The 56,438-nt window shown below is 71.6% G+C and carries 55 protein-coding genes and 1 pseudogene (1 of these 56 running past the window's edge); 13 read left to right on the forward strand and 43 right to left on the reverse strand.

All coding sequences use genetic code 11. From position 1 onward, the window contains the following. Positions 1-486: 486 nt before the first annotated feature. The 12 genes from metK to pyrR form a co-directional block, all read right to left on the reverse strand. Complete coding sequence (gene metK, locus ACFY1H_RS46405; protein ID WP_360596632.1) at positions 487-1,689, reverse strand: methionine adenosyltransferase; 1,203 nt, start codon at positions 1,687-1,689, stop codon at positions 487-489. 81 nt (positions 1,690-1,770) lie between these two features. Further along, a complete protein-coding gene (gene coaBC, locus ACFY1H_RS46410; RefSeq protein WP_366583253.1) occupies positions 1,771-3,009 on the reverse strand; it encodes a bifunctional phosphopantothenoylcysteine decarboxylase/phosphopantothenate--cysteine ligase CoaBC in 1,239 nt (412 codons plus the stop codon). Then, positions 3,002-3,253, reverse strand: coding sequence for a DNA-directed RNA polymerase subunit omega (gene rpoZ, locus ACFY1H_RS46415; protein WP_220247522.1), 252 nt, complete (start codon positions 3,251-3,253; stop codon positions 3,002-3,004). The genes coaBC and rpoZ overlap by 8 nt, the downstream gene beginning before the upstream one ends. Positions 3,254-3,276: 23 nt before the next feature. Further along, positions 3,277-3,939, reverse strand: a complete 663-nt coding sequence (gmk, locus tag ACFY1H_RS46420; protein ID WP_366583252.1) for a guanylate kinase — start codon at positions 3,937-3,939, stop codon at positions 3,277-3,279. Then, positions 3,936-4,253, reverse strand: coding sequence for an integration host factor, actinobacterial type (gene mihF / locus ACFY1H_RS46425; protein WP_003096398.1), 318 nt, complete (start codon positions 4,251-4,253; stop codon positions 3,936-3,938). The genes gmk and mihF overlap by 4 nt, the downstream gene beginning before the upstream one ends. A 107-nt stretch (positions 4,254-4,360) precedes the next feature. Then, on the reverse strand, positions 4,361-5,209 hold the full coding sequence (gene pyrF, locus ACFY1H_RS46430; RefSeq protein WP_366583251.1) for an orotidine-5'-phosphate decarboxylase: 849 nt from the start codon (positions 5,207-5,209) through the stop codon (positions 4,361-4,363). Next, positions 5,206-8,520 (reverse strand): carbamoyl-phosphate synthase large subunit, encoded by a 3,315-nt coding sequence (gene carB, locus ACFY1H_RS46435; protein WP_386956364.1) that lies wholly within the window; start codon positions 8,518-8,520, stop codon positions 5,206-5,208. Before carB ends, pyrF begins: the two co-directional genes overlap by 4 nt. Next, positions 8,520-9,653, reverse strand: a complete 1,134-nt coding sequence (gene carA / locus ACFY1H_RS46440) for a glutamine-hydrolyzing carbamoyl-phosphate synthase small subunit (protein WP_386956365.1) — start codon at positions 9,651-9,653, stop codon at positions 8,520-8,522. Before carA ends, carB begins: the two co-directional genes overlap by 1 nt. Further along, on the reverse strand, positions 9,650-10,165 hold the full coding sequence (locus ACFY1H_RS46445; protein ID WP_366583248.1) for a transporter: 516 nt from the start codon (positions 10,163-10,165) through the stop codon (positions 9,650-9,652). The genes carA and ACFY1H_RS46445 overlap by 4 nt, the downstream gene beginning before the upstream one ends. Then, positions 10,165-11,451, reverse strand: coding sequence for a dihydroorotase (locus tag ACFY1H_RS46450; protein ID WP_386956366.1), 1,287 nt, complete (start codon positions 11,449-11,451; stop codon positions 10,165-10,167). Before ACFY1H_RS46450 ends, ACFY1H_RS46445 begins: the two co-directional genes overlap by 1 nt. Positions 11,452-11,520: 69 nt before the next feature. Further along, positions 11,521-12,456, reverse strand: a complete 936-nt coding sequence (locus ACFY1H_RS46455) for an aspartate carbamoyltransferase catalytic subunit (RefSeq protein ID WP_366583246.1) — start codon at positions 12,454-12,456, stop codon at positions 11,521-11,523. Further along, positions 12,453-13,073 carry a bifunctional pyr operon transcriptional regulator/uracil phosphoribosyltransferase PyrR gene (gene pyrR / locus ACFY1H_RS46460; protein ID WP_366583245.1) on the reverse strand — a complete coding sequence of 207 codons (621 nt, stop codon included), beginning with the start codon at positions 13,071-13,073 and terminating at the stop codon, positions 12,453-12,455. The genes ACFY1H_RS46455 and pyrR overlap by 4 nt, the downstream gene beginning before the upstream one ends. A 261-nt stretch (positions 13,074-13,334) precedes the next feature. Between pyrR and ACFY1H_RS46465 the strand changes: the two genes are divergently transcribed. Then, entirely contained in the window at positions 13,335-13,823 is a 489-nt protein-coding gene (locus ACFY1H_RS46465) for a transcriptional regulator (protein ID WP_003096372.1), read from the forward strand. Positions 13,824-14,227: 404 nt separating this feature from the next. Here ACFY1H_RS46465 and nusB read toward each other — a convergent pair whose 3' ends face one another. Genes nusB through ACFY1H_RS46480 form a run of 3 tightly spaced genes read right to left on the reverse strand, consistent with a single transcriptional unit; the run spans position 14,228 to position 16,391 of the window. Next, positions 14,228-14,686, reverse strand: coding sequence for a transcription antitermination factor NusB (gene nusB, locus ACFY1H_RS46470; protein WP_366583244.1), 459 nt, complete (start codon positions 14,684-14,686; stop codon positions 14,228-14,230). Next, positions 14,686-15,249 (reverse strand): elongation factor P, encoded by a 564-nt coding sequence (gene efp / locus ACFY1H_RS46475; RefSeq protein WP_360596650.1) that lies wholly within the window; start codon positions 15,247-15,249, stop codon positions 14,686-14,688. The genes nusB and efp overlap by 1 nt, the downstream gene beginning before the upstream one ends. A 44-nt stretch (positions 15,250-15,293) precedes the next feature. Beyond that, positions 15,294-16,391, reverse strand: coding sequence for a Xaa-Pro peptidase family protein (locus ACFY1H_RS46480; RefSeq protein ID WP_366583243.1), 1,098 nt, complete (start codon positions 16,389-16,391; stop codon positions 15,294-15,296). Positions 16,392-16,527: 136 nt separating this feature from the next. Between ACFY1H_RS46480 and ACFY1H_RS46485 the strand changes: the two genes are divergently transcribed. Then, positions 16,528-17,130: a B-4DMT family transporter gene (locus tag ACFY1H_RS46485; protein ID WP_386956367.1), complete on the forward strand. Its 603-nt coding sequence runs from the start codon at positions 16,528-16,530 to the stop codon at positions 17,128-17,130. Here ACFY1H_RS46485 and ACFY1H_RS46490 read toward each other — a convergent pair. The 10 genes from ACFY1H_RS46490 to ACFY1H_RS46535 all read right to left on the reverse strand — a co-directional run bounded on the left by ACFY1H_RS46490 (position 17,054) and on the right by ACFY1H_RS46535 (position 26,738). After that, positions 17,054-18,583, reverse strand: coding sequence for a beta-xylosidase (locus ACFY1H_RS46490; protein WP_386956368.1), 1,530 nt, complete (start codon positions 18,581-18,583; stop codon positions 17,054-17,056). The two genes, ACFY1H_RS46485 and ACFY1H_RS46490, sit on opposite strands and share 77 nt — an antisense overlap. 21 nt (positions 18,584-18,604) lie before the next feature. Continuing rightward, positions 18,605-19,528: a GNAT family N-acetyltransferase gene (locus ACFY1H_RS46495; protein WP_366583241.1), complete on the reverse strand. Its 924-nt coding sequence runs from the start codon at positions 19,526-19,528 to the stop codon at positions 18,605-18,607. Next, on the reverse strand, positions 19,525-19,956 hold the full coding sequence (aroQ, locus tag ACFY1H_RS46500) for a type II 3-dehydroquinate dehydratase (RefSeq protein WP_366583240.1): 432 nt from the start codon (positions 19,954-19,956) through the stop codon (positions 19,525-19,527). The genes ACFY1H_RS46495 and aroQ overlap by 4 nt, the downstream gene beginning before the upstream one ends. Next, a complete protein-coding gene (aroB, locus tag ACFY1H_RS46505; RefSeq protein ID WP_366583239.1) occupies positions 19,953-21,062 on the reverse strand; it encodes a 3-dehydroquinate synthase in 1,110 nt (369 codons plus the stop codon). Before aroB ends, aroQ begins: the two co-directional genes overlap by 4 nt. A 32-nt stretch (positions 21,063-21,094) precedes the next feature. Further along, positions 21,095-21,619: a shikimate kinase gene (locus ACFY1H_RS46510; protein WP_366583238.1), complete on the reverse strand. Its 525-nt coding sequence runs from the start codon at positions 21,617-21,619 to the stop codon at positions 21,095-21,097. After that, positions 21,616-22,803, reverse strand: coding sequence for a chorismate synthase (gene aroC, locus ACFY1H_RS46515; RefSeq protein ID WP_366583237.1), 1,188 nt, complete (start codon positions 22,801-22,803; stop codon positions 21,616-21,618). The genes ACFY1H_RS46510 and aroC overlap by 4 nt, the downstream gene beginning before the upstream one ends. A gap of 44 nt (positions 22,804-22,847) precedes the next feature. Next, complete coding sequence (locus ACFY1H_RS46520) at positions 22,848-24,263, reverse strand: prepilin peptidase (RefSeq protein ID WP_386956369.1); 1,416 nt, start codon at positions 24,261-24,263, stop codon at positions 22,848-22,850. Between the two features lie 262 nt (positions 24,264-24,525). After that, positions 24,526-25,809 (reverse strand): zf-HC2 domain-containing protein, encoded by a 1,284-nt coding sequence (locus ACFY1H_RS46525; RefSeq protein WP_386956370.1) that lies wholly within the window; start codon positions 25,807-25,809, stop codon positions 24,526-24,528. Next, a complete protein-coding gene (locus ACFY1H_RS46530; RefSeq protein WP_364047983.1) occupies positions 25,806-26,291 on the reverse strand; it encodes a sigma-70 family RNA polymerase sigma factor in 486 nt (161 codons plus the stop codon). Before ACFY1H_RS46530 ends, ACFY1H_RS46525 begins: the two co-directional genes overlap by 4 nt. Positions 26,292-26,333: 42 nt before the next feature. After that, positions 26,334-26,738 (reverse strand): hypothetical protein, encoded by a 405-nt coding sequence (locus tag ACFY1H_RS46535; RefSeq protein WP_364047981.1) that lies wholly within the window; start codon positions 26,736-26,738, stop codon positions 26,334-26,336. Between the two features lie 127 nt (positions 26,739-26,865). Here ACFY1H_RS46535 and ACFY1H_RS46540 point away from each other — a divergent pair, with 127 nt between their 5' ends. Beyond that, on the forward strand, positions 26,866-27,303 hold the full coding sequence (locus tag ACFY1H_RS46540) for a Rieske (2Fe-2S) protein (RefSeq protein WP_366583235.1): 438 nt from the start codon (positions 26,866-26,868) through the stop codon (positions 27,301-27,303). 89 nt (positions 27,304-27,392) lie between these two features. Here the strand turns inward: ACFY1H_RS46540 and ACFY1H_RS46545 are convergent, their stop codons facing one another. Beyond that, positions 27,393-27,848: a PTS glucose transporter subunit IIA gene (locus tag ACFY1H_RS46545; protein ID WP_366583234.1), complete on the reverse strand. Its 456-nt coding sequence runs from the start codon at positions 27,846-27,848 to the stop codon at positions 27,393-27,395. Continuing rightward, complete coding sequence (locus ACFY1H_RS46550) at positions 27,845-28,228, reverse strand: glucose PTS transporter subunit EIIB (RefSeq protein ID WP_386956371.1); 384 nt, start codon at positions 28,226-28,228, stop codon at positions 27,845-27,847. Before ACFY1H_RS46550 ends, ACFY1H_RS46545 begins: the two co-directional genes overlap by 4 nt. Before the next feature lie 93 nt (positions 28,229-28,321). Here ACFY1H_RS46550 and ACFY1H_RS46555 point away from each other — a divergent pair, with 93 nt between their 5' ends. The 4 genes from ACFY1H_RS46555 to ACFY1H_RS46570 all read left to right on the forward strand — a co-directional run bounded on the left by ACFY1H_RS46555 (position 28,322) and on the right by ACFY1H_RS46570 (position 31,672). Then, positions 28,322-29,131 (forward strand): GntR family transcriptional regulator, encoded by an 810-nt coding sequence (locus ACFY1H_RS46555; protein ID WP_354882768.1) that lies wholly within the window; start codon positions 28,322-28,324, stop codon positions 29,129-29,131. Beyond that, positions 29,128-30,366 carry a PTS transporter subunit EIIC gene (locus tag ACFY1H_RS46560; protein WP_366583233.1) on the forward strand — a complete coding sequence of 413 codons (1,239 nt, stop codon included), beginning with the start codon at positions 29,128-29,130 and terminating at the stop codon, positions 30,364-30,366. Before ACFY1H_RS46555 ends, ACFY1H_RS46560 begins: the two co-directional genes overlap by 4 nt. A gap of 33 nt (positions 30,367-30,399) precedes the next feature. Next, positions 30,400-30,669 carry an HPr family phosphocarrier protein gene (locus ACFY1H_RS46565; RefSeq protein ID WP_386956372.1) on the forward strand — a complete coding sequence of 90 codons (270 nt, stop codon included), beginning with the start codon at positions 30,400-30,402 and terminating at the stop codon, positions 30,667-30,669. Between the two features lie 187 nt (positions 30,670-30,856). Further along, the gene (locus ACFY1H_RS46570; RefSeq protein WP_386956373.1) at positions 30,857-31,672 is read left to right on the forward strand and encodes a serine hydrolase domain-containing protein; all 816 of its coding nucleotides are present in this window, start codon (positions 30,857-30,859) and stop codon (positions 31,670-31,672) included. 19 nt (positions 31,673-31,691) lie between these two features. On the opposite strand, the gene ACFY1H_RS46575 is transcribed toward ACFY1H_RS46570, so the two are convergent. The 11 genes from ACFY1H_RS46575 to ACFY1H_RS46625 form a co-directional block, all read right to left on the reverse strand. Next, complete coding sequence (locus ACFY1H_RS46575; RefSeq protein WP_386956374.1) at positions 31,692-32,633, reverse strand: D-2-hydroxyacid dehydrogenase family protein; 942 nt, start codon at positions 32,631-32,633, stop codon at positions 31,692-31,694. A gap of 19 nt (positions 32,634-32,652) precedes the next feature. Continuing rightward, positions 32,653-33,291, reverse strand: coding sequence for an HAD-IA family hydrolase (locus tag ACFY1H_RS46580; protein WP_386956375.1), 639 nt, complete (start codon positions 33,289-33,291; stop codon positions 32,653-32,655). Beyond that, the gene (locus ACFY1H_RS46585) at positions 33,288-34,565 is read right to left on the reverse strand and encodes a GrpB family protein (protein ID WP_386956376.1); all 1,278 of its coding nucleotides are present in this window, start codon (positions 34,563-34,565) and stop codon (positions 33,288-33,290) included. The genes ACFY1H_RS46580 and ACFY1H_RS46585 overlap by 4 nt, the downstream gene beginning before the upstream one ends. A gap of 63 nt (positions 34,566-34,628) precedes the next feature. Continuing rightward, positions 34,629-35,510 carry a shikimate dehydrogenase gene (locus ACFY1H_RS46590; protein WP_386956377.1) on the reverse strand — a complete coding sequence of 294 codons (882 nt, stop codon included), beginning with the start codon at positions 35,508-35,510 and terminating at the stop codon, positions 34,629-34,631. Further along, positions 35,479-37,137 carry an endolytic transglycosylase MltG gene (gene mltG, locus ACFY1H_RS46595; RefSeq protein ID WP_386956378.1) on the reverse strand — a complete coding sequence of 553 codons (1,659 nt, stop codon included), beginning with the start codon at positions 37,135-37,137 and terminating at the stop codon, positions 35,479-35,481. Before mltG ends, ACFY1H_RS46590 begins: the two co-directional genes overlap by 32 nt. Before the next feature lie 917 nt (positions 37,138-38,054). Then, positions 38,055-38,555, reverse strand: a complete 501-nt coding sequence (gene ruvX, locus ACFY1H_RS46600) for a Holliday junction resolvase RuvX (protein WP_364047562.1) — start codon at positions 38,553-38,555, stop codon at positions 38,055-38,057. Next, positions 38,545-41,208, reverse strand: a complete 2,664-nt coding sequence (alaS, locus tag ACFY1H_RS46605) for an alanine--tRNA ligase (protein WP_386956379.1) — start codon at positions 41,206-41,208, stop codon at positions 38,545-38,547. The genes ruvX and alaS overlap by 11 nt, the downstream gene beginning before the upstream one ends. A gap of 108 nt (positions 41,209-41,316) precedes the next feature. After that, complete coding sequence (locus ACFY1H_RS46610; protein WP_366583222.1) at positions 41,317-41,616, reverse strand: hypothetical protein; 300 nt, start codon at positions 41,614-41,616, stop codon at positions 41,317-41,319. After that, the gene (locus ACFY1H_RS46615) at positions 41,613-42,008 is read right to left on the reverse strand and encodes a DUF948 domain-containing protein (protein ID WP_364047556.1); all 396 of its coding nucleotides are present in this window, start codon (positions 42,006-42,008) and stop codon (positions 41,613-41,615) included. Before ACFY1H_RS46615 ends, ACFY1H_RS46610 begins: the two co-directional genes overlap by 4 nt. A gap of 177 nt (positions 42,009-42,185) precedes the next feature. Beyond that, positions 42,186-43,043 (reverse strand): NAD(P)-dependent oxidoreductase, encoded by an 858-nt coding sequence (locus ACFY1H_RS46620; RefSeq protein WP_386956380.1) that lies wholly within the window; start codon positions 43,041-43,043, stop codon positions 42,186-42,188. Positions 43,044-43,119: 76 nt separating this feature from the next. After that, entirely contained in the window at positions 43,120-43,671 is a 552-nt protein-coding gene (locus ACFY1H_RS46625) for a cupin (protein WP_366583221.1), read from the reverse strand. Between the two features lie 221 nt (positions 43,672-43,892). Between ACFY1H_RS46625 and ACFY1H_RS46630 the strand changes: the two genes are divergently transcribed. The 3 genes and pseudogenes from ACFY1H_RS46630 (at position 43,893) to ACFY1H_RS46640 (ending at position 47,429) form a co-directional block, all read left to right on the forward strand. Next, positions 43,893-44,447 (forward strand): PadR family transcriptional regulator, encoded by a 555-nt coding sequence (locus ACFY1H_RS46630; RefSeq protein ID WP_366583220.1) that lies wholly within the window; start codon positions 43,893-43,895, stop codon positions 44,445-44,447. Continuing rightward, positions 44,444-45,138: pseudogene (locus tag ACFY1H_RS46635) on the forward strand (ABC transporter ATP-binding protein). The gene ACFY1H_RS46630 and the pseudogene ACFY1H_RS46635 overlap by 4 nt, the downstream one beginning before the upstream one ends. Continuing rightward, positions 45,135-47,429 (forward strand): FtsX-like permease family protein, encoded by a 2,295-nt coding sequence (locus ACFY1H_RS46640; protein WP_386956381.1) that lies wholly within the window; start codon positions 45,135-45,137, stop codon positions 47,427-47,429. Before ACFY1H_RS46635 ends, ACFY1H_RS46640 begins: the two are co-directional and overlap by 4 nt. Positions 47,430-47,634: 205 nt before the next feature. Here ACFY1H_RS46640 and ACFY1H_RS46645 read toward each other — a convergent pair whose 3' ends face one another. Further along, positions 47,635-49,023 (reverse strand): replication-associated recombination protein A, encoded by a 1,389-nt coding sequence (locus tag ACFY1H_RS46645; protein WP_366583217.1) that lies wholly within the window; start codon positions 49,021-49,023, stop codon positions 47,635-47,637. A gap of 118 nt (positions 49,024-49,141) precedes the next feature. Here ACFY1H_RS46645 and ACFY1H_RS46650 point away from each other — a divergent pair, with 118 nt between their 5' ends. The 3 genes from ACFY1H_RS46650 (at position 49,142) to ACFY1H_RS46660 (ending at position 51,921) form a co-directional block, all read left to right on the forward strand. Further along, positions 49,142-49,846 carry a TetR/AcrR family transcriptional regulator gene (locus tag ACFY1H_RS46650; RefSeq protein ID WP_386956382.1) on the forward strand — a complete coding sequence of 235 codons (705 nt, stop codon included), beginning with the start codon at positions 49,142-49,144 and terminating at the stop codon, positions 49,844-49,846. Between the two features lie 40 nt (positions 49,847-49,886). After that, positions 49,887-51,095, forward strand: coding sequence for a cytochrome P450 (locus tag ACFY1H_RS46655; protein WP_386956383.1), 1,209 nt, complete (start codon positions 49,887-49,889; stop codon positions 51,093-51,095). 73 nt (positions 51,096-51,168) lie between these two features. Further along, positions 51,169-51,921 carry a metallophosphoesterase family protein gene (locus ACFY1H_RS46660; protein WP_366583214.1) on the forward strand — a complete coding sequence of 251 codons (753 nt, stop codon included), beginning with the start codon at positions 51,169-51,171 and terminating at the stop codon, positions 51,919-51,921. On the opposite strand, the gene ACFY1H_RS46665 is transcribed toward ACFY1H_RS46660, so the two are convergent. The 4 genes from ACFY1H_RS46665 to aspS all read right to left on the reverse strand — a co-directional run. Next, positions 51,887-52,762: an SGNH/GDSL hydrolase family protein gene (locus ACFY1H_RS46665; protein WP_366583336.1), complete on the reverse strand. Its 876-nt coding sequence runs from the start codon at positions 52,760-52,762 to the stop codon at positions 51,887-51,889. The genes ACFY1H_RS46660 and ACFY1H_RS46665 overlap by 35 nt on opposite strands. A gap of 150 nt (positions 52,763-52,912) precedes the next feature. Further along, complete coding sequence (locus ACFY1H_RS46670; RefSeq protein ID WP_366583213.1) at positions 52,913-54,100, reverse strand: phosphotransferase; 1,188 nt, start codon at positions 54,098-54,100, stop codon at positions 52,913-52,915. Between the two features lie 79 nt (positions 54,101-54,179). Next, positions 54,180-55,121 carry a DUF389 domain-containing protein gene (locus ACFY1H_RS46675; RefSeq protein WP_366583212.1) on the reverse strand — a complete coding sequence of 314 codons (942 nt, stop codon included), beginning with the start codon at positions 55,119-55,121 and terminating at the stop codon, positions 54,180-54,182. Further along, on the reverse strand, positions 55,121-56,438 hold the 3' portion of the coding sequence (gene aspS, locus ACFY1H_RS46680; RefSeq protein WP_366583211.1) for an aspartate--tRNA ligase. The gene runs 509 nt beyond the window's last position; only the last 1,318 of its 1,827 coding nucleotides appear in the window; its start codon lies beyond the right edge, outside the window — the gene reads right to left on this strand; its stop codon occupies positions 55,121-55,123. The genes ACFY1H_RS46675 and aspS overlap by 1 nt, the downstream gene beginning before the upstream one ends.

Consider the following 56,438-nt stretch of genomic DNA (forward strand, 5'->3'; position numbering starts at 1 on the left):
AATCCAGTCCTACCAGCGGCCCCACGCCTCACCTCACGGCAACACGCACCCCCACCTCGCCCTACTGAGAAAACCTCAATGTGGCGTTCGGTGCGTTGAACGCAACCAACGCGGCGCTCGGTGCGTACCGCCCCCAACACGGCGCTCGATGCACCCAACGCAACGAACGCGGCGTTCGGCGCCCATCGCACCCAATGTCGCGTTCGGTGCCTCCAACGCAGCCAACGCGGCATTCGGTGCGCACCGCCCCCAACGCCGCGTTGGGTGTACCCACCGCACCCAACGCGGCGCTCGGTGCGCACCGCCCCCAACGCGGCATTCGGTGCGCACCGCCCCAATGTGGCGTTGGGTGCGCCCAACGCAACGAACGCCACATTGGGGTGCGCTGCGCAAGAGCGGCGCCGCAGCCGGAAAGCCGTGAAGGGCCCCGCGAAGGAATCCGATTCCTTCACAGGGCCCTTCACGAACGGCAGAACAGACGGAAACTCAGGCACCCGCGAGCGAACGCAGCGCGTCGGCGCGTGCGGTGCTCTCCCAGGGCAGGTCGAGGTCCGTGCGGCCGAAGTGGCCGTACGCGGCGGTCGGCGCGTAGATCGGGCGCAGCAGGTCGAGGTCGCGGATGATCGCGGCCGGGCGGAGGTCGAAGACCTCGCTGATGGCGTCCTGGATCTTCGTCGGGTCGACCGTCTCGGTGCCGAACGTCTCCACGAACAGGCCCACCGGCGCGGCCTTGCCGATCGCGTACGCCACCTGCACCTCGACGCGCCCGGCCAGCCCGGCGGCGACGACGTTCTTGGCCACCCAGCGCATCGCGTACGCGGCGGAGCGGTCGACCTTGGACGGGTCCTTGCCCGAGAAGGCGCCACCGCCGTGGCGGGCCATGCCGCCGTAGGTGTCGACGATGATCTTGCGGCCGGTCAGGCCGGCGTCGCCCATCGGGCCGCCGATCACGAAGCGGCCGGTCGGGTTGACCAGCAGGCGGGTGCCGGAGGTGTCGAGGCCCAGTTCGGCCAGCTCCGGCTCCACCACGTGCTGCTTCACGTCGACGCCGAGCATCTGCTCGAGGTCGATGCCGTCGGCGTGCTGCGTGGACACGACGACCGTGTCGAGGCGCACGGGCTGCTCACCCGCGTACTCGATGGTGACCTGGGTCTTGCCGTCCGGGCGCAGGTACGGCAGCACGCCGTCCTTGCGGACCGCGGTCAGCCGGCGCGACAGGCGGTGGGCCAGCGCGATCGGCAGCGGCATCAGCTCGGGCGTGTCAGAGCAGGCGTAGCCGAACATCAGGCCCTGGTCGCCGGCGCCCTGGCGGTTGATCTCGTCCTCGTCGGATTCCACGCGCGACTCGTACGCGGTGTCGACGCCTTGCGCGATGTCCGGCGACTGGGAGCCGATCGCCACGTTGACGCCGCACGAGTTGCCGTCGAAGCCCTTGGCCGACGAGTCGTAGCCGATCCGCAGGATCACGTCCCGCACGATCGTGGGGATGTCGGCGTAGGCCTCGGTGGTCACCTCACCGGCCACGTGCACCTGGCCCGTGGTGATGAGCGTCTCCACGGCGACCCGGCTGCGCGGGTCCTTGGTGAGCAGGCCGTCGAGGATCGAGTCGCTGATGGCGTCACAGATCTTGTCGGGATGGCCCTCGGTCACCGATTCCGACGTGAACAGCCTTTTGGTGGACGCAGTCACGACCTCGTCACTTCCCTCGGTTTCGGCTCGGTACCCGCGAACTTAGGTACCCCTTACACGGCCCTACATTACCCAGAAGGCCTAGTGCTGGAGTCGACGTTCGCGCAAGCTTGTTACAGCGTCCCACACTGTGGCCGCGAGCCGCGCCTTCGCGCCGAGCGGGATCGCCTGCTCGGTGCCGTCGGCGGCCAGCAGCCAGCCGGAGTTGTCCTCCGTGCCGAACGCCTTGCCGTCGCCCACCGCGTTGACCACCAGCAGGTCGGCACCCTTGCGCCGCAGTTTCGTGCGCGCGTGGTCGAGCACGCTGCCGTGCTCGTCGCCCGTCTCGGCGGCGAACCCGACCACCGTCTGGCCCTCGCGCCGGCCCTGGACCAGCTCGGCGAGGATGTCGGCGTTGCGGTCGAGGGTGATCACCGGGTCGGGCGAGTCGTCGGACTTCTTGATCTTGTAGTCGGCCCGGGTCGCCGGCCGGAAGTCGGCGACGGCGGCGGCCATCACGACCACGTCGGCGTCCGCGGCGGCCGCGTGCACGGCCTTGCGCAGCTCCTCCGCGCTCGACACGCGCTCCACGCGCGCACCGGCGGGCTGGGGCAGCTCCACGGTGTGGGCGGCGATCAACGTCACGTCGGCGCCGCGCTGGGCGGCCACGCGCGCGAGCGCGAAACCCTGCTTGCCCGACGAACGGTTGCCCAGGTAGCGGACGGGGTCCAGCGGCTCCCGCGTGCCGCCCGCGGAGACGACCACGCGCAGGCCCTCGAGGTCGCGCGGCAGCGCGCGGGGCTCGTCGAGGAGCAGGCGGGCCAGGTCCACGATCTCGGCCGGGTCGGCCAGCCGGCCCTTGCCGGTGTCGACGCCCGTGAGGCGGCCGGCGGCGGGCTCGGTCACGACCATGCCGCGCGACCGAAGCAATGCCACGTTGTCCTGGGTGGCCTGGTGCTCCCACATCTCCGTGTGCATCGCCGGGAAGAAGGCGACCGGGCACCGGGCGGTGAGCAGGGTCGTGGTGAGGAGGTCGTCGGCGATGCCGTGCGCGGCCTTGGCCAGCAGGTTGGCGGTCGCCGGGACGATCAGCACGAGGTCGGCTTCCTTGCCGACGCGCACGTGCTGCACCTCGGGCACCTCCGTGAACACCCCGGTGTGCACCGGGTGTCCCGAGAGGGCCTCGAAGGTGGCCGCGCCGACGAAGTTCAGCGCGGCCTCGGTAGGCACCACGCGGACGTCGTGCCCGGACTCGGTGAGGCCTCGCAGGACCTCACAGGCCTTGTAGGCGGCGATGCCGCCGCCCACGCCCAGGACGATCCTGGGCTTGGTGTCACTCACCCTCGGTGTGCTCGAGCAGGCCACCGTGGATCTCGCGCAGCGCGATCGACAGCGGCTTCTCGCGGGGGCCCGGCTCCACGAGGGGGCCGACGTACTCCAGCAGACCCTCGCCCAGCTGGGCGTAGTAGTCGTTGATCTGACGCGCGCGCTTGGCCGAGTAGATCACCAGCGCGTACTTCGAGGAGACCTTTTCGAGCAGGTCGTCGATCGGCGGGTTGGTGATGCCCTCGAGCTCTTCAAGCATCGCCTGTTGAACAGCCACTCGTGCTACTCCGTCTCGTCCAGGATATCGGCGGCAGAGGAATCGCCACCGGTAATCAAGTCTAGCAACCGCGCCGCGGCGGTCCCCACGTCGGCGTTCACGAGCCGGTGGTCGAACTCGCCCGCGGCCGCCAGTTCGCGTTCCGCCTCGGCGAGCCGGGCCTGCACGGCGGCCTCCGACTCGGTGCCGCGCCCGGTGAGCCTGCCGACCAGCTCGTCCCACGACGGTGGCATCAGCATCACCAGCCGGGCCTCCGGCATGGCCGCCCGGACCTGCCGCGCGCCCTGCAGTTCGATCTCCAGCACGGCGGGCCGGCCCTCGGCCAGGGCCCGCTCCACGGGCTCGCGCGGCGTGCCGTAGCAGTTGCCCGCGAACTCCGCCCACTCCAGCAGCCGCCCTTCGGCGACCATCCGGTCGAACTCCGCCCGCTCCACGAAGTGGTAGTGGCTCCCGTCGACCTCTCCGGGCCTCGGCTTCCGCGTCGTGACCGAAACGCTGAAGTAGATGTCCGGTTCGAGCTTGCGCAGCTCCCCCACCACGCTCGACTTCCCGACTCCGGAAGGCCCCGAGACGACGGTGAGCCGGTGGCGGGAGGTGTCCCCCGCCACCGGCTCACCGTCGCGGTCGGTGCCCCGGATCACCGGGTAGTCCTGACCGACGCCGCTCACTCTCCGCTGAACTCGGCCAGCAGCGCCTTGCGCTGCCGGTCGCCGAGCCCGCGGAGCCTGCGGCTGGGCGCGATCTCCAGTCGTTCCATGGTCTGCTGGGCACGAACCTTGCCGACGCCGGGGAGAGCCTCGAGCAGGGCCGAAACCTTCATCTTGCCGAGGACTTCGTTCTCCTCGGCCTGCTTCAGCACGTCGACCAGAGTGGTACCGCCCCGCTTCAGCCGCTCCTTCAGCTCAGCACGGATGCGGCGGGCGGCGGCGGCCTTCTCCAGCGCCGCAGCACGCTGTTCCTCTGTCAGCTGGGGAAGTGCCACGTTTTCCTCCGGTAGTTCTCAAATCTGGGTGGGTGACGCGACGGTACCCACCCTTGAGCAGGCGCCACAATGCGGGGGTGGCTGGTGGAGGCCGATTCCGGGGCCTGCTATTGGTCTTTTTCGGCTGTGTGGCCCAGCAGCGCGGCGACCCGCGCGACCTCGCGGCGCATGGCCTCGGGGTCCGGACCGTGGCGCAGCAGGTCGCGCGAAGACGCCGGCAGCACCCCCGGCAGACCGGGCCCGAAGACTGCCCTTAAGTCCGCCACAGTTGCCCCCTGGGCGCCGAAACCGGGCGCCAGCACCGGCCCGTTGAGCCGCGAAAGGTCCAGCTCACCGGGGCTGATCGTGGCTCCCACGACCACGCCGACGTCGCCGAGGGGCTCGGCACCGGCGTTGTGGTCCGCGGCTGCGTCGACGATGCTCTGGGCCACCGTGCGGCCGTCCGCGAGCCGCGCGCTCTGCAGCGCGTGGGCCTCCGGGTTCGACGTGCGCGCGAGCACGAACAAGCCGTTGCCCGCCGCCGTGGCGGCCACCACGGCGGGATCGAGCGCGCCGAACCCGAGATACGGCGAAACCGTGGCCGCGTCGGCCGTGAACGCGGCCTTGTCGGCCACGTACGCGGCCGTGTAGGCCGCCATCGTGGAGCCGATGTCACCGCGCTTCACGTCCAGCAGCACGAGCGCACCGGCGTCGTGGGCCGCGTCCACGACTCGCTCGAGCACCGCCACGCCGGGCGGGCCGAACGCCTCGAAGAACGCCGACTGCGGCTTCACGATCGCCGTGACGGCCGCCAGGGCCTCCGTGGCGGCCAGCGCGAACCGTTCCAGACCACTGACGTCCAGGGGCAGGCCCCACGACTCGATCAGGCCCGGATGCGGGTCGATCCCGGCGCACAGCGGCCCGCGGGCCGCCACCGCTCTCGCCAGGCGCGCGCCGAACCGCTCGGGCCCGCTCACGACGTGGCCTTCAGCGCCGCCTGGAGGCTCTGGAGGCTCCGCACCCCGATGTCACCCCGGATGAGCGCCTCGATGCCGTGCACGGCCGCCGCGGCGCCCTGCACGGTGGTGATGCACGGGATGTCGCGCGACACCGCCGCGGTGCGGATCTCGTAGCCGTCGATGCGCGGGCCGCTGTTGCCGTACGGCGTGTTGATGACCATCTCGACGCCGCCGGCGAGGATCACGTCCACGATGTTCGGCTCGGCTTCGGTCGAGCCTTCGTAGTGCTTGCGCACGACCGTGCAGTCGACCCCGTTGCGCCGCAACACTTCCGCGGTGCCGGACGTCGCCAGGATCTCGAACCCGAGGTCCGCCAGCCGCTTCACCGGGAAGACCATCGAGCGCTTGTCGCGGTTGGCCACCGAGACGAACACGCGCCCGGACGTCGGCAGCGAGCCGTACGCGCCGCTCTGGGACTTCGCGAACGCCTTCCCGAAGGACACGTCCACGCCCATCACCTCGCCCGTGGACTTCATCTCCGGGCCCAGCAAGGAATCCACCCCGTGGCCCTCCGGCGTGCGGAAGCGGTGGAACGGCAGGACGGCCTCCTTGACCGCCACCGGCGAGTCGGCCGGCATCCGGCCGCCGTCGCCCTCGGCGGGCAGCACGCCCGAGGCGCGCAGGTCCTTGATCGTCGAGCCGGTCATGACCAGCGCCGCCGCCTTCGCGAGCGGCACCGCGGTGGCCTTCGAGACGAACGGCACCGTGCGCGAGGCACGCGGGTTCGCCTCCAGCACGTACAGCACGTCGTCCTTGAGCGCGTACTGCACGTTCAGCAGGCCGCGCACGCCGACACCGCGGGCGATCGCCTCGGTGGAGCGGCGCACCTCCTCGAGGTCGGTGGCGCCGAGCGTGATCGGCGGCAGCGCGCACGAGGAGTCGCCGGAGTGGATGCCGGCCTCCTCGATGTGCTCCATCACGCCGCCGAGGTAGAGCTCCTCGCCGTCGAACAGCGCGTCGACGTCGATCTCGATCGCGTCGTCGAGGAAGCGGTCGACGAGCACCGGGTGCTCGGGCGTGACCTCGGTGGCGCGGCGGATGTAGCCGGCGAGGGACTCCTCGTCGTAGACGATCTCCATGCCGCGCCCGCCGAGCACGTAGGACGGGCGCACGAGCACCGGGTAGCCGATCTCGTCGGCGATCCGCTTGGCGCCCTCGAACGACGTCGCCGTGCCGTACTTCGGCGCGGGCAGCCCGGCGTCGCCGAGCACCTCGCCGAACGCGCCGCGATCCTCGGCCAGGTTGATGGCCTCCGGCGGCGTGCCGACCACCGGCACCCCGGCGTCGGCCAGGCGCTTCGCGAGGCCCAGCGGGGTCTGGCCGCCGAGCTGCACGATCACGCCCGCGACGGTGCCCGACTGCTGCTCCGCGTGCACGACCTCGAGCACGTCCTCGAAGGACAGCGGCTCGAAGTACAGGCGGTCGGAGGTGTCGTAGTCGGTGGAGACGGTCTCGGGGTTGCAGTTGACCATCACGGCCTCGAACCCGGCCTCGCGCAGCGCGATCGCCGCGTGCACGCAGGAGTAGTCGAACTCGATGCCCTGCCCGATCCGGTTCGGGCCGGAGCCGAGGATGAGCACCTTCGGCTTGTCACCCTGCGCCACGACCTCCGACTGCGCCGCCGGGTCGGTCTCGTAGGCCGAGTAGTGGTACGGCGTGTCCGCCTTGAACTCGGCCGCGCAGGTGTCCACGGTCTTGAACACCGGCCGCACGCCGAGGCGGTGGCGCAGCGAGCGCACGCCGTCCTCCCCCGCCAGTTCGGGGCGCAGCGCGGCGATCTGGCGGTCGGACAGGCCCGTGCGCTTGGCGCGGCGCAGCAGCTCGCCGTCGAGCACCGGCGCGTCGCGCACCTCGGAACCGACCTCGCCGATCAGCGCGATCTGGTCCACGAACCACGGGTCGATGCCGCTGGCCTCGTGCACCTGCTCGACGGTGGCGCCCAGGCGCAGCGCCCGCTCCACCTCGTACAGCCGGCCCTCGTGCGGCACGCGCAGGGCGTCCAAAGTGGACTCCATGGTCGCGCCCTCGGGGTCCGGCAGGGTCCAGAACCCGGTCGCCTTGGTCTCGATCGACCGCATGGCCTTGCCGAGCGCCTCGGGGAAGCTGCGGCCGAAGGACATCGCCTCGCCGACGCTCTTCATCGTCGTCGTGAGCGTCGGGTCCGCGCCCGGGAACTTCTCGAAGGCGAAGCGCGGGATCTTCACCACGACGTAGTCCAGCGTCGGCTCGAAGGCCGCCGGGGTCTCGCCGGTGATGTCGTTCTGGATCTCGTCGAGCGTGTAGCCGATGGCGAGCTTCGCGGCGATCTTGGCGATCGGGAACCCGGTGGCCTTCGACGCGAGCGCCGAGGAACGCGATACACGCGGGTTCATCTCGATCACGACCATGCGCCCGTCGTCGGGGTTGATCGCGAACTGGATGTTGCAGCCACCGGTGTCCACGCCGACCTCGCGCAGCACGGCGATGCCGACGTCGCGCATCACCTGGTACTCGCGGTCGGTGAGCGTCATCGTGGGCGCGACGGTGACGGAGTCGCCCGTGTGGACGCCCATCGCGTCGACGTTCTCGATCGAGCAGACGACCACGACGTTGTCGTGCTTGTCGCGCATCAGCTCGAGCTCGTACTCCTTCCAGCCGAGCACGCTCTCCTCGATGAGCACCTCGGTGACCGGCGACTCGCTCAGGCCGGTGGACGCCAGGCGCTCCAGCTCCTCGGGCGTGTAGGCCAGGCCGGAGCCCAGGCCGCCCATGGTGAACGACGGCCGGATCACCACCGGCAGGCCGAGCTCGGCGACCGTGGCGCGCACGTCCTCCATCGTGTTGCAGACGCGGCTGCGCGGGACCTCGGCGCCGATCGTGCGCACGATGTCCTTGAACTTCTGCCGGTCCTCGCCGCGCTGGATGGCGTCGATGTCGGCGCCGATCAGCTCCACGCCGTACTTCTCGAGCACGCCGCGCTCGTGCAGCGCGACCGCGCAGTTGAGCGCGGTCTGGCCACCGAGGGTCGCGAGGATCGCGTCCGGCCGCTCCACCGCGATGACCTTCTCCACGAAGTCCGGCGTGACCGGCTCGATGTAGGTGGCGTCGGCGAACTCGGGGTCGGTCATGATGGTGGCCGGGTTCGAGTTCACCAGGCTCACGCGCAGGCCCTCGGCCCGCAGCACCCGGCAGGCCTGCGTGCCCGAGTAGTCGAACTCGGCGGCCTGCCCGATCACGATCGGCCCGGAGCCGATCACCAGCACGTGCTGGATGTCCGTCCTCTTCGGCATCAGGCCTTCTTCTCCATCAACTCAACGAACTCGTCGAACAGGGGCGCCGCGTCGTGCGGTCCGGCCGCGGCTTCGGGGTGGTACTGCACCGAGAACGCCGGCACGTCGAAGGCGCGCACGCCCTCGACGGTGTCGTCGTTGGGGCAGTAGTGGCTGATCTGCGCCGCGCCGTAGGGCGACTCGAACCGCTGACCGGGCTCGCCTTCGAGCGCGAAGCCGTGGTTCTGCGCCGTGATCGCGACGCGGCCGGTGGCCACGTCGATCACCGGGATGTTGATGCCGCGGTGGCCGTAGCGCATCTTGTAGGTGCCCAGCCCCAGCGCGCGGCCGAGGATCTGGTTGCCGAAGCAGATGCCGAACAGCGGGATCTCGCGCTCCAGCACGGCCTTCGTCAGCGCGGTGGCGTGCGTGGTGGTCGCGGGGTCGCCCGGGCCGTTGGAGAGGAAGACGCCGTCGGCCTCGACCGCGAGCAGCTCCTCGACCGTGGTCGCGGCGGGCAGCACGTGGACCTCGATGCCCCGCTGCGTCATCAGGCGCGGGGTGTTGGACTTGATGCCCAGGTCGAGCGCGGCGACGCGGAAGCGCCGTTCGTCCTGCGCCTCGACGACGTAGGGCTTGTCCGTGGAGACCTCGCCCGCGAGGTCGGCGCCCTTCATCTGCGGGCTCGCCAGGACCTCGGCCACCATCTGCTCGTCGCTGCCCAGCGCGTCGCCGGAGAACACGCCGGCGCGCATCGCGCCCTGCTCGCGCAGGTGGCGGGTGAGCGTGCGCGTGTCGACCTCGGAGATGCCGACGATGCCCTGGCGGGCCAGCTCCTCGTCGAGGCCGCGCTTGCTGCGCCAGTTGGACGGCGTGCGGGCCGGGTCGCGGACCACGTAACCCGAGACCCAGATGCGGGCCGATTCGTCGTCCTCGTCGTTCCAGCCGGTGTTGCCGATCTGCGGCGCGGTCTGCACCACGATCTGCCGGTGGTAGGACGGGTCGGTCAGCGTCTCCTGGTAGCCGGTCATGCCGGTGCAGAACACCGCCTCGCCGAGCGTCCGCCCGCGCGCGCCGTAGGCCGCGCCGCGGAAGACCCGGCCGTCCTCCAGAACCAGGGCGGCGGGGACGCGGGTGCCGTTCGCGGTGCTCACTGGGCACCTCCCTTGATGTCGTGATCCGAGTTGTCGGGGGAAAGCTGGTCGATCCACTGTGGATAGTCGTCGAGGTCGTCGCCGCGGAAGCCGGTGTCCAGGTCCGCGTCTCCCAGGCGCCAGGTGACGACGAGCAGCGCGTCGGTGCCCATCACCTTCCCGGCGATCTTCGAGTCGCGGCGGATCCCGGTGACCGCGTCGCGCGGGATCCAGAAGTCGGGCGCACCACCGCGTTCCACCGCGATGCCGCCCGGGTGCAGGCGCCAGACCGCGCCGGTGCGCAGCCCCGCGCCCCGGGTGACGACCCGGTCCTGCCAGTTGCCCGCGGTGGTGGTGCTGACGTAGAGCCCGGTCGACTCCAGCAGGATCTCACCGGGTTCCCCGGGAATTCCCGGGAACGGCGGCACCTGCGCGCTCTGCGAGCGCGACTTGCGCCGCCAGCCCACCCACATGCCCCACAGGCACAGGAGGAAGAAGACGACGATCCCCAGTGTGAGGAGGAACCGGTCCATCAGCAGATCTTCCCTTCGCGCGCGGTGATCCGCCCGCGCAGCACGGTGGCCGTCACCACGGCGGGCAGCCGCATTCCCTCGTACGGGGTGTTCGCGGAGATGCTGGCGAGCTCCGCGCCACGCACCGTCCACTCCGCACCCGGGTCCACGAGGGTCAGGTTCGCGGGTTCGCCGACCTCGAGCGGGCGGCCGTGGTCGGGCAGGTTGCCGATCGCGGCGGGCCGCTCGCTCATCACGCGGGCGACGCCGCGCCAGTCGAGCAGGCCCGGCTCCACCATCGCGCGGACGACGACCGACAGCGCGGTCTGCAGGCCCAGCATGCCCGGGCGCGCAGCGCTCCACTCCGTGTCCTTGTCCTGCACGGCGTGGGGCGCGTGGTCGGTGGCGACGCAGTCGATCACGCCCTCGGCCAGCGCCGCGCGCAGCTTCTCGACGTCGCCGCCCGTGCGCAGCGGCGGGTTCACCTTGTTGACCGGGTCGTAGGTCTCGAGGCGCTCGTCGGTGAGCAGCAGGTGGTGCGGCGTGACCTCCGCCGACACCTTGGTGCCGCGGTCCTTCGCCCACTTCAGCACGTCGACGGTGCCCGAAGTGGACACGTGGCAGACGTGCAGCCGCGCCTTCGCGTGCAGCGCGAGCAGGCAGTCGCGCGCGACGATCGACTCCTCGGCCGAAGCCGGCCAGCCCGGGTAGCCCAGGCGCGCGGAGTTCTCGCCCTCGTTGGCCTGCGTGCCGACCGTGAGCCGCGGCTCCTCGGCGTGCTGGGCGATCACGGCGTCGAGCGCGGTCGAGTATTCGAGCGCACGGCGCATCAGCAGCGGATCGGCCACGCACACGCCGTCGTCGGAGAACACGCGCACGGCGGCGGTGCCCTTGGCCATCGTGCCGAGCTCGGCGAGCTTCTCGCCCTTGAGCCCCACCGTCACGGCGCCGACCGGGTGCACGTCGACCAGCCCGGCCTCCTGCCCGCGGCGCCACACGTGGTCGGTCACGAGCGCGTTGTCGGCCACCGGGTCGGTGTTGGCCATGGCGAACACGGCCGTGTAGCCGCCCAGCGCCGCGGCGGCCGAGCCGGTCTCGATCGTCTCGGTGTCCTCGCGGCCGGGCTCGCGCAGGTGGGTGTGCAGGTCGACGAACCCGGGCAGCAGCACCTGTCCCCCGGCGTCGAGGACCTCGGCGTCTTCCGGGACCTCGACGGCACCGATCGCGGTGATCACGCCGTCCTCGACGAGGACGTCCACCGGTTCGCCCTCCCCGTACGGGCGGGCGCCCTTGATCACGAGGCTCACGCAGCGGCTCCTGTGTCTTGCGGGACACCCGCACCCGGTCGGCAACCGCGACCGGTAAGGCATCGATTGTCAGTCACGGTTGCCTCCTTCACTGGCCAGCAAGTGGTAGAGGACCGCCATGCGCACGTGGACGCCGTTGCGGACCTGTTCGGTGATGGCCGACGCCGGGGAGTCGGCGACCGCCGAGGCGATCTCCATCCCGCGCAGCATCGGACCGGGGTGCAGCACCACGGCGTGGTCCGGCAGCAGCCGCTGGCGCCGCTCGGACAGGCCGTAGGAGATCGAGTACTCGCGTGAGGACGGGAAGAACCCGCCGTGCATGCGTTCCGCCTGGACGCGCAGCATCATCACGGCGTCGACGGCCGGCAGTTCGGCGTCGAGGTCGTGCGAGACCGTGACCGGCAGCGTCTCCACGCCGACCGGCAGCAGCGTCGGCGGTGCGACGAGCACCACCTCCGCGCCGAGGGTGCTCAGCAGGTGGATGTTCGACCGGGCGACGCGGCTGTGCAGCACGTCGCCGACGATCGCCACCCGGCGGTCCTTCAGCGACCCGAGCCGTTCGCGCAGCGTCGCCGCGTCGAGCAGCGCTTGCGTGGGGTGCTCGTGGGTGCCGTCGCCCGCGTTGACCACCGCGGTGCCGGCCTCGGCGAGCCAGCCCGACAGCCGGTGCGCGGCGCCCGAGGCGGGGTGCCGGACGATCACGCAGTCGGCACCCGCGGCGGCGAGCGTCAGCGCGGTGTCCCGCAGCGACTCGCCCTTGTTCACCGAGGAGCTCGACGCCGAGACGTTGATCACGTCGGCGCTCATCCACTTTCCGGCGATCTCGAACGACACGCGCGTGCGGGTGGAGTTCTCGTAGAACAGGGTGATCACCGTGCGGCCGCGCAGCGTCGGCAGCTTGCGGACCTCCCGGCCGAGCAGCGTGTGCTTCAGCTCGTCGGCGGTGTCGAGGACGGCCGTGGCGGTGTCGGCGTCCAGACCGTCGGTGGCGAGCAGGTGCTTCACCGGGACTCTCCTTCCGGCGCGCGGAGCAGGACCGCGTCGCGCCCGTCCGTTTCGGACAGCAGCACGGACACGCCCTCGGCCCGCGCGGTGGGCACGTTCTTGCCGACGTAGTCGGCGCGGATCGGCAGCTCGCGGTGGCCGCGGTCGACGAGCACGGCCAGCTGCACGGCGCGCGGGCGGCCGTGGTCGCGCAGGGCGTCGAGCGCGGCGCGGATGGTGCGGCCGGAGAACAGCACGTCGTCGACCAGGATCACCACCCGGTCGTCGATGCCGCCGGGCGGCAGCTGCGTCTGCTCCAACGCGCGCGGCGGGCGGCGGCGCAGGTCGTCGCGGTACAGGGTGACGTCGAGGGCCCCCGTCGGGGGGACGACCCCGGAGAACTCGCCGATCTTCCCGGCGAGCCGGGTGGCCAGCGGAGTACCGCGGGTGGGGATGCCCAGCAGCACCGGCGGGGCTTGATCACCGGGTGAGCCGGGGTCACCGGAAGCGCTCGCACCGAGTGCGGTCTTCTCGATGACCTGATGGGCCATCCGGGCTATCGTGCGCGCGACATCGCCGGCCGAAAGAAGCTCGCGCTCCCCGGCCGGTTCCGCCGCGCCACGCGGACGTGACGACAAGGCGGACCTCCTTCCCCGCCTCTCTGGACGGGTCCTTAAAGGACGTCGACTCCCAGCTCGTGCGGGGAAATCGCACCGACAGTAGCAGGAGCGGTCAATCAGCCTTCCGGGTGGTGTGCCCACGTCCGCGACCAGGTACGGAGACCTACTGCTTGACCTGGTGACAACTATGCGTAACCATTACTCTGAGTATTCGACTCGAGGAGTCCCCTGACCGGTCACCCCGACCGGCGTGGGGGTGAGGAAACGGAGAACCACCAGATGGGCGATTACGCCAAGGCGCTCGGGGCCAAGCTCCGCGGGATCCGCCAGCAGCAGGGCCTCTCCCTGCACGGGGTCGAGCAGAAGTCGGGCGGCCGCTGGAAGGCCGTCGTCGTCGGCTCGTACGAGCGTGGCGACCGCGCCGTCACCGTCCAGAAGCTGGCCGAACTGGCCGACTTCTACGGTGTACCGGTGGTCGAACTGCTGCCGGAGGGCCGTGTGCCCTCGGGTGCCGAGCCCGCCACGAAGATCGTGATCAACCTCGAGCGGCTCCAGCAGCTGCCCGCGGAGAAGGTCGGCCCGCTCGCGCGGTACGCGGCCACGATCCAGAGCCAGCGCGGCGACTACAACGGCAAGGTGCTCTCCATCCGCACCGAGGACCTGCGCTCGCTCGCGATCATCTACGACATGACCCCCGGTGAGCTCACCGAACAGCTCATCGACTGGGGCGTCCTGCCGCCCGAGGCCCGTCCGTCCAAAGAAGACTGATGGGCGGCGGTTGCCCGACGCGGTGGGTGTTTTCGGCGGGGCACCGGAAACACCCACCGAGCTTCGGACACCGCCGGACCGGCTGCGGACGGTGATCAACATCGCTCCGGCCGTCCCCTCGCACCCGCGTCCGCCGTTCCGGCGCGTGACCCGTTCGGGCTAGCGCTTCCGGGTTGCGGTGACGGTGAACCCGGTTCACCGGGCGACGCCCGGGCGGGCCCGAGCACGGCCCGGAACCGGCCGGAGAACGCTGGGTGTGACGAAGACCTCTTCCGGACCCCACTCGTGAGGCTTCCTGGGGGCACCAGCACAACGCCGAAGGCCGCGGCTCCTTCACGGAGCTCGCGGCCTTCGGCGGTTTTCGCTTGTTTTCGGCTGTCTTCGAGACTGCGGCCGTCAGCGGGTCAGAGCACGGCCCGCAGGCGGTCGGCGATCGTCCCGATGCGCCCGAGCACGCCGTTGACGAACCGCGGCGAGTCGTCGGTCGAGAGTTCCTTCGCCAGTCCCACGGCCTCGTCGATCGCGACGGGGTCGGGCACGTCGGAAGACCAGAGCATCTCGTAGACGCCCACGCGCAGCACCGCCAGGTCGACCGGCGGCATGCGGTCCAGGGTCCAGCCCTGCGCGTGCTCGGCCAGCAGCTCGTCGACCTGCTCGCGGTGGGTCGTGACGCCCTCCACGACGGTGATCGTGTAGTCGGCGACCGGGTCGACGTCGGTGGACCCGACCCGGTCGGCCAGCAGCGTGACCGGGTCGGTGCCGCGTTGCGACGCTTCGTACAGCATCTCGACGGCACGCCGGCGGGCCTGCCGCCTGCTGATCGCACCGCCGCGGTTCGGGTGCGGCTTCTGTTTGTCCGCCATCAGCCGGAGACGCGGCCGAGGTACCGGCCGTCACGCGTGTCGACCTTGATCTTCTCGCCGGTCGAGACGAACAGCGGCACCTGGATCTCGGCGCCGGTCTCGAGCGTCGCCGGCTTGGTGCCGCCGGTGGAGCGGTCGCCCTGCAGGCCGGGGTCGGTGTGCTGGATGAGGATCTCGACCGAGGTCGGGAGCTCGACGTACAGCGGCTCGTTCTCGTGCACCGCGACCTGGACCTCGGTGTTCTCGAGCATGTAGTTGGCGTTGTCCGACACGACCTCGGCCGGAACCGTGATCTGGTCGTAGGTGTCGCCGTCCATGAACACGAAGTCCTGGCCGTCCTTGTACAGGTAGGTCATGTTCCGGCGGTCCACGGTGGCCGTTTCGACCTTCGTGCCGGCGTTGAAGGTCTTGTCGACGACCTTCCCCGTCAGCACGTGCTTGAGCGTGGTGCGCACGAAGGCGCCGCCCTTGCCCGGCTTGACGTGCTGGAACGCGGTGACGGTCCAGAGCTGGCCCTCGAGGTTGAGGACGAGCCCGTTCTTCAGGTCGTTGGTGGTGGCCACGAGCTTTCGGTCTCCTGTGTCGATCTCTTCGTCCGCGGCCCGTCTCAGACGGCCACGAGGTCCTTGGTGCTCAGGGTGAGGAGTTCGGGCCCGGAGTCCCGCACGACGAGCGTGTCCTCGATGCGCACGCCACCGCGCCCCGCGAGGTAGACGCCGGGCTCGACGGTGACCGCCATACCGGCGGACAGTGTACCGACGCCCGTGGTAGCGAGGCTGGGCGCCTCGTGCACCTCGAGCCCGACGCCGTGGCCGAGGCCGTGCGCGAACTCCTCCGCGCGGCCCGCCTCGGCGATCACGGAGCGGGCCGCGGCGTCCACTTCGGACACGTCGGCGCCCGGGAACACCGCCGCCGTACCGGCCGCCTGGGCGCGGTGGACCAGGTCGTAGAGCTCGCGCTGCCAGTCGGCGGCCTTGCCGAGCACGAACGTGCGGGTCATGTCGGAGTGGTAGCCGTCGACCGTCGCGCCGAAGTCGAGCTTCACGAAGTCGCCTTCGCGCAGCTCAGCTCCGGTGGGCTGGTGGTGCGGGATGGCCGAGTTGGGCCCGGCGGCCACGATCGTGGCGAAGGACGGCTCCGACGAGCCGTGCTCCAGCATGCGATTCTCCAGGTCGCGCGCCACTTCCAGCTCGGTGCGCCCGGCGCGCAGGCCGCCGGCCGCCACCAGGTCGGCGAGCGCGCGGTCGGCCGCCGCGCAGGCCGAGCGCAGGGCCGCGACCTCGACCTCGTCCTTCACCGCGCGCAGCTGCTCGATCAGCCCGGGCGTGCGGACCAGCGTCACCTTGTCGAAGCGCACCTTGAGCACCTCGTGGTCTTCCACGCTCACGTGCTGGCTCTCGAACCCGGTACGCCCGTAGGTCGAGTGGGCGCGGGCCGCGAAATCGGCGAGCACGCGGTCGCTGGCGCGGCCCATCACGCGTTCGAGGTCGGGCACCTCGGACGCCGACTGGGTCGTGTAGCGGCCGTCAGTGCAGAACACGGTCTGCGCCTCTCCGCCGGCGTGCACGAGCAGCGCGGCGTTCGACCCGGTGAACCCGGTGAGGTAGCGGATGTTGAGCAGGTCGGTGACCAGCAGCGCGTCGACCCCGGACTCGGTGATCAGGGACCGCAGCGCGCCGCGACGGTGAGCATGGGTTTCAGGCACCCGGCCAGCTTAGCCACGCGGATCGCCCGGTCCGGGGACGCTCGCGGTGGTCACGGACCGCAGCCGGCCGGGCACGCGGGGCCGCTGATCCGGACGGACCACACGGCGTTCACCCGGTGGCACCTACACTCCGTCCATGCTGGGTGCCTGGTTGACTCGCGGGCTGGTCATGGCCGTCGTCCACGCCGCCGCCATGACGCTGCTCGCCAAGTGGTCCGTGTTCCACCCGACCGACCAGACGGTGATCACGTCCGTCACCCTCGCCGTGCTGGTGGGCGTCGCGGCGCTCTGGAGCGCAATCGACGGCTGGCGCGGCAAGCCGGACCGCGGCCGGGCCTGGTTCATCGCCTCGCTGGTGGCCGGCGTCTTCTCCGGCATCCTGTACGTGATCGGCCGCGCGGTGTTCGTCGACCAGACCGGGACCTCCGAGCTGGGCGCGGCGCTCACGGGAGGCGCGGCGTTCTCGGCGCTGCTGGTGCTGGTGCCGGCCGGGCTGGGGCTGTTCGTCGGCTCGCGCGTGCGGCGGCCCGCACCCGTGGACGAGGAGCCGGAGCCCGAGGAGTACGACGACAACGATGGTTCGGGCAGCCAGTCGGGTCAGCTGGAGCTGCCGGAACCCGAGGCCGAGCCGGCCGGCGCGCCGCGGCCGAAGCCGTCGCCCGTCAGCCGCCCAGCGGGAGCCCGGGGGCGTAGGCGTCCCACTGTCGCGGGTCGATCTCCGTCACCTCGGCCCCGTTGAGACCCACGATCGTGGTGTCGGGCAGGCCGTAGAGCTCGTTGCCGAGCACCACGCCGTACCCGAGGCCGTACGAGTGGACCACGTTCGTGCCCGACTTCAGCGTCGCCTTCACCGGCAGCCCGGCGACGGGCGCGAGCGGCCGGTCCACGACTTCGCCCGCGAGGGCGGCGGCGACCGAGCGGCGGTCGACGCGGATGCGCACGCCGCGGCGGAACAGGTCCATCCGGCGGTCCGGTGACGGCATCGCGACGCCGTCGAACGTCGTGGTCACGCGATCGGGGCTCGAACAGCCGCCGGCGCCCTGGACGTCGAGCCCGAAGTGCTTCAGGCCCGTCGGCGCGCCCGCGGAACCGATCTCCGTCGCGCGCACGACGTCGAACGAGACGGTGTCGCACGGGTCGGTGACCGACGTCGGGGCGTGGCCGTCCGGGCGCCGGACGAGGCCGGGCCCTTCCTTCCACGCGCCGGGGATCACCAGCGGCGTGTAGGGCTGGAGCGTGAAGTCCTTGTCCCAGAAGGTGAGCGAGGTGCCCGCCGCGGTCTCGTGGGCGATCACGAACGCGTCGAGCGCGCCGACCCATTCGAGGTCGGCGCTGAAGCCGTCGACCACCGAGCGCTCACGTGGTGCCGAGGTGCTCGATACGGGTGCGAAACCCTGCTCCCCCAACGCTTCCACGCCGCTGCGGAACGCCGGGTCGTGGGAGCGGATCACGAACTGGCCGGCGCCGTTCCAGCCGGCGGCGCGGCCGGTGGTGTCGGTGAACATGAGGTAGTACCAGCCGTCGAGGAACACGACCGAGGGCTGGCCGGCGCCGTAGACGTTGTCGCGGTGCACGTCGTGCGAAGGCCCGAGGATCGGTTTCCCGCCCGCCGCGCGGGTCCAGTGGATGCCGTCGGGGCTGGTCGCGAGGCCGATGGCGTTGCCGAGCGCGTGGTCGCCCGCCGCGCCGGTGTAGTACAGGTAGTAGGTGCCGCCGACGCGCAGCACGGACGGGTCGCACGTGTGCACGCCGTCGAACGCGCCGGGTGAACCGGACAGGACCGCGATCGGCGCGCCGCCACCGGGTCCGGTGAAGGGACCGTCGGCCGAAGGCGCTTCGGCGTAGAGGATGTCGTCGCCGGGCGGCGCCGCGCTGCCGTACTGGCTGCACCACCACAGGCGGGTCTTGCCGTTTTCGACCATCGCGGTGGGGCCGTAGTTGTAGACCGCGTCGGCAGCGCCGGCGGCGACCACTCCGTTGCTCTGACGACCTTTCGCGGTCTCCAGCGGGACGTTCGCCACGCGCGGGGGTTTGGCCGGAGCCGGCTTGCCGCCCGCGATGCCGCCGTGGCCGGGACCGTCGGCCTGGGTCTGCGCGTAGCTGTCGCTGCAGCCCGCCACCACGACCCCCGACAACGCCAGGGCGAAGAGGGCTCGCGCGGGTCGCCGAACCCCGCCACGAAACGGGTGCATGATGGCCGAGTCTAACCAGTCCTAACCCGGTTGGGTGAACGTGTCCCCGTCTGGTGGGTGTTCGAGGGCAACAAGCTCGACCTCGAAGCCGTCGTCGTTCTCGAGGTAGGCCGCGTAGTGCGGTTTCCCGCCCGCGTAGGGGAAACGGTCCGCGAACAGCGGCCGCCAGCCGTGCCCGCCGGCCGCGAGTTCGTCGACCTCGGCGCGGGTGGCGACGTGCAGGGCGAGGTGGTTGAGGCCGGGGCGCAGGCGCTCGTGCGGCCCCGTCGCCATCGCGGGCGAGGCTTCCACCACGAGGTAGGTGGGGCCGAGGCGCCAGCTGACGCCGTCGGGCCAGCGCTGGAACTCGCGCCAGCCCAGCCGCTGAAGCAGCCAGCCCCAGCTGCGTTCGGCGCGCGCGAGGTCGGGCACCCACAGCTCGATGTGGTGCGCCCGCCCGTGCGCGGTGGGCAGCGCGACGAGCACGCGGTGCACGTCGCCGTAGTGCACGCCGGAGCCGACGTCGAGGAAGCCGAGCCGGCGGGTGATCGCGAGGCTGGCCGCGTTGTCCTCGTGGACGAGCGCCCACACGGCGGGCACGCCGAGCGTGGTGAGGCCGTGGTCCACGAGCGCGCGGCCGGCTTCGGTGGCGAAGCCCTTCCCCGCGTGCTTCGCGGCGATGTAGTAGCCCAGCTCGGCGACGTCGCCGGGCAGCTCGGACGACGGGCGCAGGTGGGCGACGCCGACGACTTCGCCCTCGTGCTCGACCACCCAGTGGCCTTGGCCTTCGGGCCCGTCGTAGGCGAGGCGGCGGGCCACCATGGCGCGGGCCTGGGCGGGGTCGGAGAAGTCGGCGGCGAAGAACCGGCTCATCTCCGGGTCGGCGAACACCGCCACCACGGCGTCGGTGTCGGCTTCGGTCAGGGTCCGCAGCCGCAGGCGTTCGGTGGTGAGCTCCGGGGTCACTTCGCGTTGGCCGCGACCCAGCGCAGCGCGAGGCCGTAGCCGTCGACGCCGAGGCCCACGATCACGCCGGTGGCGATGTCGGAGAGCACGCTGTGGTGGCGGAACTGCTCGCGCTTGTGGACGTTGCTGATGTGCAGCTCGATCAGCGGCGCGGACAGCTGCGCGGCGGCGTCGCGCACGGCGATCGAGTAGTGCGTCCAGGCGCCGGCGTTGAGCACGACCGGGTTCCCGCCGTCGGCGGCCTCGTGGAGCCAGCCGACGAGCTCGCCCTCGTGGTCGGTCTGGCGCACCTCGACGTCGAGGCCGAGCTCGATGCCGGTCTTCACGCAGAGGGCGGCGAGGTCGTCGTGCGTCGTGGAGCCGTAGACGGCGGGCTCGCGCTTGCCGAGGCGGCCGAGGTTGGGGCCGTTGAAGACGAAGACCTTCACAGCAGCACGCTCCCGCCGTTCTTGGGGGCGTCGGCCGCGACCGCCGAGTACGCGGCGGCCAGCAGGGCCGGGTCCGGGCCTTCGAGGCGGCCGGGCTTGGCGAGCGCGTCGAGGACCACGAACCGGAGCACACCGGAGCGGGTTTTCTTGTCGCCCTTCATGCTTTCGATGAGCTGCCCCAGCGCGTCGGGGTCGTAGGTGGTCGGCAGGCCGATCAGCTTCAGCACGGACGCGTGGCGCGCGGCGGTCTCGTCGTCGAGGCGCCCGGCGAGGCGGGCGAGCTCGGCCGCGAACACCAGGCCCACGCTCACGGCCGCGCCGTGGCGCCAGCGGTAGCGCTCGCGGCGCTCGATGGCGTGGCCGAGGGTGTGGCCGTAGTTGAGGATCTCGCGCAGGTCGGACTCGCGCAGGTCGGCGGCGACGACGTCGGCCTTGACCTGGATCGAGCGGCGGACCAGCTCGGCCAGCACGTCTCCGGTCGGGTCGAGGGCGGCTTCGGGATCCTGCTCGATGAGCTCCAGGATGCGCGGGTCGGCGATGAAGCCCGTCTTCACGACCTCGGCCATGCCGGCGACGAGTTCGTTGCGGGGCAAGGTTTCCAGCGTCGCGAGGTCGACGAGCACGGCGCTCGGCTCGTGGAACACGCCCACGAGGTTCTTGCCGGCCTCGGTGTTGATGCCCGTCTTGCCGCCGACGGCCGCGTCGACCATGCCGAGCAGCGTGGTCGGCACGTTGACCAGGCGCACGCCGCGCATCCAGGTGGCGGCGACGAAGCCGGCCAGGTCCGTCACGGCGCCGCCACCGAGGCCCACGACCACGCCGCGGCGGTCGAGCCCGATCCGGCCGAGGACCTCCCAGCAGAAACTGGCGACGGAGAAGGCTTTGCCGTCCTCGGCGTCCGGGATCTCCACGCGGTGGGCGTCGAGGCCCGCTTCGGCGAGCTCGTCGCGCACGGCCTCGGCGGTGGCGGTGAGCGTGGGCGGGTGGATCAGCGCGATCTTCGACGCGTCGGCGAGCTGCGCGGTGAGCTCGGCGAGCAGGCCGCGGCCCACGAGCACGTCGTACGGGTGCGCGGTCGCGACGCGGATCCGGACGGGTTGGGACACGGGCTTCCTCACTACTCCTGGTTCTGCCGGTCTTACTGCTCGCGCGCCTCGGCGGGCTCGATCGCGGCGACCGCGGCGGCCACCACCTCGGCGGGTGACCGGTGGTCGGTCTCGATCTCGATCGTCGCCACCTCGCGGTACACGGGCAGGCGCGCGTCGAGCAGGGACTTGAACGTGGCGCGCGGGTTCACGCCCGCGAGCAGCGGGCGCGCGCTCGACAGGCCGGTGCGCTGCACGCCGGCGGCGAGGCCGACGTTCAGGAACACCACGGTGTGCTTCGCCAGCAACGCCCGGGTCTCCGGGGTCAGCGGGGCGCCACCGCCGAGGGAGAGGACGCCGTCGTGCTCGTCGAGGGCGGTGGCCACGGCCTGCGCTTCGAGCGCGCGGAACGCCGGCTCGCCGTCGTCGGCGAAGATGTCGGAGATCGCGCGGCCGGCGCGTTCGACGATGTCGTCGTCGGTGTCGCGGAACGCCACCCCGAGCGCCTCGGCGAGCAGCGGGCCCACCGTGCTCTTGCCCGAGCCCGGCGGTCCCACGACCACGGCGCGGGGGCTCACCAGCGCTCCTCGAGCGCCTTCAGGTAGCCCTCGGCGTTGCGCTTGCTCTCGGCCAGCGAGTCGCCGCCGAACTTCTCGAGCGCGGCGTCGGCCAGCACCAGCGCCACCACGGACTCGAGCACGACGCCCGCCCGCGGCACGGCGCACACGTCGGAGCGCTGGTGGATCGCGACGGCGGGCTCGCCGGTGCGCACGTCCACCGTGGACAGCGCCTTCGGCACGGTCGAGATCGGCTTCATCGCCACGCGCACGCGCAGGGGCTCGCCGTTGGTGATGCCGCCTTCGAGGCCGCCCGCGCGGTTGGAGCGGCGCGTGACGCCGACCGGGCCGGTGCCGCGGTCGATCTCGTCGTGGGCCTGGCTGCCCCAGCGGCGCGCGGTGGTGAAGCCGTCGCCGACCTCGACGCCCTTCATGGCCTGCACGCCCATGAGCGCGCCCGCCAGGCGCGCGTCGAGGCGGCGGTCCCAGTGCACGTGGGAGCCGAGGCCCGGCGGCAGCCCGTAGGCGAGCACCTCGATCACGCCGCCGACGGTGTCGCCCGCCTTCCGCACGGCGTCGACCTCGGCGATCATCGCCTCGGTGCCCTCGGCCGAGAACGCCCGCACGGGGCTCTCGTCGATCGCGGCCAGGTCACCCGGCTGCGGCAGCGGCCCCTCCGGCGCGTCGGCGCCACCGATCGACACGACGTGGCTCAGCACCTCCACGCCCAGCAGCTGGCGCAGGAAGTTGCGCGCCACCGTGCCCAGCGCCGTGCGCGACGCCGTCTCGCGGGCGCTCGCGCGCTCCAGCACGGGACGGGCCTCGTCGAAGCCGTACTTCTGCATGCCGGGCAGATCGGCGTGCCCGGGGCGCGGCCGCGTGAGCGGCTCGTTGCGCGCCAGGCCGGCGAGCACCTCGGGGTCCACGGGGTCGGCCGCCATGACCTGCTCCCACTTGGGCCACTCGGCGTTCTCGATCTGCACCGCGATGGGGCCACCCTGCGAGATCCCGTGGCGGACGCCGCCCAGGATCTGCACGTGGTCGGTCTCGAACCCCATGCGCGGGCTGCGACCGAACCCGAGCCTCCGCCGCGCAAGCTGCGCGGTGAGGTCTCCGGTGGTCACCTCCACACCAGCGGGCAGGCCCTCGAGCACAGCGGCGAGGGCGGGTCCGTGCGATTCTCCTGCGGTGATCCAGCGCAACACCGGCTAATCCTGTCACGTGTTACGGCGTCACCTGTGACAGGCCCTCAGCTGGGCACCACCCCCGAACCCACCCCGGGGAACACCGCGCACGTCCAGGCCGCGACCACCAACGCCGGCCCGTGGGGCACGCGGTGGCGAATGGCTCGGTGGAGGCGAGGGCTTGCCCGGGGTTGCGGTGGGTGTGTCGGTGAGGCGGGGGACGGCGGAGGCGCGCCTGATCCGGGTTTCTGTGGGGTGGTCGGTGCCGGAAGCCCTGCTGATGCCGTCTTCCGCGAGGTGGTCGGTGGGGGAAGCCCGCCTGATGCGGTTTTCCGCGAGATGGCCGATGCCGCAAGCCCGCCCGATGCGGTTTTCCGCGAGATGGCCGATGCCGCAAGCCCGCCCGATGCGGTTTTCCGCGAGATGGCCGATGCCGCAAGCCCGCCTGATGCGGTTTTCCGCGAGGTGGTCGGTGGGGGAAGCCCGCCTGCTCGTTCGGCGCGGCGCACCCGCTTGGCGATGACCGGCACCTGCGCTCCCACGGCCACGACGGCGCTCACCCCAGCCGCTACCACTGCCGCGGCTGCCACCGACGCCCATCCCAGCGCACCCAGCACCGCCCCCAGCACGCCGGCGAGCTTCACGTCTCCGGCCCCGAGCTGCGCGGGCTTGAGCCGGTGGACAACGAGGTGGACACCGCCGAACACAAGCACGCCCTCCACCGCACCCGCGAGAAGCGTCGCCCCACCCCCATTCGCCGCCGCCACTCCGAGGGCGATCGCCATCGCGGGATACGCCGGCAACGTCACCACATCCGGCAACCTCCGATACCGGACGTCCGCCAGACACAACGGCACCCCGACCACCGTGAGCACCCACGGCACCGGCCACCACCACTCCGCCCAGCGCCCCTCCCGCCACCGCCACCCGACGACAAGCAGCGCCGCCACCACCACGACAACAGCCACAACCGCCGACACGGGCGCACCCGCCCGCCTCAGCAACCACACGAGGAGGGGCACCACCGCCCCACCTGCCACGACCAATCCCCAGGACATGCACCCACGTTGACAGCGCCCGCCCACCCCGCCAAGCCGCGGATGTCGCGAGTGGACCCCTCGCGCCGAAAACCGCCCCGATTCACCCGACCGGGAAACCCAAGCCGGCCGCGCAGCACCCAACCCGCGCAGGCTCAGGCCACCCGAGCCGACCTTCCACCACGCGCCCACGACCCGAGCCGGCCTTCTGCCACGCGCCCACAACCCGAGCCAGCCGCTCGCGGCACCTGGAGGCCGCGCCAAGCACCCATAGCCCAGGCCGGCCGCGCGGCAAACCAGAACACCACTGCTGCCGACCATCCCGGGCCGCTCGGGCACCACAGCGGGCCGGCGGCCGCGGGCGCAACCCGCAGTCCCGTGAACGCCGCGGCGAGCCATCGCGCTGCCACGCCCGGCGAGCGAACGGGCCGCCCGAAACCGCATCGCATCAGCTTGGCGGAACCCGAACCAAGCCGAGGCACACAACGACCGAGCCCGCCCGGCCCTGCGGGCACGCGCCCACGACCCGGGCCGGCCGGCCGCCGCGCGCCACAACCCGAGCCGACCGCTAGCGGCACCCGGAGGCCGCGCCAAGCACCCCAATGTGGCGTTCGTTGCACCCAACGCACCCAATGCGGCGTTCGGTGCGTTGAACGCAACCAACGCCACATTGGGGCGGGCCGAAGCCGGTTCGCGAGTCAGTGCGTCATGGATAAACCAGGCGCATCAAGGGTTTCCCCGTTCGCACGCTCCGGATTTCCAGCGAGGCGATCTCCTGGGACTTCATCGGTGTGCCCACCACGACCTTGGCCGTCTTCTCCGGCAGGGCCTTCCAGGTGGCGAGCTGGGTCTCGGTGCCGTCGCGGCCGAGGGCGACGAGGGAGTAGTCCCCGCCCCTGCCGCCGCGGTAGCTGCAGGACATTTCGACCTCGGTGCCCCACGACTGGGGGTCGATGCGGGCCGCGGCCTGGATCGGGTATTCGCCGAGGGCCGACATGGCAAGCTCGGGCGGCGACACGGGCGCCGCGACAGCGGGCGCAGCGGGCGGCGGCGACACGTCCGGCAGCGAAAGCGACACCGCCAGAGCCACCCCGGCCGCGACGGCCAGCGCGGCCACGCCCCCGGTCACCCCGTTCCGGATCCGCCGACGGCGGCGGACCTTCCGCATCAGCACCGGCAGCAAGTCCGGCATCGCCTGAGAGCCCGGCATCGGCGGCGCCGCTGACGGGTCGAGTCCCGGAACCGAGTCCGAGCCCAACAGCGGCGGTACAGCCGACAGGTCCGGCACCGAGCGCGAGCCTGCCGGATCCGCGGCCGGCCTCTGCGAACCTGGCACATCCGGCCACGGCACATTCCTCGCCGGCACATCGGAACCCGGCCTGGGCTCCGAACCCGGCGGCGCGCCCAGCCCTGTTCCCGGCACCGGCAAACCCGGTACATCCGGCCCCGGCGCAGCCGGCATCGCCAACCGGTCAGGCAGCAACTGCGAGCCTGCCGGATCCGCGACCGGCAAATCCGAGCCAGGCACCGAGCGCGAGCCTGCCGCATCTGGCGACTGCGAACCTGACACCGGCAAATCCGCCCCAGGCACCGACCACGAACCCGGCACCGGCGAACCCGGCACCGGCGAACCCGCCGGCAAGTCCGGCCCTGGCTTCGGCGAGCCCGCCACATCCGGCCCCAACCCAGGCACATCCCTCGCCGGCAAATCCGGCAGATCCGCACCCGCCACGATCACCAGATCGGGCACCGGCCCCGGATCCCGCGGTGGCTCCGCACCGTCCCCCTCACCGTTGCCGGGCCCGAGGGCTCCCCCCGGTGAACCACCCCTGGTCTGGGCGAGCAAACCCGGCAGCCCGGCCAGTTCGCGGACCGCGGCGGCGCAGCGGTCGCACTCCTGCAGGTGCTGTTCGAATGCCTGCCGGTCTTCCGGTGACAGGGCTCCGAGGACGTACGCGGCGTCGTAGGTCGCGAACTCGTCGGCGGTCATTGCGTCACCCCCCGCTCTTCCAAAGCCAGGCGAAGCGCCCGTAGTGCGTAGTGCGTGCGGGACTTCACGGTCCCCTCGGCGATGCCCAGGCGGTGGGCGGCGTCGGCCACCGAGTACCCCTGGAAGTAGCACAGTTCGAGCACCTCGCGGTGGCGGGCCGAGAGCTCGCCCAGCGCCTCGGCCACCAGCCAGCCCTGCACGGCGCGCTCGGTGCCGTCGGCCACCGCTCGCTCGGGGGGAGCGTCGGTGACGACCTCCGAGCGCGAGGTCGCCGACCGCCACCCGTCGATGGCGATGCGGCGGGCGACCGTGAACAGCCACGCGCGGGCCGAGCCCTGTGACTGGTCCAGCACGTCGGTGTGGCGCCACGCCCGGAGCAGCGTCTCCTGCACCACGTCCTCCGCGTGGTTCCGGTTGCCGCCCGTCAGGTGCAGGGCGTAGGACCAGAGCGCGGCCGCGTGTTCCTCGTGCAGCGCGCGCATCAGCTGGTCCTCGACGTCGCTCCTCCCCACGGCGAGCCCCGGTCAGCGTCCGGCCGGCACCGCGTGCCCGCCGGAAGACTGCCGGGCGCGCACCTCCTGCACCAGCAGCACCAGGCCGCAGATCACGCACAGCGCCTCGGTGATCACGCCCCAGTACTCGAACTGGCTGTTGAACTGGTCGTGCACGCCGTACAGCCCCACGGTCACCGACAGCAGGTACGCGAGCAACGTCACGCCGCCGAAGCCGAACGTGAAGAACGGCGGCACCCAGTGGTGCCAGAACAGCAGTGCGACGGCGATCACGATCCCGGCGATCCCGTTCACCAGGAACAGCGGACCGACCACGGCGATGTCCGAGTAGCCGCTGCCGAAGTACAGGTAGAAGTGGACCGCGGCGGACCCGACCAGCCCGATCGCGCCCAACCCTCGCATCCAGTTGGCCAGCATGATGTTCTCCTTCACCCGTCCGAATCCCTCTCCCCCACTACACGGAAACACAGGCGATCCGGTTCACCGGGCAACGCTTTGCGGTGAACGGGTGAACCACACGGACGATCATCTCGTTAGTAGGGGCATGACTGCCGAACTGTTTTCCCGCCGCTCCGTCCTCACCACCGGGGCCACCGTCGCCGGCGTCGCCGCGGGCACCGTCGCCCTCGCGGCCTGTGGCGCCGGCTCGGACTCGGGCTCCTCGGGCGGCGACGCCCCCAAGCCCGGCGGGAAGGTGATCGCGCTGGCCGACGTGCCCGTCGGCCAGGCGAAGTCCGCCAAGACCCCCGACGGCCAGGACGTGATCGTGGCCCAGCCCACCGCCGGAACCGTGAACTGCTTCAGCGCCATCTGCACCCACCAGGGCTGCACCGTGAACCCGCCGCAGGGCGCCGAGATCCACTGCCCCTGCCACGGTTCGGTGTACGACTCGCTCACGGGCGCGGTGAAGAACGGGCCGGCCGAGAAGCCGCTGCCGAAGATCAACGTGAAGGTCGACAACGGAGAGGTCGTCACCGCCTGACGACGTAAACCGCCCAACGCACGCGAAGGGCCCCTTGTGGACGATCACCGTCCACAAGGGGCCCTTCGGCGTCGAAAGCCCGGAAAAGCTCAGCCGTTCCAGCCGAACAGCGGGTCGCCCGCCGCGACCGTGCGCCCGGGCTCGAGGCCCGTGAGCACGTCGGCCTGGGCGTCGAGCCCGACCACGGGCACGATCGGCGAGTAGCCGGCGGCCGCCACGGCCTCGGGGTCCCAGCCGATCACCGGCTGGCCGGCGCGCACCGACTCGCCCTTGACCACGTGGAGGGTGAAGCCCTCGCCCTTCTCCTTCACCGTGTCGATGCCGAGGTGCACGAGCACGGCGCGCCCGTCCTCGGTCGCCACCACGAAGGCGTGCGGGTGCAGGGTCACGACGGTGCCGTCGACCGGCGCGACGGCGTCGGAGCGCCCGCCGCTCGGCTTCACGGCGATGCCGGGGCCGACCATCGCCTCGGCGAACACCGGGTCGGGCACCTCGGTGATCGCGACGACCTCGCCCGCGACGGGGCTCAGGATCTCGAGGCTCACATCAGGTCCTCGATGTCACTGGCGATCGTGTCCGCCTCGGGGCCGACGATCACCTGCACCGCGGAGCCCATCTTCACCACGCCCATCGCGCCGGCGGCCTTGAGCGCCGCCTCGTCGACGAGGCTGGTGTCCTCCAGCTCGCAGCGAAGGCGCGTGATGCAGCCTTCGATCTCGACGACGTTGTCCACGCCGCCGAGCGCCGCGAGAATCTTTTCAGGCCTGTCATCCGCCATCGCGGCCTCCTCGTTTCCCGTTGGTTCCCCACGTGAGCCAGTGCGCTCCACCACTACTACGCCGTTCGTCGGCATGCACGTCGCCGCAGGCCACGAACGCATAACGGTGGTTGACACCCGCTCGCGAGGCGGAGCATCCTGCCCCATCGGAATTATTGGTCTAGACCGGAACGTACCAATCTTCCGGCGAAGACGCGAGCACCGGTCGCCCGGTGCGACGACAGAAGGAGGGTGACACCGATGAGCGCTGCCGCGCACGTCCCGCCGCCCGACGGCGTCGACCGGGTGGACCGGGTGATCAACGGGCCCACGCCCAAGCACGCCCAGCTGCGCGAGATCCTGCGCCGGTCCGTGGAGCGCGAGCTCCCGCCCGGTTCGCCGATCCCGTCGGAGCGGGAGCTCGCCCAGCGCTACGGTGTCTCGCGCCTCACGGTCCGCTCGGCGATCGGCAAGCTCGTCGAAGAGGGCCTGCTGGCCCGGGTGCGCGGCAAGGGCACGTTCACCGCCGCGCGCCGCATGGAGTTGCAGCTCTACCTGATGTCCTTCACCGACGACATGCGCCGGCGCGGGCTCACCCCCACCACGGAGGTGGTGTCCACGTCGCTCGAGGTCCCGCCGGTGACCTCGGCGCACGCACTCGGCCTCGCCGAGGGCGTGGCGGCTCACCGGCTGGTGCGGCTGCGGCGAGCGGACGGCGTGCCGCTGGCCGTGGAACGCGGCTGGTACCACGCGGGCCGCACGCCCGGACTGCTCGACCTCGACCTCACCCGTTCCCTGTACGCCCAGCTGGCCGAGGCCTACGACCTGCGGCCGGACCAGGCGTACCAGACGGTGTGGGCCGAGTCCGCGGATCGCGAGACGGCGCGCCTGCTCGGCATGCGCACCGGCACTCCGCTCCTCGTCTTCCGCCGGGTCTCCAGCGCAGGCGGAGAGCCGGTGGAGGACATGACGTCCTGGTACCGGGGAGATCACTACCAGGTGACCATGCAGTTGGACCGGAACACCCCGGATTCCGGCCACCAACCCCACTACGGAGGTACCCGACGATGAGCGCCACCACCACAGAGGGGGCGAAGGGCAAGAAGAGCGGCGGCGGGCTCGCGGGGCTGCAGCGCTTCGGTCGCAGCCTGATGCTCCCCATCGCCGTCTTGCCCGCTGCCGGTCTTCTCAACCGGCTTGGCCAGGACGACGTTTTCGGCAAGACCGGCCTCGGCTGGGACAAGGTCGCGGCCGTGATCGGCGCCGCGGGCGGTGGCCTGTTCGACTGGCTGCCCCTGCTGTTCGCCATCGGTATCGCGGTCGGTTTCGCGCGCAAGGGCGACGGTTCGACGGCCGTGGCCGCGGTCGTCGGCTGGGTCGTGTTCAACAAGGTCATCCAGGCCATCGCGCCGATCAGCAGCCAGGAGGGCTACAAGCCCGGCTGGGACGGGGCGCCGATCCACTGGCCCTACAGCGTGCTGACCGGTGTGATCAGCGGTATCGTCGCCGCCCTGCTGTGGCAGCGCTACTACCGGATCAAGCTGCCGAGCTGGCTCGCCTTCTTCGGCGGCCGCCGGTTCGTGCCGATCATCACCGCGTTCTCGATGATCATCCTCGGCGTGATCTTCGGCCTGGTCTTCAAGTACGTCGACCACGGCATCAACGCCATCGGCCAGGCCGTCGTGGGCTCGCCGGTGATCGGTGGCGGCATCTACGGCGTGCTCAACCGCCTGCTCATCCCGATCGGCCTGCACCAGCTGCTCAACGTGCCGGTGTGGTTCATCTTCGGCGGGGGTGACCTCAACAACTTCTTCACCCACGTGCAGGGTTCCGGCTCGTTCATGACCGGCTTCTTCCCGATCTTCATGTTCGCCCTGCCCGCCGCGGCGCTGGCGATCTGGCAGACCGCGAAGCCGGGCCAGAAGAAGATCGTGGGCTCGATCATGATCTCGGCGGCGCTGACCTCGTTCATCACGGGTGTCACGGAGCCGATCGAGTTCGCGTTCATGTTCGTCGCGTGGCCGCTGTACATCTTCCACGCGATCATGACCGGTGTCTCGCTGGCCGTCTGCAACGCGCTGGGCATCCACCTCGGCTTCTCGTTCTCGGGCGGCGCGATCGACTTCGCCCTGAACTCGTCGCTGGACACCGCGCACAAGGCGTGGCTGCTGATCCCGATCGGCCTGGTCTTCGCCGTCATCTACTACGTGGTGTTCCGCTTCGTGATCACGAAGTGGAACATGCGCACCCCGGGCCGCGAGGACGACACGATCGAGGCCGACCTCGACCGCACGGCCGCTAAGTAAGCTCGACCACAAGGAAACCGAGAGAGGACGATCATGCCGGAGAAACGAGTCACCGTGGCCAGCAAGGTGGGCCTGCACGCCAGGCCGGCCGCGCTGGTCGCCAAGGCGGCCGCGGCGCAACCCGTCGCGGTGACCATCGCCAAGGCCGGCGGCGACCCGGTGGCCGCCGGCAGCGTGCTCAACCTGATGACGCTCGCCGCCGCGTTCGGCGACGAGGTCGTCATCAGCGCCGAGGGCGAGGGCGCCGACGCCGCGATCGACGCGGTGGCGGAGCTCGTCGCCACGGATCTCGACGCTCATTAGGTACCGCTCCAGGGGCAGTCGGAGGGGCCACCCTGCACCGGGAATTCCGGTGCAGGGTGGCCCCTTCGCACGTTTCCCGGCCGCTTGCCGATCCGGACACCCTGACCGGCGGTCACCGCGCGAGTGAACGGTTTCCGCCGTGACTGCGGTCGGATCGGCACCAAGCAGCACGGTTAAGCTGGCGGGTATGGACAGCCTGCGCCTGATCGACGAGTGGCCGGTGGACAACGCCGCGGCCGGGGTGGTTTCCGCCGGTGGCGAGGTGCGCGACCGCCACGGCGATTCCGCCCGCGTGTTCCGCCTGGCGTCGGTGACCAAGCTGCTCACCGCGTACACGGCGCACATCGCGCTCGAGGAGGGCGTGGTCGAGCTGGACACCCCCGCCGGCCCCGAGGGCTCGACCGTGCGCCACCTGCTCGCCCACACCTCCGGCCTGGCCTTCGACGCGCACAAGGAGATGGCCCCGCCCGGCACCCGCCGCCTGTACTCCAACGCCGGCTTCGAGGTCCTGGCAGAGACCCTCACCGAACACTCGGGCATCCCCTTCGCCGACTACCAGCGCGAAGCCCTGCTCGACCCGCTGGGCATGACCGCCACCGTCCTGGACGGCTCCCCCGCCTCCGGCGCCGCGTCCACTGTGGACGATTTGCTCGTGTTCGCCGCCGAACTCCAGTCCCCGAAACTCCTCGCGCCCGCCACCCTCGCCGCCGCCACCGACGTCGCCTTCCCCGGACTGAACGGCGTCCTCCCGGGCTTCGGCTACCAGAAACCCAATGACTGGGGCCTCGGCTTCGAACTGCGCGACCACAAGTCCCCCCACTGGACCGGCTCCGCGAGCTCCCCACGCACCTTCGGCCACTTCGGCCAGTCCGGCACCTTCCTCTGGGTCGACCCCGACTCCGGCCACGCCTGCGTCGCCCTCTCGGACCGCTCCTTCGGCCCCTGGGCCGCCGACGCCTGGCCCCCGTTCACGGACGCGGTACTGGTCGAACTGAAGGGCTGAGCACCCGGCGCGCCGTGTGTCACTCCATCACCCGAATCGGCTTCCCATCCCGAAAAGCCGCGATACCCTCCACCGCATCCCGATAAAAGATCTCGTACGTCTCCCGGCTCACATACCCGACATGCGGCGTCAAAACCACATTGTCCAGACCGCGAATCGGATGATCAGCCGGCAACGGCTCGATGTCGTAAACGTCGAGCGCGGCTCCCGCGATTCGCTGTGAGCTCAAGGCATCCAGGAGCGCAGCCTCGTCGACGATGGGCCCCCGAGACGTGTTGACCAACAACGCACTGGGCTTCATCCGAGCAAACTCCGCCGCCCCGACCAGGCCGCGGCTGCGGTCGGACAGCACCACGTGCACCGACAACACATCACTGCGCTCGAACAGCTCTTCCTTGCCGACGGCCGTCACCCCGTGCTCCGCGGCCTTCTCGGGCGTCAGGTTCGGGCTCCACGCGATCGTCTCCATCCCGAACGCCTGCCCGATCCGCGCTGACGCACTCCCGAGCCGCCCCAATCCGAGCAGTCCCAGCGTCTTGCCGCTCAGCACGGTTCCGACCCCGACCTGCCATCCGCCGTCCCGCATCGACTGCACGTCGGCCGGCAGATTCCGGGCCGCAGCAAGGATCAAGGCCCACGTGTGCTCCAACGTCGGCGGCCCGAGGTACCCCGTCGCCGAAACCACAACCCCGTTGCGCTTCGCCGCCGCGACATCGATCGCCGCGTTACGCCGCCCGGTACTCACCAACAGCCGCAAATCCGGCAACCGGTCCAAAACCTCCGCCGGAAACCGCGTGCGCTCACGCATCGCCACCGCGACGTCGAAACCCGCCAGCTTCCGGACGACGTCATCGGGACCGGTGAAGGCCTCCGTGAAGACCTCGATGTCGGCACCGAGGGAGTCCCAGTCGGCATAGGTGAGCGCGACGTTCTGGTAGTCGTCGAGGATCGCGATCTTCATGCGCCCCACCGTAGTCCGCTCACGCGCGCAGAACCGCGTCCACCCGCAAGCCGGCGCCGGTCCAGCGAATCCCGGACAGGTCCTGGACCACGGGCGCGGCAGACGAATCCAGCGCCCCACGGCCCACACCCACCACGGCGGCAGGACCGGCCGCCACCGCAGCGGCCAGGCCGTTGTCGCTGTCCTCGAAGATCGCGCACTCCCCGATCGGCACACCGACCCGCCGCGCCCCGAGCAGATAGCCCTCAGGGTCCGGTTTGCCCCGCGACACGTCCGCGGCGGTCACGACCACAGGCGCGAGCGGCAGCCCCGCGGCGGCGAGCCGGGCTTCGAGCAACGGCCGCGACGCCGACGTGACCACGGCCCAGTTGCCGGCCAGGCTCGCGAGCAGCTCGGCCGCGCCGGGGATGGCGACGGTGGTGCCCGCGTCGCCGATCTCCAGCTCGTCGATCCGGCGCAGACCTTCCTCGGCTTGGTCCTCGGGCAGGTGCATCCGCACCGTCTCCGTGGACCGGCGGCCGTGCACACCGTCGAGCACAACGGCCGGGTCCAGCCCGTGCTCGTGCGCCCACCGCGTCCACGACCGTTCGCCCGACGCCGTGGAGTCCACCAGCACCCCGTCGACGTCGAACAGCACCGCACGGCACGCCACGATCATGCTTCTCCTGCCACACAACGGAAGTACAGGAACCGCGGCTTCGTCCGCAGCCCCTTGGCGATCCGCGGGTCGGCCTCGTCGGCCTCGGCCACGGGCATCGGCTCCACCAGCCGGTCGACGGTGAACCCGGCGTCGCGCACCGCGTCGAACGTCCGGCTCAGCGGCCGACGGTAGAACTGCACCGCCTGACGGTAAGAACCGAGCAGGAACTCGTCGTCGAGCAGCTCGGTCTCGAAGTAGTTCTCGCGGTCGAACCAGTGCCAGTCCTCACCCGGGTGGTGCACGGAGAACACGAGCTGTCCGCCCGGGCGCAAGACGCGGTGGAATTCGGACAACGTCGGTCCGAAATCTTCCAGGTAGTGGAGGACCAGGGACGCGGTGACGACGTCGATCGAACCGTCCTCAAGGGACAGCGGCCTCGCGACGTCGGCGACCTCGAACTTCGCCAGGTGACCGAACTCCTTGCGCGCCAGGGCGATCAGGCCTTCACTCACGTCGACGCCCAGCACCTCCGCACCGCGACCGGCGAGCAACGCGCTCAGGTGACCGGCCGCGCACCCGACGTCGAGCACGCGCTTGCCCGCCACCTCACCGGCCAGCTCCACGATCGCCGGCCGGTCGTAGAGCGCGTTCGTGACGCTCTTCGCCGCGTGCTCGGCATACGCCTGGCTGAACGCGTCGTACTGCGCGGCTTCGAGCCGCGCGGCGCGGGCACGGCCGACGATCTCGTCGATGACCTCGCTCTTGGCGTCCGCGTAGTGCTGGATGTATGTCCAGGTTTTCGCAGCCAGTGCGCGCTTCTTCGCAAGATATGTTGCGAGTTCCTCAGGATGTGTTCGCATTCGATCACGGAAGAGGAGATACCGCTCGGTCTGGCCGTTACCCGGCGAGTGGACGTGGAGGTTGACCCTCGGGTCTGTCCCGGAGAAGCACCGGTGCTTCTCCCAGTCCGGCTCCCGGATCACGAGCCGGTAGCCCGCGGCTTCGAGGGCCGGCACGTAGGCGTCCTCGTCGTCGGAGTCCGGGACCTCCAGCAGGATGTCGATGATCGGCTTGGCGGCGAGACCGGGAACCGAAGTGGACCCGACGTGCTCGAGGAGCACCACCTTCTCCCCCAGCGCTGTGCGAATCCGCTCAGCTTCGCGTTCGAACAACACCGGCCACCGCGAGTCGTACTCGGCGAGCGTCACCGTGGTGTCGAGGCGCGGCGGCTCGTCGACCCAGGAGTCCCGGATCTCCTCGTCGCTGCGCGGCTGCTGGCTGGTTTCCGACATGCGTCCCCCTGGACTCGGCAAACGGGCAGTCGGCCAGAATAACAGCGCGGCGCGAGGCCTGCCTCAGGAAATCGGCAGCGGCAGGATGTCCCCCGTCGCCGCTCGCAGCGCGGAGCGCATTTCCTCCCGCGGCGCCGGCCGGCCCGTGAAGTGCTCCGCCTGGCCGAATGCCTGGTGCAGCAACATGTCCAGCCCCGTCGCCAACCGGCCGCCCCGGGCGGCAACGGCTTCGGCCAGCGGCGTCGGCCACGGGTGGTAGATCACGTCCAGCACGCTGGGCACGCCCGCGAGCGCGGGAACGTGAGCCAGCACAGCCTCCGGCGGCACGGTGTTCACCAGCACGGCCGTGCGCGCCGCCAGGGCCGGGAAGTCCACTTCGGACCACCGGAGCACGTCTACCTCGAGGCTCGCGCTCTTGGCCGCGTCGAGCGTCTCCCCCGCCCGCGCCGGCTCGCGCACCACGAGACTCGCGGCCGCCACGCCCATTGCGGCGAGCCCGACCACCGCGGCCGCCGCCGTCCCGCCGGCGCCGAGCACCACGGCCCGGTCACCCGGCGAAGCGGTGTACCCACCGGCGGCCCGCAACGCGCCCGTGACGCCGTCGACGTCGGTGCAGTCGGCGAGCCAGCCGCCTTCGACGCGCACCAGCGTGTTCGCCGCACCGACGGCCGCCGCGCGCGGCGTGACCTCGGCCGCGTGGTCGAGCGCCCGGCGTTTGCCCGGCATCGTCACCGACAGGCCGACCCACTCGGGGCCGAGCCCGTCGACGAAGCCGGGCAGCTCGTCGGCCCCGGTCTCCACGCGCTCGTACGTCCAGTCCGTGAGCCCGAGCGCATCGAACGCCGCGCGGTGCAGCACCGGCGAAAGCGAGTGCTCGATCGGCTTGCCGAGCACCGCGGCCTTGCGGGGCCCGTCAGAAGACGCCACGGGACTGCGCCAGGTCACGGTTCTTGTTGTGGTCGACCAGATTCGAGGCGAAGCAGGAGTGCCCGTCCTTCTCGCACTTCACGAAGTACAGCTCGTCGCCGTCCGGCGGGTTGAGCGCCGCCTTGAGGGCGGCGGTGCTGGGCACCCCGATCGGGGTCGGCGGGAGGCCGTAGTTCAGGTACGTGTTGTACGGCCCCGGTGCTTCTCGATCCGCCTTGTTCGTGAGCAGGGTCGGTTTGTCGACCACGTAGTTCACGGTCGAGTCGAAGCCGAGTCTGATCTTCTGGTCGAGCCGGTTGTAGATGACCCGCGAGATCTTGGGGAAATCGGGGGTGATCGCTTCACGCTCGATGAGCGACGCGATGATCAGCGTCTCGTACGGCGTCTGCTTCGGCCCGGCGCTCTGCGAAGTGAGGCCGGCGGCCTGGATCGCCGAGGCCGACTGTTTCACGAGGTTCGTGATCAGCTCCGACGCGGTCCAGCCCGGTTTGACGTCGTAGAGCCCCGGGGCGATCAGGCCTTCGATGCGCTTGTCCTTGCTCAGGGCCTTCTGCGCGGGGCCGACCGCCCAGTCGGGCACGCCGAGCGTCTTGAGGTCGGCGTCGGCGACGGTCTTGCGCAGCGCGTCGGTGGAGACGCAGGTGCTCTTGCCGTCGAGCTCGGCGCACGAGGCCTTGGAGATCAGCGAGTAGACGCCCGGCGCGACGGAGTTGTTGGGCTGTTTCACGTCGTCGAGCTGCATGTACGGGCGGATCTCCAGCCGGCCGACGTGGGCGGCCGGCGAGGTGATCATCGACACCGCGCTCTCGCCGGACATGTGCTGCTTGAGCAGGTAGTAGCCCTGCTGGATCCGGCTCAGCGCGGTGTTCTGCGCGCCGGCCTTCACGAACGCCGTGGTGCTCGCGACGACGCCCGCGTCCACCAGCTTGCCGCCGATCGCCGACGTCGTGTCGCCGTCCTCGACCTGGATGAGCGCGCTGCCTTCGCCGGTGCCGTCGTAGTCGTTGTAGCCGAAGATCTTCAGGTATCCGTAGTACGCACCACCGGCAAAGACCACGAGGACCAGCAGCGCCGCGACCCAGCCCAGCGCACGTTTGCTGCGCTTGCGCTTCTTCTTTTTCTTGGCGGGTGTGGCTTCTTCGGTGTATTCCTCGTCTTCGTAGTCGGCGTCTTCGTACTCGCCGTACTCCTCGTCGTCGTACGCCTGGTCGTACTCGCCGTCTTCGCGGTACTCGTCTTCGTAGTCGTCGTCGCCGAACAGGTCGTCGAGCTGCTCACGCTCCTGCGGCGCCGAGTCCGGCACGGTCGGGATCACGTCGGTCGGGTGCTCGACCGGCTGCGGCCGGCGCCGCGGCGCCGGGCCCGGCCGGCCGAGCCGCGGGTCGGGCGGCATCGAACCGTCGGCGGGACCGTTGAAACGCGGGTCGGGCGGCATCGAACCGTCGACCGGGCCGGCGAACCGGGGGTCCGGCGGCATCGAACCGTCGACCGGACCGTTGAAACGCGGGTCCGGCGGCATCGAGCCGTCGGCAGGAGTGTTGAAACGCGGATCCGGCGGCATCGAACCGTCGACCGGACCGTTGAAACGCGGGTCGCGAGGCATGGAGCCGTCGGGCGAACCGGCGAACCGGGGGTCCGGCGGCATGGAGCCATCGACGGGACCGTTGAAACGCGGATCCGGCGGCATCGAACCATCGGCGGGGCCACCGAAACGGGGGTCCTGAGGCATCGAACCATCAACCGGACCGGCAAAGCGCGGGTCCGGCGGCATGGAGCCGTCGGCCGGACCGCTGAAGCGCGGGTCTGGCGGCATCGAGCCGTCCGGCGGGCCGGCAGGGCGGCGGACCGGACGTGAGGGACCGGGGTCGCCGGGCAGCGGCAGGTCGCCGGTGTCCGCGCGCGGGCGGCGGCGCGGGGGTGCCGGAGGCACCTCGCCCGGCTCGGCGCGGCGACGACGGCGCGGCGCGGCGGGCGGCGGGCCCGGCGGAGGAGGCGGCATCTCGCCGGCACCGCGCGGGTCGCCGGGAGGCAACGGGAGATCGGTACCACGCGGACCCGAAGGCGGCTGGAGATCGGCTCCCCGCGGGTCGCCGGGAGGCTGAGGCAGATCCGCGCCGCGCCCACGCGACGGTTGCGGCAGGTCACCATGCCGAGGGTCACCCGAGGGCGGCGGCAGATCGGCACCGCGCGGGCCCGAAGGCTGCCGCAGGTCACCATGCCGGGGGTCACCCGACGGCTGTGGGAGGTCGGGAGGAGGCACGTCGGCGGGCTCGCGACGGCGGCGACGGCCGGTGGCCGGCGGAGATGCAGGAGGTGCAGGAGGTCCGGGAGGACCCGGTGGAGCCGGTGGAGGCGGCACCTCGTCCGCGGCCTCGCGACGGCGGCGTCGGCCGCCGCTGGGGGGAGGGGGCGGCGGGGCGTCGTCGTACGGGTCGGGGGCCGCGTGGTGGCCGCCGGACGGCGGTGGTGTGCGCCGGGCGCGCCGGGGTCCGCCCGGCGGCGTGGTGCCGGGGTCGCGCAATCGTCGGCGGCCGCCCTCGTTCTCGGGACCGCGGGGCTCGGTCATGACTCGCCTTTCCGGGCGCGCTGCGCGGCGGCGGCGTCGAGCCAGGCCTGCAGGATCTCGACGGCGGCGGCCTGGTCGACCACCGCCCGCTGCTTGCGTCCCTTGACCCCCCGCTGGGAAAGCATTCGGGACGCCGTGACCGTCGTCAACCGTTCGTCGGCGAGGCGCACCGGCACGTCGCCGACCCGCGTGGCCAGCTTGTCGGCGTACTCCACCGCGATCTGCGCGGCGGGTCCGGCTCGGTTCGCCAGTGTCTTCGGCAAGCCCACGATCACCTCGACCACCTCGTGTTCGGTGACGAGTTCGGCAAGCTTGTCCAGATCGCTGTCGTCCTTCGCATCACGGGAGAGGGTAACGAGCGGGCTCGCGAGGATGGGGGCGGGATCGCTGAGCGCCACCCCCACCCGGACAGACCCGACATCGACCCCGAGCCGCCTGCCGCGGCCCGGATCGGACTCACCGGGCCGATCCGGGTCCCGCCGGGAGCTAGCGGCCAATGCCCGCGACCGCTGCGCGCAGCGCCTCGACGGCCTGCTGCGCGCCGGCCGGGTTGCTGCCGCCGCCCTGCGCCATGTCGGGCTTGCCGCCGCCGCGGCCACCGATCGCCTCGGCGAACGACGGCACGAGCTTGCCCGCCGCGATGCCCTGGTCGCGCGCCGCCGACGTGGTCGCCACGACGAACGCCACCTTGTCACCGGAGGGCGAGAACAGCGCCACCACGCCGGGCCGGTCGCCCAGGCGGCCGCGGACGTCGGACGCGAGCGCCCGCAGCCCGTTGCCGTCGACGTCGGGCACGACCTCCGCGACCACCGACACGCCACCGATGTCCTGCGCCTTGTCGGTGAGCGCGCCCGCCGAGCCGAGCACCTGCTGCGTGCGCAGCTGCTCGATCTCCTTCTCCGCGTTCTTCAGCCGCGAGAGCACGTCCTCGATGCGGCCCGGCAGCTCGTCGGTCGGCACCTTGAACGTGTTCGCCAGCTGCGACACGAGCAGCTGCTCCTTGCGCACGTGCTTCAGCGCGTCCGGGCCCACCAGCGCCTCGACGCGGTGCACGCCCGACCCGATCGACGAGTCGCCCACGAGCTTCACCAGGCCCAGCTGGCCGATGCGGTCCACGTGCGTGCCACCGCACAGCTCGCGCGAGTAGTCGCCCATGTCGACCACGCGCACGTCGTTGCCGTACTTCTCGCCGAACAGCGCGACCGCGCCCAGCTCGAGCGCCTTGTCCTTCGTGGTGATGTAGCTCTGCACCTCGACGTCGGTCTGCAGGTAGTCGTTCACCTCTTCCTCGACCTCGGTGAGGATGTCGGTCGACACCGAGGCGGGCGTGGTGAAGTCGAACCGCATCCGGCCCGGCGAGTTGAGCGAGCCGGCCTGCGCCGCGCGCTTGCCGTACGCGCCGCGCACGGCCGCGTGAACCAGGTGCGTCGCCGAGTGCGACCGCTCGATCGACAGGCGCCGCGCGGCGTCGACCGAGCCGGTGAGCTCGGTGCCGATGCCGACCTCGCCGTCGGTGACCTCCACGCGGTGCACGAACAGGCCCGGCACGATCTTCTGCACGTCGAGCACGTTCAGCTTCACGCCGTCGCCGAGCAGCACGCCGATGTCGGCGACCTGGCCGCCGCTTTCGGCGTAGAACGGGGTGCGGTCGAGCACCAGTTCCGCCTTGTGGCCCGCCGAGACGCTGCGCACCGGCTGCCCGTCCTCGAGCAGGCCGACGACCTTCGCGGACGCCTGCAGCTCGGTGTAGCCGAGGAACTCGGTCTCGCCGTTCTGCTCCAGCAGCTTGCGGTACTCGGACAGGTCGCCGTGGCCGTGCTTGCGCTGCGCCGCGTCGGCCTTCGCCCGGGTGCGCTGCTGCTCCATGAGCGTGCGGAACCCGTCCTCGTCGACGCTCAGGCCCTGCTCGGCCGCCATCTCCAGCGTGAGGTCGATCGGGAAGCCGTAGGTGTCGTGCAGCTGGAACGCCTTGTCGCCCGCGAGCACGTCGCCGCCGGAGTTCTTCGTCTCGGCCGCCGCCAGGTCGAAGATGCGCGAACCGCTGGTGAGGGTGGCGAGGAACGCCTCCTCCTCCACGCGCACGACCTCGGAGATGCGGTCGAAGTCCGTGACCAGGTTCGCGTACGTCGGGCCCATGGTGTCGCGCACGACCTCGGCGAACGCCTGCAGCACCGGCTCGTGCACGCCCAGCAGGCGCGTGGAGCGGACGATGCGGCGCAGCAGCCGGCGCAGCACGTAGCCGCGGCCGTCGTTGCCCGGCGTGACGCCGTCGCCGATCAGCAGCACACCGGTGCGCGCGTGGTCGGCGATCACGCGGAAGCGGACGTCGTCGACGTGGTTGGCGCCGTAGCGGCGGCCCGAGAACTCCTCGGCGCGGCCGATCACCGGGCGGACGAGGTCGGTCTCGTAGACGTTCTCGACGCCCTGCAGGATCGTCGCCACGCGCTCGACACCCATGCCGGTGTCGATGTTCTTGGCCGGCAGGTCACCGAGGATCGGGAAGTTCTTCTTGCCCGCGCCCTCGCCCCGGATGTTCTGCATGAACACCAGGTTCCAGATCTCGATGTAGCGGTCCTCGTCCGCGACGGGCCCGCCTTCACGGCCGTAGTCGGGGCCGCGGTCGTAGTAGATCTCGGAGCTCGGTCCGCACGGGCCGGGGATGCCCATGGACCAGAAGTTGTCCTCCATGCCGCGCTGCTGGATGCGCTCGGACGGCAGGCCGGTGAGCTTGCGCCACAGCCCCGCCGCTTCGGCGTCGTCCTCGAACACGGTCGCCCAGATCCGGTCGGGGTCGAGCCCGTAGCCGCCCTCGGACTGCGGCCCGGTGATCAGCTCCCAGGCCGACTCGATCGCGCCTTCCTTGAAGTAGTCGCCGAACGAGAAGTTGCCGGCCATCTGGAAGAACGTGTTGTGCCGCGTGGTCTTGCCGACCTCGTCGATGTCGGGCGTGCGCACGCACTTCTGCACGGAGGTCGCGCGCGAGTACGGCGGCGGCACCTCACCGAGGAAGTACGGCTTGAACTGCACCATGCCGGCGTTCACGAACAGCAGGTTCGGGTCGTCGAGGATCAGCGAGGCGCTGGGCACGCGGGTGTGCCCCTTCGCCTCGTAGTGGCGCAGGAATCGTTCGGTGATCTCGTGTGTGTCCACGGGTGTGTCCTCGGGCTGGGGTCCGCGCACCGCTCGGCGCGAAGATCGGACCGGGAAAAAGGGGGAGGCGGCGACGGCGGAAGGACGCTGCTCGCGGGCGCGAGAAGCTCAGCCTTCCGCCCGGCGAGCTCGCCGGACGGGGCGCGCGGCGGCGTGCCGGCCCGCACCGTGGGGTGCGGGGTACGCGGTCCGTTCCTCGACCATGTCGTGCAGCTCCTGTTCCCGTTCGCTCATCCCGGCGCGCACCTCGGCGCCGAACGAACCGACGGCGCCGGCCAGCTCGCGCACGGCCTCGCCCAGGTTCGATGCTAACCCCGAGGGAGTGGCCTGACGAGCCGTTTCCCCGGCCTTGCGGGTGAGCGCGACGCCGGCGATGACGCCGACGCCGAGCCAGAACAGACGCTTCACTTCTTCCTCCGGCGAGCGGGCCGCTGGGCCTTCGCTTCCTGCTTCTTGCGGCGCGCGCGGATCGCCTTGCTGATCCCGTAGGACAGCGCGGCGGTCTTCACGAGCGGGCCGCCGAGGGTCGCGGTGAACACCGAGGACAGCGCCGAGACGTTGCCCGTGACGGCCTGCGCGTTGGCGGTGATCCCGTCGACGCGCTCGAGCTGGGTGTTCACGTGGGTGATCGTCTCGTTGGCGCCCAGCAGGATCGGGTCGCTGTTCTCGTGGGCCTTGCGGATCGCGATCGTCGCCTCGTCGAGCGTGCGGCCGAGCTTGAGCAGCGGGATCGCCAGCAGCAAGACCAGCACGACGAATGCTCCTGCGGCGATCAGCGCGGCGATCTGCCCTGCCGACACGGGCCCTCCTCGGGGTTGCACGGGTCTTCGGTGCCAGTGAGGTTACCGCCTGGCCAGCCGTTCGGCGGTGTCGCCCCGCCGCTCGGTCACTCAGCGCATCCGAACCGCTTCCGACCAGCGGTTGTGCCCCGTGCCGAACCCTCCACCGGGCGAGCCGGCGGAGGGTTCGGGTGGTGATCAGTCGTCCTGTTTGGCCACGGCCCGGTACAGCACCGCCATGTCCTCCTCGCCGTGGCCGGCGTCGACGGCGGCCTGCAGGTGGGCCAGCGTCGCCGCGGCCCCGGCGACGTCGACGGTGTCTCCCGCGGCCTCCACCACGAGCCGCGCGTCCTTGGCGGCCAGCGCGGCGGGGAAGCTCGCCGGGTAGTCGCCCGAGAGCATGAGCGGGCCCTTCATGCGCGCGTAGCCGACGTCGAAGCCGGTCCCCTCCATCACGTCGAAGAACAGCTGCGGGTCGATGCCGAGGGCACGGGCGAGCGCGAGGCTCTCGGCCGTGCCGTTGGTCAGCGCCAGCACCCAGGCGTTCATCACCAGCTTGAGCCGCGTGGCGGTGCCGGGCTCGGTGCCCAGCCAGCGCGTGCGCGAGCCGACGGCGTCGAAGACCGGCGCAGCGGCCTCGTGCGCGTCGTCCGGGCCGGCGGCCAGGACCTGCAGCTGCGCCTGCTCGGCGGGGACCTTCGTGCCCATCACCGGGCAGTCGACGAACACGACGCCCGCCTTCTCCGCGGCCTCGGCCAGCGTGGCGATCCACTCCGTGCCGACGGTGCTCATCTGCAGCCAGACCGTGCCGGCCTTGACGTCCGCAGCGGCGAAGACGTCGGCGACCGTGGGCCCGTCGGACAGCATCGTGACGAGCACGTCGGCGCCCGCCGCGGCTTCGGCGGGGGTGTCGACGACCGTGGCGCCGTCGGCGGCCAGCGGCTCGGCCTTGCTGCGGGTGCGGTTCCACACGCGCAGCGAGACGCCGGCGCGGACGAGGTTGGCGGCCATCGGGTGGCCCATGATTCCGGTGCCCAGGAAAGCGACAGTGGTCATGGCTCCATCGTGCCTGCCGGCGCCCCGGCGCGCAGGCAGGCCCGAAGCGTCGGTGGTGTCAGTGGCGTCGGTGGCGTCAGTGGCTCAGCGCGGGCCAGGTCGACGCGCGGCCGGCCACCAGCTCGTCGAAACCGGGGAAGTCGCCGGCGCGCAATGGTTCGGCCCACGGCGTCGCCGAGCCCGAAGCCGGGTGGCGCACGCGGATGGTCACGTGGCCGGGGTTCGAGCCGCCGTCGTGCCAGTGGCGGGTGTGCGCCGGGATGCCGAGCAGGTCGCCGGGCTCGCACAGCACGGCGTGGACCTGGCGGCCCGCGTGCAGGTACCAGACGGCGGAGCCGGTCACGAAGAACCGGTCCTCGTCGCGCGGCAGGCTGCGTTCGGCCGCGCCGAAGTCGCCCGCGAGCACGTCGACGGCGTGGTAGCCCACGGCCGTGGTGCGCGAGTCGATGCGGTCCCGGAACCGGGCGAGCACCTCGGACTCACTGGCGCCGGGCAGCGGCCCGTCCACCGGCCAGCGGCCGAACTCGACCCCGATGCGGGCCAGCTCGGCCGTGATCGTCCCCGGGTCCTCGGTCCGCAGCAGCACGTGCCCGGGCTGGTCGTCGGGCCACACCGTCAGCAGCGTCATCGCCACCCCCTCCGTCGCCGGGAATCAACCGGCCCGACGGCCGGACATTCCCGCTTCCGCCGTTATACGGAAGAAAGTGGCGACGTTCACGGGAGTTTCAGCGAGCGGGATCGAAGGGGGAACCAACACTGCCCTGGCGGCACAGTTGATCACTCCAGGTGCGTGACGTGCGCAAACTCAGCTATACACCTCGAGTATACCTGCCATGTATAGTCGCAGTCATGTCGATCAGTCACGCTCTGCTCGGGCTGCTGGAGGCCGGCCCGCGACACGGCTACGACCTCAAGCGGACCTACGACGAACGGTTCGGCCAGGACCGCCCGCTGCGCTACGGGCAGGTCTACTCGACGTTGTCGCGGCTGTTGAAAAACGGGCTCGTCGAAGTCGCGGGTGTCGAGGCCGGCGGCGGGCCGGACCGCAAGCGCTACACGATCACCGACGCGGGGATCACCGACGTCGAGACGTGGCTGCGCACGCCGGAAGAACCGGTCGCGCACCTGCAGAACATCCTCTACACCAAGGTCGTGCTCGCGCTGCTGTCCGGCCGCGACGCCGCCGACGTGCTCGACGTCCAGCGAGCCGAGCACCTGCGCGTGATGCGCGAGCTGACCCGGCGCAAACGCGCGGGCGACCTCGTCGACGCGCTGATCGGCGACTACGCCCTGTTCCACCTGGAAGCCGACCTGCGCTGGCTGGAGCTGGCCGCGGCCCGCCTCGACCGGCTCGCCGGGAAGCTCGCCGCCGCGCCCGGATCGTCCGAAGGAGAGCACGCATGAACGCGAGCGCAGACCCGCAGGTGCTGCTGCGCGGGACCGGGCTGACCAAGTCGTTCGGCTCGACACCCGCGCTCGCGGACGCGAGCCTCGCCGTCCACGCGGGGGAAGTGGTCGCGGTGATGGGCCCGTCGGGTTCGGGCAAGTCGACGCTGCTGCACTGCCTCGCCGGGATCGTCGCGCCGGACGACGGCGCCGTGCACTACGCCGGCACCGACCTGGCGACCATGTCGGACGCGCACCGGAGTGCGTTGCGGCGCAGGGATTTCGGCTTCGTCTTCCAGTTCGGCCAGTTGGTGCCGGAGCTGAGCTGCCTGGAGAACGTCTGCCTGCCGCTGCGGCTCGCGGGCCTGCGCCGGCGCGCGGCGAGGCCACCGCGCGGGAATGGCTGGACCGGCTGGAAGTCGGTGACGCCGCGGCCCAGCGGCCGGGTGACGTGTCCGGCGGGCAGAGCCAGCGGGTCGCGGTGGCCCGGGCGCTCGTGACGGGGCCGCGGGTGATCTTCGCGGACGAGCCGACGGGGGCGCTCGACTCGCTCAACGGCGAGCGCGTGATGGGCCTGCTGATGTCCGCCGTCGAGGAGACCGGGGCGGCGGTTGTGCTGGTGACGCACGAAGCGCGCGTCGCCGCGTATTCCGACCGCGAGGTCGTGGTCCGCGACGGCCGCATCCGGGAACTGGAGCCGACCCGGTGACGGCGGTGCTCGACCTGCCGGTGCGCACCAGCTGGCCGCGCGATTTCGCCCTCGGGGTGCGGCTGGCGGTCGGCGGTGGCCGGACGTCGTGGATCCGCATGACGCTCGGGACGATCGGGATCGGGCTCGCCGTCGCGGTGCTGCTGCTGTTCGCGTCGGTCGGGCACGTGCTGGGCAACCAGGACGCGCGGGTGAGCGCGGGGCTGCCCGACACTTCGGTGATCGCCGGCGTGAGCCCGACCGTGGTGGTCCACGACGACAGCGAGTACCGCGGCCGGGTCATCGGCGGCGTGTACCTGCACGAGACCGGGGCGAACTCGCCCGTGCCGCCGGGGATCGCGCGGCTGCCCGAGGAGGGCGAGATCGTGGTCTCCCCGGCGTTGGCCGGGCTGATGGCGTCGGATCCGGGGCTGCGGTCGCGGTTTCCGCAGCAGGTTGCCGGCACGATCGGTGACGCGGGGTTGCGCGGGCCGGCCGATCTGGCGTTCTACGGCGGTACCGGGCCGTTGCCGCCGGTTTCCTCGATCGGGCCGCGCGCGATGGACGTGTATGCGTTCGGCAGCGGCACCCCGCAGGTCTCGACGGATCCGACGCTGGTGATCGTGGCGATCGTCGGCGGGGTGGCGTTGCTCGTGCCGATGCTGATCTTCGTGTCGGTGAGCAGCCGCATCGCCGGCGCGCAACGCGATCGCCGGCTGGCGGCGCTGCGGCTGGCCGGCGTGGGCGGCTGGCAGGTCCGGCGGGTCGCGGCGGCCGAGACGCTGGTCAGCGTCGCCGGCGGGCTCGCGCTGGGGACGCTCGCGTTCCTCGGCCTGCGGCAGCTGGCGCCGCGCGTCGACCTGCTGGGGTGGAGCGTGTTCACCCGTGACGTCGTGCCGTCGTTTTGGCTGACGGTGCTGATCGTGGTGCTGATGCCGGCGCTGGCCGTCGGGACGGTGCTGTTTTCGATGCGCCGCACGATCATCGAGCCGCTGGGCGTGGTCCGCGACAGCAAGCCCGTGCGGCGGCGGGTGTGGTGGCGGGTCGTGCCGATCGTGGTGGGGGTCGGGCTGCTGTTCGCTGTTCCGCCGGGCGGTGAGCCGAGCACGGCGTCGTGGATCGCGCTCGTCGCTTCCGGTTCGGCGGCGTTGCTGGCCGGGGTGCCCGCGATCCTGCCGTGCCTGCTGGAGCGCGCGGTCGGGCGGCTGCGCGGAGGCGCGCCGTCGTGGCAGCTGGCGGTCCGGCGGCTGCAGCTCGACAGCGGCACCCCGGCTCGGGTGGTGAGCGGGGTCGCCGTGGTGCTGGCCGGGTCGATCACGCTGCAGCTGGTGCTGCTGTCGACGGCGGGGCCGTACACCGCTCCGGCGGCCGACGACTGGGTCACCGTCGACACCACGGTCGCGGGCGCCGACCGGGTCGCGGCCGATCTGGCCGGGGTGCCGGCGGCCGCGCAGGTGGGCCTGACGAAACAGGTGAGCACGATCGGCGCGGACCCGGCGAGACCGTTGGACCGCGCCACGATCACCGTCGCGTCGTGCGCGACGATCCAGCGGGTCCTCGAAGTGCCCCGGTGCGCGGACGGCGACGGCTTCCTGGCGGGTCGAATCCAGCCCGGCACGGTGCTGACGCTGGTCGGCGCCCACGACTACGGCGCGCACCCGCGTTCACAGGGCACCTACACCGTTCCGGCCGGTCTTTTGCCTGCGACACCACGGGTTCCGCTCAGCGCGGGCGACGTCGTGCTCACGCCGGCCGCCGGCCTGAGCGCGCCCGCGGACGTCCGCGCCGAAGCCTGGGTGCGGCTCGCCCCCGGCCATCCCGAGGCGACCGAGCAGATCGCCGACGCCGTCGGCAACCTGACCTGGCAGGCCTTCGTGTCCGGCAGCACCGGCGACCTGCTCACGGCCGGCCAGGAGTCGTTCGCGACCGTCCGCAGTGGACTCGACGCGGCCTCGCTCTTCACGCTGTTGCCGGCGGGGGTGAGCATGCTGGTGCTCGCGCTGGAACAGGTCCGCGAACGCCGCCGCCCACTGGCCCTGCTCGCCGCGGCGGGCGTGCCGACGTCCGTGCTGGCCAAGTCGTTGCTGTGGCAGACGGCCGTCCCGCTCGTCCTGGCCGTCCTCGCCGCGACCGGCACGGGCATCGGCCTCGCCGCCCTGGTGACCCGCCTGCTGGGCACACCGGTCACCGTCGACTGGACCACCCTCGCCGCACTCGCCGGCACCTGCGTCGCCCTGGTCTTCCTCGTAACCGCTCTCGCACTGCCCGCCCTGCGCACCGCCATGCGTCCCGACTCCATCCGGACGGAGTGAGGGCTACTGCTCCTGCTACTGCCGCTCGTCGCGGATGGTGCGGCGTACGCGTTCGACGAGCGGGCGCTCACCGCCCTGGCGACCCGACGGCTCGACACACCGACAGCACTCGGCCCAACCACCGCGGCTTCGCTCGCCGGAGCCGGCGCGGCCCGTCCTGACCGCACCCGCGCTCACCGTCACCCGGACGGAGTGACCGCTACTGCTACTGCCGCTCGTCGCGGATGGTGCGGCGGAGGCGGGGCACGCGTTCGGCGAGGGGGCGTTCGCCGCCGCGTTGGGTGGGTTCGTAGTAGTCGCGGCCGATGAGTTCGTCGGGTGGGTACTGCTGGGCCAGGACGCCTTCCGGGACGTTGTGGGGGTAGCGGTAGCCCTGGGCGTTGCCGAGTTTCTTGGCGCCCGCGTAGTGGCCGTCGCGCAGGTGTGGGGGGACGGTGCCGGCCAGGCCGGCGCGGACGTCGGCCAGGGCGGCGTCGATGGCGGTGACCACGGCGTTGGACTTGGGCGCCGTGGCGAGGTGGATGGTGGCCTGGGCGAGGGCGAGGCGGCCTTCGGGCATGCCGATGAACTGCACGGCGTGCGCGGCCGCCACCGCCGCCTGCAGTGCGGTCGGGTCGGCCAGGCCGACGTCCTCGCTCGCGTGGACCACGAGCCGGCGCGCGAGAAAGCGCGGGTCCTCCCCCGCCTCGATCATGCGGGCCAGGTAGTGCAGCGCCGCGTCGACGTCGGAGCCGCGGATGGACTTGATGAACGCGCTGATCACGTCGTAGTGCTGGTCGCCGTCGCGGTCGTAGCGGACCGCGGCCTTGTCCACAGTGGACTCGACGGTGGCGAGGTCGATCGTCTTGGCCTCGGTGGCCGACGCGGCGTCGGCGGCCGCTTCCAACGCCGTCAGAGCACGGCGCGCGTCGCCGCCGGCCAGGCGCACGAGGTGGTCGCGCGCTTCGTCGGTCAGCGACAGCTCGCCGCCCAGGCCGCGTTCGTCGGCGAGCGCGCGGTCGAGCAGCTTCACGATGTCCTCGTCGGTCAGCGGCCGCAGCTGCAGCACCAGCGACCGCGACAGCAGCGGGGACACGACGGAGAACGACGGGTTCTCGGTCGTCGCCGCCACCAGCAGCACCGTGCGGTCCTCGACCGCGCCCAGCAACGCGTCCTGCTGCGTTTTGGAGAAGCGGTGCACCTCGTCGATGAACAGCACGGTGTTCTCGGCGTTGTACTGGCGGCGCCGCCGCGCCTCCTCGATGACGCCGCGCACCTCCTTCACGCCCGCTGACAGCGCGGACATCGCGACGAACCGGCGGCCGGTCGCGATCGAGACGAGGTTCGCCAGCGTGGTCTTGCCCGTGCCCGGCGGGCCGTAGAGCAGCACGGACGCCGGCGCGGCCCCCTCCACGAGACGCCGCAGGGGCGCGCCCTCGCGCAGCAGGTGCTGCTGCCCGACCACCTCGTCGAGCGTGCGCGGCCGCATCCGCACGGCCAGCGGCGAGCTCGCCGGGTCGGCCTGCGGTTCGGCCGGCGACGACGAGCCGGCCCGCGTCGGTTCCGGCGGCGGCCCCAGGTCGGGGTTCACCGTGAAGAGTTCGTCCTGTGCCACACCGTTGACGTTAACCGACCACCCCGACAACTCCGCTTGCCCGGCCCGGGTACCCGCGCTACCGTGGATTTGACCAGATGAGCAAATCTGGTCAGGAGGTCAAAACCGAGGAGGCCGGGTGCCCGACGACCCGAACCGCGAACGCGCCGACCGGATCCTCGACGCGGCGTCCGAGCTGCTCGTGCGCTGGGGCTCGCGCAAGGTCACGATCGAGGACATCGCGCGCCGCGCCGGCATTGGCAAAGGCACCGTCTACCTGCACTGGCGCACGAAGGACTCGCTGTTCGAGGCCCTGCTGATGCGAGCGTCGATCACGCTGCTCGAGAGCTCCGCGGCCCAGCTGCGCGACGACCCGCGCACGGTCGTGCCGCACCGCTACTTCCGCTCCACGTTCCTGCTGACCGTCCGCGACCCGCTGCTGTCGGCCATGCTCACGAACGACACCGAGCTGCTCGGCCACTACGCGCTCACCGCGAACCAGACCCGGCAGGCCGCCGCGGAGACCACCGAACGCACCTGGGACCTCTGGACCGGCAACGGCTTCCTGCGCGACGACGTCGAGAACCTGCGCTTCTCCCTCGCCGCCGCGGCCAGCGGCTTCTACCTCTACAGCAACGTCAACCCGGAATACGCGGACGTGGCCCTCGAAGCCAAGGCCGACTCGCTCGCCCACGTGATCCGCGCCGGCTTCGAACCTCCGCACGGCCCCGACGAGGCCGTGGTCGAGCGGACGGCCGCCGAACTCCGGGTGGTGCTCGAGACCTACGTCTCGGCGTGCCACGCGGCGATCTACCCAGGGAAATCCACCGCTGAGGCCGGCTGATCCCGGCCCGTCCGTGAAGACAGATTGGGGCTGTCACACCATGAGCACCGCACTTCCCGAAGCCTGGACCATCCACGAAGGACAGTTCTGGCTGCGGGGCGAACGACCCGAGAACCCCGTGGAGTTCAAGCCCGAGCTGGGCACGTGGAACGTCTACGGCCACCCGGAGGCCCTCGAGATCCTGTCCGACCCGGCCACGTTCTCCTCCGACACCGCGCGGCTGCTGCCCGAGAAGACCCTCGGCGACACCAAGGAGCTCTCGGCCGGCAACCTGCTGCAGCTCGATCCCCCGCTGCACAACAAGATGCGCAAGCTCGTGAGCCGCGCCTTCACGCCGAAGGTGGTGGCCGACCTCGAGCCGCGCATCGCCGAGCTGACCCACGAGCTGCTCGACGAGGCCGCCGGCCGCGACCACCTGGAGCTGGTCGCCGACCTCGCCTACCCGCTGCCGGTGATCGTGATCGCCGAGCTGCTCGGCGTGCCGGCGAGCGACCGCCACCTGTTCCGCGAGTGGGTGGACCGGCTGTTCGAGAGCCCGGAACAGTTCTCGCTCACCGACGACTCCGAGGAACAGCAGAAGCGGCTGAAGGACCAGCTGGCCGTGAGCCGCAAGTTCACCGACTACCTCGGCGAGCACGCCGACGAGCGCCGGCGCAATCCGCGCGAAGACCTGCTCACGAAACTCGTCGAGGCGGAGGTCGACGGGGAGCGGCTCACGCGCTCGGAGATCGTGAACTTCGCGCAGGTGCTGCTGCTGGCCGGGCACATCACGACCACGATGCTGCTCGGCAACACCGTGCTGTGCCTCGACGCGTTCCCCGAGTGGGACGCGCGCGTGCGGGCCGACCGCTCGCTGCTGGCCCCGGTGATCGAGGAGTCGCTGCGCTACCTGTCGCCGTTCGGGGCCGTGGCGCGCGTGACCAACCGCGAGGTGGCGGTCGGCGGCACCACGATCCCGGCCGACCAGATGCTCATGGTCTGGGTCGCCGCGGCCAACCGCGACCCGCGCGTGTTCGCCGAACCCGACTCGTTCGACCCGACGCGCGAGGACATCGCCCACGCGCACCTGGCGTTCGGGCGCGGCATCCACTTCTGCATCGGCGCGCCGCTCGCGCGGCTCGAAGGCCGCACGGCGCTGAACATCCTGCTCGACCGCTACCCGTCGCTGCGCACGATTCCCGGTGAGCCGCCGGCGTTCCAGCCCAACCCGGCGATGACGGGCGTGACGAAGCTGCCCCTGAACGTCTGAACCGCGTGTGACCCGTATTGCGCCGCCGGCGAACACCGCTCGCCGGCGGCGTCGCGGCGGGCAGAATCGCGGGATGGTGTCCTCCGTCGCGGTCCTGTCCGACATCCACGGGGTGCTGCCCGCGCTCGACGCCGTGCTCGCGGAGCCGGACGTCGCGGCGGCCGACGTGGTCGTGCTGTGCGGCGACCACGCCGCCGGTCCCCTGCCGCGGCAGACGCTCGACCGGCTCGGGGCGCTCGGCGAACGCGCGGTGTGGGTGCGCGGCAACGCCGACCGCGAACTCGTGACGCTCGCCGGCGGCGGCACCACGCAGATCCCCGACCCGATCGCGCCGTGGGCCGCCGCTCAGCTGCGCCCGGACCAGGTCGAGCTGCTCGCCGCGCTGCCGCTGACCGTCACGCTCGACGTCGACGGGCTCGGCGAGGTGCTGTTCTGCCACGCGACCCCGCGCGACGACGAGGAAGTCGCCCTCGTCGACAGCCCGCTGTCGCGCTGGGCGGAGGTGCTCGACGGCGTCACGGCGGAAACCGTGGTGTGCGGGCACACCCACATGCCGTTCGTGCGGCTGGCGGACCGCACCCGGATCGTCAACCCCGGCAGCGTCGGAATGCCTTACGGCACAACGGGTGCGCACTGGGCCCTGCTCGGCCCCGGCGTGCAGCTGCGCCGAACCCCTTACGACACCGAGAAAGCGTGCGAAGTGCTGGCCCGGTCCGAGTACGCCGGCATCGAAGAATGGGCCGAGTACTTCGTGCGCAACCCGGCGTCCGACGCGGAAGCGTTGCGCGTGTTCAGTCCACGCGCTCGCGGAACGAGCGCCACATGATCGCCACCGCGTAGGGCAGGAACTCGCGCCCGCGGCGCCACAGCCACGGCAGGCCGCGCGCAACCAGCCACACGACGTGGCTCGCGGTGCTCGGCTGGACGCCGCCGGAGCAGGTCAGGCTCACCGGTTCCGGCACGGCGAACCCGGCTTCGGCCAGCAGCGCGGTGAAGCCGAGCGCCAGCATCCGGTGCCCCAGCTCCGACGGGTGCAGCCGGTCGACGCTCCACGACGGCAGGTCGTAGGCACCGGGCATCGCGTCGAGGTCCAGGCACGGCACGCCTTCGGCGGCCACGACCGCGTCGATGACCTCGTTCAGCTCCGCGACACGGGCGCCCAGCGCGCGCTTGATCGACGGGGGGAGGCGGAACACCTTGCCGTGGTCGTGGAACCGCACCGGCACCAGCAGCGTGCCGTGGGCGGCGAGCGTGCGGATGAGCTCGGTGAGGTCGGCGGCGATCTGCTCCGCGTTGAAATCGGGCCGCAGCGTGTCGTTCATGCCGACCACGAGCAGCGCGATCTCGGGCCGGAACTCCAGCACCGCCGGCATCTGGCGGGTCAGCACGTCCTTCATCCGCGCGCCTTCGAACGACGGGTTGAGGTATCCGTCCTCGGCCACGCCGAGCGCGGCGGCGACGAGCGGCCCCACTCCGCGCCAGCCACCTCGGTTCGGCAGCGGGTCGCCCAGGCCCACGGCGGTGGAGTCCCCCAGCATGGCCAGCCGGCGCGCACGGCGCGGCTCGTCGGCCGGCGCGGCGTCGGTGGTCTGCCGCTGCGGCGCGGGATCGGCGGGTTCGGGGAAGCGGGTGACTTCGACGCTGATCACGGTCACGCAGAAGACCATCCGGCACCGAAACTCACCTGCGGTGATGACCAGGTAACGCGGCATGGACGGGGGCTGAAACTCTTGGCATGTCCTGTCCGCCCGGCGGGGTCGGGATTGCCGGTTTCCCTCGTTCACCCGCGCGAAACGGGATCTTCCCGACGAATCGGGCTAGCGGAAAGCGGGGTAGAACGCCAGATCCGCGTGCGGTCCGAGCCGCGCGCCGAGCGCCGCGGCCACGCGCTGTGCGTGCTCGGCGATGTCCGTGAGCCGCGCGTAACCCGCGTGCTTGGCCAGCTCGCGCCACCACGTGACGAGCGCCGCCTCCCGGCTCACGGGCGTGGCGTGGCGGCTGAGGTCCAGTTTCGGGAGCGTTTCGCGGGTGATGAGCCAGACCATGAGCAGCTCGCTGATCGTGAGCTGCGCGGCGAGCTCCTCGTCGTCGGCGAACGACGGCCACACGGACACGACCTCGGCGCGCCAGGCGGCGATCATCGCTTCGCTCATGCCCGCGGGCAGGGCCAGCGCGTCTTCGCAGGAAGCGAAGGGCAGGCGCAGGTAGGCGGCGTCGACCAGGGCCGTGCGCACGCGGCCTCGTTCGAAGTCGAGGAACCGCACGCCGGAACCGGTCACGAGGTTGTTGTCGGGGCTCAGATCCACCGGGCTGAACGCCCGGAACGACGCCGAGCGCGCCTGCGCCACCGCCTGGGCGACGCGGTCGTGGACCGGTTCGGCGACCACCACGTCGAGCAGGTCCGCCAGCATCGGCGGCACCTCGGCGGTGAGGTCGGCCAGGCCCGCGTCCTGGTTGCGCACCGGGCCGCCGAGGCGGCGCAGCAGCGCGTTGAAGTCGGCTTCGCGGCTGGCGGTGCTCGCGTGCAGGCGCCCGAGCGAACGGGCCCACGACAGCAGCGCGCGCTCGGCTGCGCGGGAGTCGCGCGAGGCGAGCTTGTCCTGCAACGTCGGCGCGCGGCCGAGGTCCTCGATCACGAGCACGCGGTGGCGCCCGTCGTGGGCGAGCAGCTCGGGGCACATGCGCTCGTCGGGCGACAACGCCGTGAAGAGCTGGTAGCTCACGGCCTCCTGCGCGAACGGGTCGGCCTCGCCGGGCTCGGGCGGGTCGGGGTAGTGCTTGATGACCAGCGTGCGCGGCAGCGCGAACGACGACGACACGACCCGGGCCCGCACGACCGTGGCCGGTCCGCTGCCGTCGAGTCCTTCCGGTGACACCAGGGTGATCGCGCTGCCGAAGCGGCGCGAGAGCACCGCCTCGCCCGCCGCGACCGCCGCGGCGACAGCGAGCTGCCCGGCTCCTGCTCCGACGCCCGCGTCGCCGGCGGAGGAGGTGTCGACTGTCATTGGCACCGACCCTACTCGTGACTGAGCAACCATGACCACAGTGATCCGGGCAAGAACACGCGAACCGACGCGTAGTTCATCACCCGCGTGAAAGCGGACGTAACAGGTCCCCGGAACGTTGCTTGCGCCGTCGAAGTATCAGCACAATGGCCGCAGCGAGGACGATCCCGATCAGGTTCACGAACAACTGCAGCACCGAAAACCCCGCGCGGTCCCAGCGCCCGGCAACGGCGGCGACCATCGTGTAACCGGCGGCCGGCACCGTGGTCACGGAGATGAACACTCCGACCAGCACGGCGGACTTCGCCGACGTCATCGCGAGCATCCCGGCGGCGCCGGCGAGCAGCGCGACCACGAACGAGGCCGCGCCGACTTGGTAGACGAAGTCGACGTTGTAGTTGTCGAGGATGCTCTTCGGGTCGAAGAAGCCGAACACGCTCCCCAGCAGCACCGCCACGCCCGTGACCAGCATGGCCACCGGGAACCCCACGGCCAGCGCGATCCCCGCCCGGCGAACGAGGTCCCAGCGCCGCAGGACCAGGCCCACGGCGACGGCGGCCAGCGGGCCGAACTCGGGACCGACGACCATGGCGCCGACGACCGTGATCGGCGAGTCGGTGATCACGCCCGTGGCCGCGAGCAGGCACGCGATCGTGAGGAACGCCTGGAACGTGAGGGTCCAGCGCGACTCCTCGCCCGTGCGGCCGAGCAGCTCCTGCCAGACCATCGCGTTGGCGCCCTCGCCGGGGGTGGCCTCCTCGGCGGCGTCGGCCGCGTCGGACACCGCGGTGTCGAGGTTTTCGAGCGTGATGCCGCCGGTGCGGTCGAGGTGCAGCGCGCACAGCGCGTCGACGATCTCACCCGCGGCTTCGCGGGCCACGTCGGCCTCCACGAGGTCGCCCGCGGGCACGAGGGCGACCCCGTGGTGCACCACGAGGTGCGCGGTCCCGGAGTGTGCTCGCAGGTACGCGAGCACCTCGGGGGTCCGCTCCGGCGGGCACAGGGCCCTGAGGTGGAGCATCAGCCCTGGGGCTGGGCTGGTTTCGCGCTCGGGGCCTCGGGGTTCTTGGCCTCGGGGGTCTTCGGGGCCTGGGGCTTGGCGTCGATGCCGGCTTCCTTGCGCTGCTGCGCCGTGATGGGCGCGGGCGCGGCCGTGAGCGGGTCGTAGCCGCCGCCGGTCTTGGGGAAGGCGATGACGTCGCGCAGCGAGTCGGCCTTGGCCAGCAGCATCACGATGCGGTCCCAGCCGAACGCGATGCCGCCGTGGGGCGGCGGGCCGAAGGCGAACGCGTCGAGCAGGAAGCCGAACTTCTCCTGCGCTTCCTCCTCGCCGAGGCCCATCAGCGCGAACACGCGCTTCTGCACGTCGCCGCGGTGGATACGGATGGAGCCGCCGCCGATCTCGTTGCCGTTGCAGACGATGTCGTAGGCGTAGGCCAGTGCGGCGCCCGGGTCCTGCTCGAACTTGTCGACCCACTCCGGCGTGGGCGAGGTGAACGCGTGGTGCACGGCGGTCCACTTGCCCGAGCCGACGGCCACGTCGTCGCCGATGTCCTCGACCGGCGCGAACAGCGGCGCGTCGACGACCCACACGAACGACCAGGCGTCCTCGTCGATGAGGCCGAGGCGCTTGCCGATCTCGTCGCGCGCGGCGCCGAGCAGGCCCTGGGTCGTGGCGGTCTTGCCGGCGGCGAAGAAGATGCAGTCGCCGGGCTTCGCACCGGCGGCCTTGGCCACGTTCTCGCGCTCGGTCTCCGACAGGTTCTTGGCGACCGGGCCGCCGAGGGTGCCGTCCTCGTTCACGAGGATGTACGCGAGGCCGCGGGCGCCGCGCTGCTTGGCCCACTCCTGCCACGCGTCGAGCTGGCGGCGCGGCTGGTCGGCACCGCCGGCCATCACGACCGCGCCGACGTAGGGCGCCTGGAACACGCGGAACGGAGTGTCGGCGAAGAACTCCGTCATGTCGGTGATCTCGAGGTCGAAGCGCAGGTCCGGCTTGTCGGAGCCGTACTTGGCCATGGCCTCGTGGTAGGTGATGCGCGGGATCGGGCGCGGGATCTCGTGGCCGATCAGCTTCCACAGCGCGGACACGATGTCCTCGCCGAGCTTGATCACGTCGTCCTGGTCGACGAAGCTCATCTCGATGTCGAGCTGCGTGAACTCGGGCTGGCGGTCGGCGCGGAAGTCTTCGTCGCGGTAGCAGCGCGCGATCTGGTAGTAGCGCTCGAGGCCACCGACCATCAGCAGCTGCTTGAACAGCTGCGGCGACTGCGGCAGCGCGTACCAGGACCCGGGCTTGAGGCGCGCGGGCACGAGGAAGTCGCGGGCGCCCTCGGGG

This window comes from Amycolatopsis sp. NPDC001319 (assembly GCF_042896185.1).
GTDB lineage: Bacteria > Actinomycetota > Actinomycetes > Mycobacteriales > Pseudonocardiaceae > Amycolatopsis.

Coding starts and splice junctions, on each gene's coding strand:
- ACFY1H_RS46655 (WP_386956383.1), top strand. CDS start 49,887: ATGAGCACCGCACTTCCCGAAGCCTGGACCATCCACGAAGGACAGTTC.
- mltG (WP_386956378.1), bottom strand. CDS start 37,137: ATGCCGCCGGACCCCCGGTTCGCCGGTTCGCCCGACGGCTCCATGCCT.
- ACFY1H_RS46665 (WP_366583336.1), bottom strand. CDS start 52,762: ATGGTCTTCTGCGTGACCGTGATCAGCGTCGAAGTCACCCGCTTCCCC.
- ACFY1H_RS46540 (WP_366583235.1), top strand. CDS start 26,866: ATGACTGCCGAACTGTTTTCCCGCCGCTCCGTCCTCACCACCGGGGCC.
- ACFY1H_RS46575 (WP_386956374.1), bottom strand. CDS start 32,633: ATGAAGATCGCGATCCTCGACGACTACCAGAACGTCGCGCTCACCTAT.
- ACFY1H_RS46520 (WP_386956369.1), bottom strand. CDS start 24,263: ATGCGGTTTCGGGCGGCCCGTTCGCTCGCCGGGCGTGGCAGCGCGATG.
- ACFY1H_RS46570 (WP_386956373.1), top strand. CDS start 30,857: ATGGACAGCCTGCGCCTGATCGACGAGTGGCCGGTGGACAACGCCGCG.
- ACFY1H_RS46560 (WP_366583233.1), top strand. CDS start 29,128: ATGAGCGCCACCACCACAGAGGGGGCGAAGGGCAAGAAGAGCGGCGGC.
- ACFY1H_RS46550 (WP_386956371.1), bottom strand. CDS start 28,228: ATGGGGCAGGATGCTCCGCCTCGCGAGCGGGTGTCAACCACCGTTATG.
- ACFY1H_RS46670 (WP_366583213.1), bottom strand. CDS start 54,100: ATGACAGTCGACACCTCCTCCGCCGGCGACGCGGGCGTCGGAGCAGGA.
- ACFY1H_RS46620 (WP_386956380.1), bottom strand. CDS start 43,043: ATGACCACTGTCGCTTTCCTGGGCACCGGAATCATGGGCCACCCGATG.
- ACFY1H_RS46660 (WP_366583214.1), top strand. CDS start 51,169: ATGGTGTCCTCCGTCGCGGTCCTGTCCGACATCCACGGGGTGCTGCCC.
- ACFY1H_RS46525 (WP_386956370.1), bottom strand. CDS start 25,809: ATGACCGCCGACGAGTTCGCGACCTACGACGCCGCGTACGTCCTCGGA.
- ACFY1H_RS46565 (WP_386956372.1), top strand. CDS start 30,400: ATGCCGGAGAAACGAGTCACCGTGGCCAGCAAGGTGGGCCTGCACGCC.
- rpoZ (WP_220247522.1), bottom strand. CDS start 3,253: ATGCTTGAAGAGCTCGAGGGCATCACCAACCCGCCGATCGACGACCTG.
- ACFY1H_RS46580 (WP_386956375.1), bottom strand. CDS start 33,291: ATGATCGTGGCGTGCCGTGCGGTGCTGTTCGACGTCGACGGGGTGCTG.
- ACFY1H_RS46535 (WP_364047981.1), bottom strand. CDS start 26,738: ATGCTGGCCAACTGGATGCGAGGGTTGGGCGCGATCGGGCTGGTCGGG.
- ACFY1H_RS46465 (WP_003096372.1), top strand. CDS start 13,335: ATGGGCGATTACGCCAAGGCGCTCGGGGCCAAGCTCCGCGGGATCCGC.
- ACFY1H_RS46625 (WP_366583221.1), bottom strand. CDS start 43,671: ATGACGCTGCTGACGGTGTGGCCCGACGACCAGCCCGGGCACGTGCTG.
- carB (WP_386956364.1), bottom strand. CDS start 8,520: ATGCCGAAGAGGACGGACATCCAGCACGTGCTGGTGATCGGCTCCGGG.
- ACFY1H_RS46445 (WP_366583248.1), bottom strand. CDS start 10,165: ATGGACCGGTTCCTCCTCACACTGGGGATCGTCGTCTTCTTCCTCCTG.
- ACFY1H_RS46530 (WP_364047983.1), bottom strand. CDS start 26,291: ATGCGCGCGCTGCACGAGGAACACGCGGCCGCGCTCTGGTCCTACGCC.
- ACFY1H_RS46490 (WP_386956368.1), bottom strand. CDS start 18,583: ATGCACCCGTTTCGTGGCGGGGTTCGGCGACCCGCGCGAGCCCTCTTC.
- nusB (WP_366583244.1), bottom strand. CDS start 14,686: ATGGCGGACAAACAGAAGCCGCACCCGAACCGCGGCGGTGCGATCAGC.
- ACFY1H_RS46675 (WP_366583212.1), bottom strand. CDS start 55,121: ATGCTCCACCTCAGGGCCCTGTGCCCGCCGGAGCGGACCCCCGAGGTG.
- ACFY1H_RS46485 (WP_386956367.1), top strand. CDS start 16,528: ATGCTGGGTGCCTGGTTGACTCGCGGGCTGGTCATGGCCGTCGTCCAC.
- ACFY1H_RS46630 (WP_366583220.1), top strand. CDS start 43,893: ATGTCGATCAGTCACGCTCTGCTCGGGCTGCTGGAGGCCGGCCCGCGA.
- ACFY1H_RS46585 (WP_386956376.1), bottom strand. CDS start 34,565: ATGTCGGAAACCAGCCAGCAGCCGCGCAGCGACGAGGAGATCCGGGAC.
- ACFY1H_RS46555 (WP_354882768.1), top strand. CDS start 28,322: ATGAGCGCTGCCGCGCACGTCCCGCCGCCCGACGGCGTCGACCGGGTG.